49 protein-coding genes (1 of these 49 running past the window's edge) are annotated in these 57,539 nt (G+C 68.8%); 28 read left to right on the top strand and 21 right to left on the bottom strand.

Annotation, left to right across the window (positions count from 1 at the left end; translation table 11 throughout):
* Both ENSA7_RS41855 and ENSA7_RS41850 read right to left on the bottom strand, forming a co-directional pair.
* Positions 1-123, bottom strand: partial view of a glycosyltransferase family protein gene (locus ENSA7_RS41855; RefSeq protein WP_280524081.1) — the start only. 975 nt of this gene lie to the left of the window's left edge; 123 of the gene's 1,098 nt are visible here — the first part of the coding sequence; it begins with the start codon at positions 121-123; its stop codon lies beyond the left edge, outside the window.
* A gap of 83 nt (positions 124-206) precedes the next feature.
* On the bottom strand, positions 207-545 hold the full coding sequence (locus ENSA7_RS41850) for a hypothetical protein (RefSeq protein ID WP_106095024.1): 339 nt from the start codon (positions 543-545) through the stop codon (positions 207-209).
* A 432-nt stretch (positions 546-977) separates the two neighbouring features.
* Here ENSA7_RS41850 and ENSA7_RS41845 point away from each other — a divergent pair, with 432 nt between their 5' ends.
* Both ENSA7_RS41845 and ENSA7_RS41840 read left to right on the top strand, forming a co-directional pair.
* The gene (locus ENSA7_RS41845; RefSeq protein WP_146158781.1) at positions 978-1,703 is read left to right on the top strand and encodes a hypothetical protein; all 726 of its coding nucleotides are present in this window, start codon (positions 978-980) and stop codon (positions 1,701-1,703) included.
* Complete coding sequence (locus ENSA7_RS41840; RefSeq protein WP_146158780.1) at positions 1,700-2,323, top strand: hypothetical protein; 624 nt, start codon at positions 1,700-1,702, stop codon at positions 2,321-2,323. Before ENSA7_RS41845 ends, ENSA7_RS41840 begins: the two co-directional genes overlap by 4 nt.
* Positions 2,324-2,537: 214 nt before the next feature.
* On the opposite strand, the gene ENSA7_RS41835 is transcribed toward ENSA7_RS41840, so the two are convergent.
* From ENSA7_RS41835 to ENSA7_RS41825, 3 genes are read right to left on the bottom strand one after another with little or no spacing between them, the layout of a single operon-like run.
* Positions 2,538-3,941, bottom strand: coding sequence for an SPFH domain-containing protein (locus ENSA7_RS41835; RefSeq protein ID WP_181234680.1), 1,404 nt, complete (start codon positions 3,939-3,941; stop codon positions 2,538-2,540).
* An 11-nt stretch (positions 3,942-3,952) separates the two neighbouring features.
* On the bottom strand, positions 3,953-5,032 hold the full coding sequence (locus ENSA7_RS41830) for an SPFH domain-containing protein (protein WP_106095020.1): 1,080 nt from the start codon (positions 5,030-5,032) through the stop codon (positions 3,953-3,955).
* Positions 5,033-5,062: 30 nt separating this feature from the next.
* Positions 5,063-6,013 (bottom strand): prepilin peptidase, encoded by a 951-nt coding sequence (locus ENSA7_RS41825; RefSeq protein ID WP_106095019.1) that lies wholly within the window; start codon positions 6,011-6,013, stop codon positions 5,063-5,065.
* Between the two features lie 95 nt (positions 6,014-6,108).
* On the opposite strand from ENSA7_RS41825, the gene ENSA7_RS41820 reads away from it, so the two are divergent.
* The 3 genes from ENSA7_RS41820 to ENSA7_RS41810 are packed head-to-tail and all read left to right on the top strand — an operon-like array spanning position 6,109 to position 8,161.
* Positions 6,109-7,068, top strand: coding sequence for a hypothetical protein (locus tag ENSA7_RS41820; RefSeq protein ID WP_106095018.1), 960 nt, complete (start codon positions 6,109-6,111; stop codon positions 7,066-7,068).
* 22 nt (positions 7,069-7,090) lie between these two features.
* Positions 7,091-7,723, top strand: coding sequence for a ribosome silencing factor (gene rsfS, locus ENSA7_RS41815; RefSeq protein ID WP_146158779.1), 633 nt, complete (start codon positions 7,091-7,093; stop codon positions 7,721-7,723).
* A gap of 9 nt (positions 7,724-7,732) precedes the next feature.
* Positions 7,733-8,161: a 23S rRNA (pseudouridine(1915)-N(3))-methyltransferase RlmH gene (locus ENSA7_RS41810; RefSeq protein WP_106095016.1), complete on the top strand. Its 429-nt coding sequence runs from the start codon at positions 7,733-7,735 to the stop codon at positions 8,159-8,161.
* 85 nt (positions 8,162-8,246) lie between these two features.
* Here ENSA7_RS41810 and ENSA7_RS41805 read toward each other — a convergent pair whose 3' ends face one another.
* On the bottom strand, positions 8,247-8,750 hold the full coding sequence (locus ENSA7_RS41805) for a hypothetical protein (protein ID WP_146158778.1): 504 nt from the start codon (positions 8,748-8,750) through the stop codon (positions 8,247-8,249).
* 273 nt (positions 8,751-9,023) lie between these two features.
* On the opposite strand from ENSA7_RS41805, the gene ENSA7_RS41800 reads away from it, so the two are divergent.
* Both ENSA7_RS41800 and ENSA7_RS41795 read left to right on the top strand, forming a co-directional pair.
* Positions 9,024-9,662 carry a ComF family protein gene (locus tag ENSA7_RS41800; RefSeq protein ID WP_106095014.1) on the top strand — a complete coding sequence of 213 codons (639 nt, stop codon included), beginning with the start codon at positions 9,024-9,026 and terminating at the stop codon, positions 9,660-9,662.
* Between the two features lie 127 nt (positions 9,663-9,789).
* Positions 9,790-10,527 carry a response regulator transcription factor gene (locus tag ENSA7_RS41795; RefSeq protein WP_106095013.1) on the top strand — a complete coding sequence of 246 codons (738 nt, stop codon included), beginning with the start codon at positions 9,790-9,792 and terminating at the stop codon, positions 10,525-10,527.
* On the opposite strand, the gene ENSA7_RS41790 is transcribed toward ENSA7_RS41795, so the two are convergent.
* Positions 10,516-12,600 carry a PAS domain-containing sensor histidine kinase gene (locus tag ENSA7_RS41790; RefSeq protein WP_181234678.1) on the bottom strand — a complete coding sequence of 695 codons (2,085 nt, stop codon included), beginning with the start codon at positions 12,598-12,600 and terminating at the stop codon, positions 10,516-10,518. The two genes, ENSA7_RS41795 and ENSA7_RS41790, sit on opposite strands and share 12 nt — an antisense overlap.
* Before the next feature lie 68 nt (positions 12,601-12,668).
* On the opposite strand from ENSA7_RS41790, the gene ENSA7_RS41785 reads away from it, so the two are divergent.
* The 7 genes from ENSA7_RS41785 to ENSA7_RS41755 all read left to right on the top strand — a co-directional run bounded on the left by ENSA7_RS41785 (position 12,669) and on the right by ENSA7_RS41755 (position 27,399).
* Positions 12,669-14,726, top strand: coding sequence for a response regulator (locus ENSA7_RS41785; protein ID WP_106095011.1), 2,058 nt, complete (start codon positions 12,669-12,671; stop codon positions 14,724-14,726).
* A gap of 220 nt (positions 14,727-14,946) precedes the next feature.
* Positions 14,947-20,787 carry a protein kinase domain-containing protein gene (locus tag ENSA7_RS41780; protein WP_106095010.1) on the top strand — a complete coding sequence of 1,947 codons (5,841 nt, stop codon included), beginning with the start codon at positions 14,947-14,949 and terminating at the stop codon, positions 20,785-20,787.
* Between the two features lie 78 nt (positions 20,788-20,865).
* A complete protein-coding gene (locus ENSA7_RS41775; RefSeq protein WP_181234676.1) occupies positions 20,866-21,528 on the top strand; it encodes a TetR/AcrR family transcriptional regulator in 663 nt (220 codons plus the stop codon).
* Positions 21,529-21,574: 46 nt separating this feature from the next.
* Positions 21,575-23,506 (top strand): acyl-CoA dehydrogenase family protein, encoded by a 1,932-nt coding sequence (locus ENSA7_RS41770; RefSeq protein ID WP_106095008.1) that lies wholly within the window; start codon positions 21,575-21,577, stop codon positions 23,504-23,506.
* A 37-nt stretch (positions 23,507-23,543) separates the two neighbouring features.
* Positions 23,544-24,515 (top strand): MaoC family dehydratase, encoded by a 972-nt coding sequence (locus ENSA7_RS41765; RefSeq protein WP_106095007.1) that lies wholly within the window; start codon positions 23,544-23,546, stop codon positions 24,513-24,515.
* Complete coding sequence (locus ENSA7_RS41760) at positions 24,512-25,978, top strand: 3-oxoacyl-ACP reductase (RefSeq protein WP_106095006.1); 1,467 nt, start codon at positions 24,512-24,514, stop codon at positions 25,976-25,978. The genes ENSA7_RS41765 and ENSA7_RS41760 overlap by 4 nt, the downstream gene beginning before the upstream one ends.
* A 98-nt stretch (positions 25,979-26,076) precedes the next feature.
* Entirely contained in the window at positions 26,077-27,399 is a 1,323-nt protein-coding gene (locus tag ENSA7_RS41755) for an acetyl-CoA C-acyltransferase (RefSeq protein WP_106095005.1), read from the top strand.
* Positions 27,400-27,410: 11 nt separating this feature from the next.
* On the opposite strand, the gene ENSA7_RS41750 is transcribed toward ENSA7_RS41755, so the two are convergent.
* Together ENSA7_RS41750 and deoC are read right to left on the bottom strand one after the other, a co-directional pair.
* Positions 27,411-27,764, bottom strand: a complete 354-nt coding sequence (locus ENSA7_RS41750; RefSeq protein WP_146158776.1) for a hypothetical protein — start codon at positions 27,762-27,764, stop codon at positions 27,411-27,413.
* 38 nt (positions 27,765-27,802) lie between these two features.
* A complete protein-coding gene (gene deoC, locus ENSA7_RS41745) occupies positions 27,803-28,471 on the bottom strand; it encodes a deoxyribose-phosphate aldolase (RefSeq protein WP_106095003.1) in 669 nt (222 codons plus the stop codon).
* A gap of 314 nt (positions 28,472-28,785) precedes the next feature.
* Here deoC and ENSA7_RS41740 point away from each other — a divergent pair, with 314 nt between their 5' ends.
* Positions 28,786-29,547, top strand: coding sequence for a hypothetical protein (locus tag ENSA7_RS41740; protein WP_106095002.1), 762 nt, complete (start codon positions 28,786-28,788; stop codon positions 29,545-29,547).
* A gap of 7 nt (positions 29,548-29,554) precedes the next feature.
* Here ENSA7_RS41740 and ENSA7_RS41735 read toward each other — a convergent pair whose 3' ends face one another.
* Positions 29,555-31,687 (bottom strand): hypothetical protein, encoded by a 2,133-nt coding sequence (locus ENSA7_RS41735; protein WP_106095001.1) that lies wholly within the window; start codon positions 31,685-31,687, stop codon positions 29,555-29,557.
* 114 nt (positions 31,688-31,801) lie between these two features.
* Here ENSA7_RS41735 and ENSA7_RS41730 point away from each other — a divergent pair, with 114 nt between their 5' ends.
* Both ENSA7_RS41730 and ENSA7_RS41725 read left to right on the top strand, forming a co-directional pair.
* A complete protein-coding gene (locus ENSA7_RS41730) occupies positions 31,802-32,050 on the top strand; it encodes a PspC domain-containing protein (RefSeq protein WP_106095000.1) in 249 nt (82 codons plus the stop codon).
* A 214-nt stretch (positions 32,051-32,264) separates the two neighbouring features.
* The gene (locus ENSA7_RS41725) at positions 32,265-32,807 is read left to right on the top strand and encodes a hypothetical protein (RefSeq protein ID WP_146158775.1); all 543 of its coding nucleotides are present in this window, start codon (positions 32,265-32,267) and stop codon (positions 32,805-32,807) included.
* A gap of 19 nt (positions 32,808-32,826) precedes the next feature.
* Here the strand turns inward: ENSA7_RS41725 and ENSA7_RS41720 are convergent, their stop codons facing one another.
* Entirely contained in the window at positions 32,827-33,429 is a 603-nt protein-coding gene (locus ENSA7_RS41720) for a hypothetical protein (RefSeq protein ID WP_106094998.1), read from the bottom strand.
* A gap of 16 nt (positions 33,430-33,445) precedes the next feature.
* Positions 33,446-34,183 carry a molybdopterin-dependent oxidoreductase gene (locus tag ENSA7_RS41715; protein ID WP_106094997.1) on the bottom strand — a complete coding sequence of 246 codons (738 nt, stop codon included), beginning with the start codon at positions 34,181-34,183 and terminating at the stop codon, positions 33,446-33,448.
* A gap of 159 nt (positions 34,184-34,342) precedes the next feature.
* Here ENSA7_RS41715 and ENSA7_RS41710 point away from each other — a divergent pair, with 159 nt between their 5' ends.
* From ENSA7_RS41710 to ENSA7_RS41690, 5 genes are all read left to right on the top strand, one after another.
* Positions 34,343-35,365 carry a class I fructose-bisphosphate aldolase gene (locus tag ENSA7_RS41710; RefSeq protein WP_106094996.1) on the top strand — a complete coding sequence of 341 codons (1,023 nt, stop codon included), beginning with the start codon at positions 34,343-34,345 and terminating at the stop codon, positions 35,363-35,365.
* A gap of 472 nt (positions 35,366-35,837) precedes the next feature.
* Positions 35,838-36,725, top strand: a complete 888-nt coding sequence (locus ENSA7_RS44930; RefSeq protein ID WP_181234674.1) for a hypothetical protein — start codon at positions 35,838-35,840, stop codon at positions 36,723-36,725.
* Between the two features lie 17 nt (positions 36,726-36,742).
* Complete coding sequence (locus ENSA7_RS41700) at positions 36,743-37,105, top strand: hypothetical protein (RefSeq protein WP_146158772.1); 363 nt, start codon at positions 36,743-36,745, stop codon at positions 37,103-37,105.
* Between the two features lie 217 nt (positions 37,106-37,322).
* On the top strand, positions 37,323-37,802 hold the full coding sequence (smpB, locus tag ENSA7_RS41695; protein WP_106095036.1) for an SsrA-binding protein SmpB: 480 nt from the start codon (positions 37,323-37,325) through the stop codon (positions 37,800-37,802).
* Positions 37,799-38,428 (top strand): hypothetical protein, encoded by a 630-nt coding sequence (locus ENSA7_RS41690; protein ID WP_146158771.1) that lies wholly within the window; start codon positions 37,799-37,801, stop codon positions 38,426-38,428. Before smpB ends, ENSA7_RS41690 begins: the two co-directional genes overlap by 4 nt.
* Before the next feature lie 5 nt (positions 38,429-38,433).
* Here ENSA7_RS41690 and rlmD read toward each other — a convergent pair whose 3' ends face one another.
* Entirely contained in the window at positions 38,434-39,801 is a 1,368-nt protein-coding gene (rlmD, locus tag ENSA7_RS41685; protein ID WP_106094992.1) for a 23S rRNA (uracil(1939)-C(5))-methyltransferase RlmD, read from the bottom strand.
* A 55-nt stretch (positions 39,802-39,856) separates the two neighbouring features.
* On the bottom strand, positions 39,857-40,591 hold the full coding sequence (locus ENSA7_RS44925; RefSeq protein ID WP_181234671.1) for a hypothetical protein: 735 nt from the start codon (positions 40,589-40,591) through the stop codon (positions 39,857-39,859).
* Positions 40,592-40,689: 98 nt separating this feature from the next.
* Between ENSA7_RS44925 and ENSA7_RS41675 the strand changes: the two genes are divergently transcribed.
* From ENSA7_RS41675 to ENSA7_RS41665, 3 genes are all read left to right on the top strand, one after another.
* A complete protein-coding gene (locus ENSA7_RS41675) occupies positions 40,690-40,926 on the top strand; it encodes a hypothetical protein (protein WP_106094991.1) in 237 nt (78 codons plus the stop codon).
* A 359-nt stretch (positions 40,927-41,285) separates the two neighbouring features.
* On the top strand, positions 41,286-42,458 hold the full coding sequence (locus ENSA7_RS41670; protein ID WP_181234669.1) for a pyridoxal phosphate-dependent aminotransferase: 1,173 nt from the start codon (positions 41,286-41,288) through the stop codon (positions 42,456-42,458).
* Between the two features lie 15 nt (positions 42,459-42,473).
* Positions 42,474-44,120, top strand: a complete 1,647-nt coding sequence (locus tag ENSA7_RS41665) for a glycerol-3-phosphate dehydrogenase/oxidase (protein ID WP_106094989.1) — start codon at positions 42,474-42,476, stop codon at positions 44,118-44,120.
* Here the strand turns inward: ENSA7_RS41665 and ENSA7_RS42895 are convergent.
* Entirely contained in the window at positions 44,085-44,504 is a 420-nt protein-coding gene (locus tag ENSA7_RS42895) for a hypothetical protein (protein WP_181234688.1), read from the bottom strand. The two genes, ENSA7_RS41665 and ENSA7_RS42895, sit on opposite strands and share 36 nt — an antisense overlap.
* Positions 44,505-44,943: 439 nt before the next feature.
* Here ENSA7_RS42895 and ENSA7_RS41655 point away from each other — a divergent pair, with 439 nt between their 5' ends.
* Complete coding sequence (locus ENSA7_RS41655; protein ID WP_181234667.1) at positions 44,944-47,154, top strand: RCC1 domain-containing protein; 2,211 nt, start codon at positions 44,944-44,946, stop codon at positions 47,152-47,154.
* Between the two features lie 54 nt (positions 47,155-47,208).
* Positions 47,209-49,299 (top strand): MYXO-CTERM sorting domain-containing protein, encoded by a 2,091-nt coding sequence (locus ENSA7_RS41650; RefSeq protein ID WP_244924088.1) that lies wholly within the window; start codon positions 47,209-47,211, stop codon positions 49,297-49,299.
* A gap of 6 nt (positions 49,300-49,305) precedes the next feature.
* Here the strand turns inward: ENSA7_RS41650 and ENSA7_RS41645 are convergent, their stop codons facing one another.
* The 6 genes from ENSA7_RS41645 to ENSA7_RS41620 all read right to left on the bottom strand — a co-directional run bounded on the left by ENSA7_RS41645 (position 49,306) and on the right by ENSA7_RS41620 (position 56,774).
* A complete protein-coding gene (locus ENSA7_RS41645; protein ID WP_106094985.1) occupies positions 49,306-51,009 on the bottom strand; it encodes an FG-GAP repeat domain-containing protein in 1,704 nt (567 codons plus the stop codon).
* A gap of 35 nt (positions 51,010-51,044) precedes the next feature.
* Positions 51,045-51,503, bottom strand: a complete 459-nt coding sequence (locus ENSA7_RS41640; RefSeq protein WP_146158768.1) for an SRPBCC family protein — start codon at positions 51,501-51,503, stop codon at positions 51,045-51,047.
* A gap of 45 nt (positions 51,504-51,548) precedes the next feature.
* Complete coding sequence (locus tag ENSA7_RS41635) at positions 51,549-52,520, bottom strand: PA14 domain-containing protein (protein ID WP_106094983.1); 972 nt, start codon at positions 52,518-52,520, stop codon at positions 51,549-51,551.
* Positions 52,517-54,277 carry a glycosyltransferase family 39 protein gene (locus ENSA7_RS41630; RefSeq protein ID WP_106094982.1) on the bottom strand — a complete coding sequence of 587 codons (1,761 nt, stop codon included), beginning with the start codon at positions 54,275-54,277 and terminating at the stop codon, positions 52,517-52,519. The genes ENSA7_RS41635 and ENSA7_RS41630 overlap by 4 nt, the downstream gene beginning before the upstream one ends.
* 84 nt (positions 54,278-54,361) lie before the next feature.
* The gene (locus tag ENSA7_RS41625) at positions 54,362-55,663 is read right to left on the bottom strand and encodes an aspartate kinase (protein WP_106094981.1); all 1,302 of its coding nucleotides are present in this window, start codon (positions 55,661-55,663) and stop codon (positions 54,362-54,364) included.
* Between the two features lie 229 nt (positions 55,664-55,892).
* On the bottom strand, positions 55,893-56,774 hold the full coding sequence (locus ENSA7_RS41620; protein ID WP_106094980.1) for a hypothetical protein: 882 nt from the start codon (positions 56,772-56,774) through the stop codon (positions 55,893-55,895).
* Between the two features lie 449 nt (positions 56,775-57,223).
* On the opposite strand from ENSA7_RS41620, the gene ENSA7_RS41610 reads away from it, so the two are divergent.
* Positions 57,224-57,539 (top strand): hypothetical protein (locus ENSA7_RS41610; protein ID WP_146158767.1); only part of this gene is annotated, 316 nt, incomplete at its 3' end.

Genomic DNA, 57,539 nt, shown 5'->3' with positions numbered 1-57,539 from the left:
GGCGCCACCGCCCGCACAAAACAGCAGTTCGTGACCGCGAGCTTCGAGGGCCTCGGCCATGGCCGTGACCCGCGAGCTGTGGCCGCGGCCCTGTGAAGTCAAGGCGTAGACGATCCGTGCCACAGGGGGTTGGCGGTCGCGGAGGGTATCACGCGACTCCGCGCGGTCCTCGCTCGGCTCGAACTGGGGAAGTAGGGCGGCAGAGGTCACGGCGTTGACATTTCACGCGAGCGCGCGCTCAGCAGCAGAGTTGGAACCACCCGCCGAGCCAGCACAGCGGGGCGGCGTTCGTCGGTCATGATCTGCATGGTGATGAGCTTGGGCCGCTCACTCGACTCGTTGAACGAGGTCTGCATGGTCCCGACGGCCTGCAGGCTTCGGGCGGTCCGCTCGATCCGAGCGAGCCCTCGATAAACCGACGCCGCGACCACGGCCTGTGCCGTAGCCTCGCTCTGGTTGGTGCAGCCCTGCTTGAACACGGCGATCGCAGTCGCGGCCGGATCGCCGGCGCGCAAGTCCGACACAGTACCGAAGTTGGGGCTCATTGGAAGCGCAGGCCCGGGTAGCGGGACTCCCGCGGTGCTTGACAGCCGCGCGCGACGTGGATGTGCGCGCTCGGCCCCACCCGCGATCTCGGTCGGAGGCCGCTTGACCCCGCTTGGGCCACCGGGCCCCCAGCGCTCGCGGAACAACGTACTGGGCCAGTTCCAGGCCATGTAGGCCGGAGCCGGGCAACCGGAGGGGATCGAGGCGTGCGCGCGCATCAGCGAGACTCGCCGCATGGTCCACGCTGACCACGATCGGAGCAAGCGGGCCGCCAAAACCGGGGATACCGTGGTGCAATGCATCGCGGCTCCTCGCGCCGGCGCGAGGTGTCGTGAGGCATTGCACCACGGGCTCCCTAGGTCCCAGTGACCAGATCTCGAAGAAATTGGTGGCTGGCGTGGAAAGACGCCGACGTCACGTAGACTCCGGCGGTGCGTGACCAAGCTTGTGCCTGGGCGGTGGTGGTCTCGAGCCTGGGCCTGGCAACCGGGTGCCACCGTGCGGTCAGCGGCGTGGACTCGGAGGCGCTCGGCTACGGTCCCGATCAGCCCCCGCAGATCTCCGGCTACGACGTGGATCCGGTCCCACGCGCGACGCCGATGCCCTGGACGCCACCCGATCGCGCGGGCTCCCCGGGCTCGCGCAGCCCGGTGATCGGCGCAGCGGAGCTGTCCGGGCCCGTGCCGTTTGCGGATGACATCATCGAGGTGTGCGAGCACCTCGTCCCGCGAGAGGTCGCCGCGGACGCGGGCCAAGACGCCGACGCCGTGTGCCGACGCCAGCATCGGATCGCCCAGGTGTTTCGTCCGATCGGTGACTGGAAGACCCTGGCCGCTTGTCTCGGGGCCACGACCGACGTCGCTGGCGTCGACGCGTGCAGGCTCGCAACTCCATCGAGCGTGGCCCCGATCGCCGAGCACCCGCGCGAGTCTGGCGTCTGCATGCACTTGCTCGCGCTGAGCGTCGTCGAGGAGCTCGGGCCCGAACCGATGCTCGACGCGGCCAGGCTCGCGGAATTCAGGCCGTTGCTGGCCGACTGTGTCGACTCGCTCGTGAACGATGAGCGACGCAAGCTCGGGCCCAGCAACTACGCGACGATGCTCGCGTGCGTCGAAGTCGCGACGACCACCGCGGACGCCGAGCGGTGTCCGCCGTGAACCTCACCGCCACGCTCACTCGACGGCTCGCGTGGGTGCTGCTCGCGCTCGGCTGCAAGCCCGCGCCATCTCGAGCGCCTGAGCCCGACAGCCGCAAGACCACCGCCGACTACGGCGACGCAGCGTACGCGACCAGCATCCAGCCGATCCGGGTGTGTGAGCACCTCGCCCGCATGGTCGCCGCCGAGGCCGGCCGAGCTCCGCAGTTTGACCCGGTGGTGATGGAGACCTGCGCCCATGAGCTGAGCATCGAGGCGGCGACGCGGGGCAGCGCCGACTGGCGCAGCGTCGCTGCGTGTGTGCTGGAGGCCGAGACCGGGGACGAGGTGGATGACTGTGACCGGCGGTATCCGATGCCGAGCGCGGCGTCGGGTTCGGGTGATACCGACCGCGAGCGGGCGGTTTGTGATCATATGTTTGATGTTGTGATGCGCGAGACCGCGGAAGAGCTTGGTAGCGGGGGACTGCGGTTCTCCGAGGGAGAGCGGCGAGCGCTCACCGACGAGTGCGTCGAGAGCTTCGTGGTGGACCACCGTCCTGAGCTCGACGCGGTCAGCTATGAGCAGCTGCTCGCCTGCCTCGCCAGTGCTCAAACGGGCGTGCAGATGCAGGAATGCTGACCGCGGCGTCTGTGCCCTGCCCGAAGGTCCTGTACCTTCATACTCGTATAGCTTGCACAGACGCTCAGTCGGTGCCCTGCCCGAAGGTCTTGTACCTTTATATTCGTATAGCTTGTACAGACGCTCAGTCGATGCCCTTGTTCAGGTACAGGACCTTCGGGCAGGGCACCGACTGTGGAGGTACACGACCTTCGGGCAGGGCACCGACTGCTGATCACTCGCCCATGAACGCGCGGGCGAAGTCGCGCAGCCGCAGCACCGATGGGATCCCGTCGCGGCTCTGAAACGTCAGCTCCTCCGCAAAGTGGATGTTCGCCGCCGCCTGCCAGGCCACGAACGCCCGCCCCGCCGGCGAGTCCAGCAGCTGATTCACGCGCGCCTCGTAGTTACCGTTGACCGCCGCAACCAAGGCCTGGCCCTCGGCATTCAAGCGCGCGGACACGCCGTCGGCCTCGGCCCGCAGCCGCTGCTCGTAGGCCAAGGTCTCGGCCTGGATGTTCTTGATGCCCAGCAAGTAGTTGTCCCCGTACTCCTCCGGCTCGCCGCCGAGCGCCTTGGCAGCAGCGGTAAGCAGCGCGGTCTTCTGCGCGACGGTCAGCTCCTCGAGCTTGCGCCGCGCCGCGCCGGGCTCGAGGTCGATGCTCTGCTCGGCGAGCTCTTCGAGCTCGGCCAGCTCCTCCTCGGTCAGGACCGCGAGCGCCTCGTTCTCGGCCACGTCCGCGTCAGGCGTCTCCGCCTCCCCATCAGCCGTCTCCGCCTCCCCGTCAGGCGTCTCCGCCTCCCCGTCAGGCGTCTCCGGCTCCGCGTCGGGCGTCTCCACGACCGCGCTGCTGCGCACCTCCGGCTTGACAGCGAGGAACCCGACTTGATACGCGCGATCAACCCGCGCGAGCCGGGCGACCCACTCCTGGGCCCGCGCCGAGGCCAGCGCAAAAGTCCGTTGCTGATAGTTATCGAGGGTCTGCTGGATGTCGGCGACCTCTTTGCGGGCCCCGTCGAGCAGCTTGTTCTGGGCGTTGAGCTGGATCTGAAGTAGCTGCTGCTCGTACTCGGGCCGGAAGAAGACGGCCCGCATCAAGATCGCGTTGGCCTCGACGTGGAGCGGCGCGAGCTCCTCGTTGAGCACGTCGAGCGCCCGCGCCGAGACGGCGTTGCGGCGATCGGTGTCGTAAAAGTCGCTGCTCTGCAGATCGGCGAGGTGCTGACGCAGCACGCCCACGGTGGTCTCGCGGGTCAGGCGTTGAAACCGAAAGCTACCCTGGCCGTCCTCGACGTGGTTGCCAGCGGTGACGATCTCCCAGCCCGCGCCGGGCGTGATTCGATACGGCACCGAGATGTCGAGGGTGACGATGTTGTTGTCCTTGGTTCGGATCTCCAGCGAGTCGCCCTCGAGGAAGTCCAGGAATTGGTAGGTGCTGGGCAGCTCGATCACCTTGTGCAGCCCCGCCATCTCGAGCCGCCAGCCGGGCGCGAGGTCCTTCTCGACCACGCCGCCGACGTTGCTGCGCCGGACCCCGACCTTCCCGAGCTCGACGTTGTGAACCAGCGACCCGCGCAGCAGCACCGCCGCGACGAACACGAGGACGAACCATTTACATGCCTTGCTTAGTTTTTCCATGGTCGTCACTCCTATTGCTCGAGCACCACGCGTGAGGGGTTGGCGTCGTTGGCCCATGGTTCGATGTGGATCGTCACGCCCTCGAGGCTGGCGCCGAGCCGCTGCATCACGCGCTCGACCGGCTGGGTGCGGAACGCCTCAACCTCGGACTTCTTGGCCCGGTAGTCGGCCTCGAGCTGGCCCTCGAGCTCCTCGGCCTTGCGGCGAGCGGCGACGAGCTTGGCCTGGCCCTCACCGATCTTGGCGATCTTGTAGGTGTCGGCGGCCTGAATCGCCTTCTCGCGGTCGGCGACCGCGGTCGCCAGATCCGACTCGAGCACGGCGCGGCGCTCCTGGATCTTCTTGTTCTCGTCGCGGTCGACCTCGGACAAGGTCCGCTGGCGATCGGTCTCGGACCGCTCGAGGTTGGACTTGATGACCTCGAGCTCGTTGCGCAGCCGGTTGCGCTCTTCAATCAGGTGCTCGTAGTTGGCGTTGAACTTGGGCCGCGGGGTCACCATCTGGGTGACGATGATCCCGTGCGGCCGCAGGAACTCGTTGAGCCGCTCCTGGGCCCGCGTCGCCGCCCGGCCGTAGTTCGACGGATCCGACACGGTGATCGTGGACTCGCGGCCAAACTCGTCACGCAGGATCGCGCGGGCGTAGGGCTTGATCCAGGCCCGATACATGTACTCCACGCCCGCGTCGCGGGTCACGGTCACGGCCTCGTCGCCAGTGATCTGGAAGATCAGCGTGGTGTCTTCAAAGTGGAAGTTGGCGCCGTCGCTGGCGCGGACCGTCAGCTTCTCGACGTGCAGATCGTCGACGCCCTGCTCGCCCTTCATCTGAAAGGTCTGGGGGCTGAGGTCGAGCACGTGCAGCGAGTGAATGCCCAGGGGCATGCGGAACACCCAGCCGGGCTGCGTGATCGCCGTGGCCGAGCCCGTGACGTTGTTGACCCGGACCGCGACCTCGCCGGGCTCGATCGTCGTGAACGACATGAACATCATCACGAGCACGATCAGCCCCGACGCGCCGACCCAGATCCACTGGGTCAGATCGCCGGCCTGTTCGCGCAGCTGTTTTAATTTGTCGAGCTCGATCTTGGCCATCGCCCGCAGGGTACCGTGGGCTGGGCCGGCTCACGCGCCCATCAGCCAGGCGAACAGCCCCTCGATCGGGCGGCGCAGCAGCACCCACTCGAGCCCGGCGAGCGCCAGGAACGGTCCAAACGGCACGTGCTGCCCCATGACCCCCGCGTCGGGGTCGGCCTCGCCGAGCTCGGGATCGTCACCGTGGACCTCCCGTAGGTCGGAGTTCGCGGGGTTGCGGCCGCTCAGCAGCATCGGGATCGAGACCAGCAGGCCCTGGACGGCGCCGGCCCCGAGCGTCCACGCGACCGCCATGGGCCCGCAGAAGATCCCGATCATCAAGATCAGCTTGGCGTCACCCAGGCCGATCCCCTCGATCTCACGGAATTTTAGGTAGTACCAGCGGATCCCGGCGATCAGGACCAGCCCGGCGACGCCCGACGCGATCGCGGGGATCGGCTCGACGTCGACCAGGTCCGGGCGCCACAGGACCAGCGGGATCCCAAGCGCCGACATCCCCAGCACGATCTCGTTGGGGATCACCCACTGATCGAGGTCCGTGAAGGTGACGATGACCAGCGCCAGGCAGAAGAAGAACCAGATTTGCCAGGCGATCAGTCCCTCGATGCCACCGCCCTCGAGCAGCGGCGTGACCACGTAGAGCATGAACAGCGCGAAACTCAGCAGGCCCGCGAGCAGCTCGACGAGCAGGTAGCGGGCGGAGAACGGCTCGTCGCACTTGCGGCAGCGGCCCCGCAGCAGCAAGTACGACAGGATCGGGATGTTGTCGTACCAGGCGATCGGGGTCTCGCAGCCGGGGCAGCGCGAGCGCGGGCGGGCCACCGACAGGCCCAGCGGGAGCCGGTAGATCACCACGTTGGCGAACGATCCCCACAGCGCCCCCCACACGAACGCGGCCAGGCGCAGCCACGGACTCATGAGGACCTCGATCAGGGTCGGATCGACGGCGACCGGCAAGCTGGCGGGGACGGCTCCGAGCACAGCTCGCGACCTTAGCAGAAAATGCTTTCTCAACAGCCCGAGGTCCCGGGACGGGGGCGGTCGCTTGCCCGAGCGAAGCGCTCTATCCTCCGCGCATGCGCCCCCGTTCGCAGCTGCTGCGAGTGTTCGCCGCCGTGGTCGCGCTCGGCTGTGGCTGCGGAGATCGGGACGAGCCGGACGCCAAGCCGCTCTCGGCCACGCGGGATCTCGGCGCCGACGCGCGCAGCCGCGTCAACAGCTTCGCCGCGGTCCCCGACTGGAACAGCTTCGTGGAGCTGCTCGCCCAGCGCCACGACCTCGCCCGCGAGCTGCTCGGGCCTCACCAGCTCAGCTACCGCGCGGCGATCTCCACGGGCCCAGTCGGCCACGACCCGGCCGAGCCGCTCCCGGATGTCCCCGAGGGCCGGCCGATCTACGAGCGCTTCAGCGTGATCGACCAGCTCGAGCTGCGCTGGGGCTCGACGCCGGACCAACCGCCGCGCCTGCACCTCGAGCAGCACAACGAGCACGAACACGGCCGCGCGCTGATCGTGATCGACGAGCGCGTGTGGTCGCAGCTCGACGGCCGCGCCTGGCTCGAGCGACCGCTCGAAGATGAGCTGTGGCAGCTGTGGGCCGACGATGCCCAGGCCGCCGTGCTCGACCTCGTTCAGCTCGCGGGCCCGCACGTGGACCTCGGCCCCGTCGAGGCGATCGAGCACGAGGGCCGCCCGGCCCTGCGCGTGAGCCTGCGCGCCAACGACCGGCCCCACCCAGAACGCACGGTCGAGGCTCCGGTCCCGTGGCGGCGGGGCGCGAAGGTCACCCTGCGCTCGGGCTCGATCGTGCTCGATCGGGCCACTGGGCTGTGGCTCGCCGCGCAGCTCGAGCTGAGCTGGTCATTCGAGGACAGCGCGGGTCGCGAGCTCACTGGCAGCGCGCGGTTTGACGGGGACGTCCAGATCCCCGCTCAGGCCCCCGTCATCAGCCCTCCAGAGCAGTCCCAGCCGGTCCCGGAGCGCGAGCGGCCCGAGCTCCTGCGCGAGCGCTTGCTCGACGGGCTTGCCGGGCCCTGATCTGGCGGGCTATAGCGCTGCGATGCCTGAGCAGGGGACACCGAGGACGTGGAGCCGCGGCGAACTGCCGTCGGCCCTCGAGCAGGGCCTGGCGGCGGCTGTTGATCGTGGCGCCAAGGCACCGGTGATCCTGCGCCTGACGGAGGTCGCGGGCTACACCGACTGGGCGCTGTTGGTGTCGGCGCGGTCCGAGCGACAGGTCCAGGGCATCGTCGACGCGATCCTCGAAGCCGCGCGGGGCGAGGGCGCCAAGCTGATCGGCAGCGACGGCCTGGATCTGTATCTGTGGGCCCTGCTCGACTACGACGACTTCTTGATCCACGTGTTCTACCACCCCGTGCGTCGCCACTACGACCTCGAGAGCATGTGGAGCGACGCCCCGCGGGTCGAGCTCGGGCTCCCGGCTGAGGTCATGGACGACAGCGAGCTCGACGGTCTCACGGCGCCGGATCCAATGCCCAGCTACCGCGGCGACTTGGCGTTCGGCGGGTTCGAGGACGAGTTCGTCGACGACGACGGCGACGATGACGAGGCCGAGGACGATCCAGAGTTCGTCGACGACGACCTGTTCGACGACGATCCGCCGGCCACCGCCAACGCGGACACCGAGGCGGGGTCGAGCGTCAACCCCGACGACGATCTGTTCGACACCTGAGGCGGCGGCGTGCGGCTTCGGATCCTCGCGGTCGGCAAGCTCAAGCAGCCCGGGCTCGAGGCGCTGGTCAGTGACTACACCCGGCGCTCGCGCTCGTTCTTGCCGCTCGAGCTGGTTCACCTGCGCGACCTGGCGGCCCTGCGCGGTCGCACCCAGCCCGCGAGCAGCGGCCCGCGGGTGGTCCTGGACGAGCGGGGTGAGCAGATCACCAGCGAGACCCTGGCGGACTGGCTGGGGACCTGGCGAGCCGCCGGGATCCGCCAGGTCGACTTCCTGATCGGCGACGCGCACGGGTTCGACCACGCGGACCGCGAGGCGGCGGATCGGGTCATGGGGCTGTCGCGGCTCACGCTGCCGCATCGCCTCGCCCAGGTCCTGCTGGCGGAGCAGCTGTATCGGGCCGGCACCATCCTCGCCGGGCACCCCTATCATCATTGATCCCGCGGGGATCCGTACACACCCGCTCGTGCCGGGTTCGTGCAGCCGTTCGTACAGTTGTTCGGGCGCTGGTTCAGGCGGTCGTTCAGGCGGCTTGATTGAACGGGGCGTGGGGCCACTCGAGCGTGGCAGGAGCCGCCGCATTGGCCGTGGGCTTGGGGGCCGTGACCTCGACGCAGAGCTCGACGTCGGCCAGCTTGCGGCCGCCGCCGCGGATCTCGATCGACAGGGTCAAGAAGCTGCCTTCGGGCCTGTCGCTGCGATAGCGCACGGTTGCGACCGAGCTGAGGGGCTCGCCGATCCCGACGGGAGCGAGCGAGCGCAGCTTTCCGGCCGACGTTGGCTGCAACATGCAGCCGTCGAGCCCGCTCGCGTGCTCGAGCGCCTCGAGGGCGCAGGCGAGCATCAGGTCTTGCGGGACCGGACTGCCGGCGACCAGCGGGCGCTCGAGCCGGGACCGGAAGCCGGGACGATCGTCGCGGCCACCGAGCACCTTGGCGCGCTCCCACGCGGCCACATCGTGCGGGGTGATCCGGAACGCGGAGGAAAACAGGACTTCACCAACACCGAAACTCAATGGAGTACGCATGGGTATCGAACCTCCTCTTATTTGTTCTGAACCCGCGGACGGCATTGCGCCACGCCCCGGGGACGGGGCCAGACTGTCCGGTCGGGACCGCTCATTCGGCCAAGGACCCCCACTAGCTCGCCGAATTCGACCATTCGCGCGTATTCGCAAGCAATCGCTGGTTCGCGACAATCATCAAAACCCCAAATAATGTGGAGATCTCCTCTGAGATCTCTTCACTGAAATTCTTACCAAAGCGTGCAAATCGACGCGGCGAGGGCCGATAGCCCGAGCATGTGGGCGCCTTTGTTCCCCCCGATCTGTCTCGGCTGCGAGCGGCTGCTTCGTCACGACCGCGCGCTCGCGCTGTGCTCTCGCTGTCACCCGCTGCAGACCCGGCTGCCCGCGTCGCTGGCCGAGGCCGACGGCGTTCGAGCGGTGTGGTCCTATGACGGACCGCTGAGTCGGTCCGTCGTGCGGCTCAAATTCAACGGCGCGCTGGCGCTCGCCGGCCCGCTCGGGCGCCTGTTGGTCGCCGAGCCAGGGGTGCTGAACGACTGCGACCTGGTCGCCTCGGTGCCGCTGCACTGGCGACGCCGGCTCGCCCGCGGCTTCGATCAGAGCGAAGAGCTCAGCCGCTGGGCGATCGAGCACGCCCGACGAAGCATGCGAGCTCGGGCCCCCACCCTCGCCCGGCGCGTGCTGACCCGGGTCCGCGCCACCCAGCCGCAGACCAGGCTCGACGCGCCGGCCCGCGCGGCCAACGTCGACGGGGCGTTCGTGGTCCGCCGCCCCGAGCAGGTCCGCGGGCGGCGGGTGTTGCTCATCGACGACGTGACCACGACCGGCGCGACGGCCCGCGCCTGCATGCACGCGCTGCGCGAAGCCGGGGTCGCCTCGGTCACCACGCTGGCGCTCCTGCGCGCGCTCTAGCTGGCGCTCGCTGCCCACAGTGACCCAGTCTACGAACGGCGCCCGCAAGCGGGCCAGAAGCCTGGCCCGAGCTGAGAACAGTTGGAACTTCGAGCTGGGCCGCAGCGAACATCAGCGAGCTACCGCCATGCCACTCGATCTCCCCAGCTCTGGCCGCCGTCCGGCCGCCCCGTCTGTCTCGGTGGGCGCGGGCGCCTCTGTCACCTCCCTCGCCGAGTACGCACAACAACCGTGGACCGCGCCGCCGGCCTCGGCCCCCGCCTCGGTCGCCGTCGTGATCGTGAGCGCAGATCCAGCGCTCGAGGCCACGCTGCGCGCCCAGCTGTCTGCGGCCGCGGGCCTGCATGTGGTCGAAGATCCAGCGCTCGCGGGCGTGATCGTGTGGGTCGCGCCGATCCAGCGCTCCGGCGAGCTCCCGCTGCTCCCGATCGATCCCGCGCACGACGACGAGCTCGAGGCGCCCCCGGTGGTTGCGATCATCTCGGAGACCACCGACCCGATGCCGCTGCTCGCGGCCGGGGTCCGCGGGTTGCTCGACGTCAACGTCGACATCGGCCGGCTGCGCGCGACTATCCTCGCCACGCAGCTGGGCCTGAGCGTGCTCGACGAAGACCCCGCCGACGCGATCGTGGCGGCGTGGTCGCCCCCGGACCGACCGCCAGCGAATGAGCGCCTGACTCCGCGCGAGCAAGACGTGCTCGAGCGGGTCGCCGAGGGCCTGTCCAACCGGGCGATCGGTGAGGCGCTGGGGATCTCGGCCCACACCGTCAAGTTCCACGTCGACGCGCTGCTCGACAAGCTCACCGCTCGCTCGCGCACGCACGTGGTCGTCAAGGCGGTGCGCGAGGGCTTGCTACGACTCTAGGTCGAGGTCGAGACCCCAGCCATTGTCGACCCGAAGGTTGACGTGAAACCGGGTGTACTCGCCGGGCTTGCTCTCGACCTCGAGCTCGCCGCGGTGCTCGCGAATGATCCCGTGGCTGACCGACAGCCCCAAGCCAGTGCCCTCATTGCGGGCCTTGGTCGAGAAGAACGGATCGAACACCCGATCAATCGCGTCGCCTGAGATCCCGCTGCCGTGATCTTCGACGGTGGTCCGGACCCACGGCTCGCCGTCACGCTCGAACACGCTCGCGCTGATCGAGACGTACTTGTTCTCGTCGAACTCGGGGTAGCGGGCGTTGAGCGCGTCGCGGGCGTTGCCGATCAGGTTCATGAACACCTGCTGGATCTGCTGGCTGCGACACTTGATCGTGGGCAGGTCCTCGGGGATCTCGATCCGCACCGCGATCTGACTGCGCCGCAGCACGGCGCCCAGCAAGGTCAGGGTCGCCTCGATGACCTCGCTGATCCGCGCGGGGCTGTGGTGCTCCTTCTCCTGCCGCGCGAACGCCAGCAGGTTGCGGACGATCGTCGCCACGCGCTCGGTCTCGGCGACGATCTCTCCCGCAAAGTCCGCGACCACGCCGCCCGGCTCGGCCCGGATCCGCACGAGGTCGGCGTAGTTCATGATGCTCTGGATCGGGTTGTTGATCTCGTGGGCGACGCCGCTGGCGAGCGTGCCGATCGACTCGAGCTTCTGTTGCTGGCGCAGCTGGGCCTCGAGGTTGGCGCGCTCGCGCTCGGCGGACTTGCGATCGCTGACGTCGGTCCCGATCAGCAAGAACCCACGGGCGCCGCCGTCGACGTAGGGCACCACGCGGTTGGACCACCACCGCTCGCGCTCGCCCGACGTCGCGGACGGCACCGTGATCTCGTAGCTCGACGGCGCGCCCGTGCGGCGCGCGTTGTCCATCGCCCGACGCAGCGCGCCCGCGGCCTCGGGGCTGAGGTGCGTGAACACGTGGGTGCCGTAGAGCTCCTCGGCCCGCCGCTCACCGACCGCGCGATTGGTCACGACGATCCGACCGTCCGCGTCGAGCTCGGTGATCCGATCCGGGACGTTCTCCCACAAGAACCGCCAGCGAGCCTCCGACCGACGTAGCGCGAGCTCCGCTACGCGGCGCTCGGTGACATCTGTGAGGATCATGGTGATCGCGACCACGCTGCCCCCGCGCATGACCGGCGCGCCCTGGACCTCGTACCAGCGGGCGTCCTGCTCCTCCGACCCACGCGCGACAATGCCGCGTAGCGGGAACTCGTGAGCGCTCTTGCGCTCGACGATCTCGGCGATCGCGGCCTGCAGGTTGGGACCGCTCTGGCCTCCCGCGAGCTCGAACACGCTCGAACCAATTAACTCCCAGGGCTCGCGGCCATCGACCGGGACCTGCCGGTTGACGAACAAGATCGTGCCCTCGAGATCGATCGTGACGATCACGTTGGGGGCGTGCTCGACGAGCGAGAGAAACCGGGCCTCGACGTGCCCGAGCGCGTCCTCGGTCCGCTTTCGTTCGGTGATCAGCTCGCCGCTGGCGTGGATCCGGCGGCCCGGCCCCTCGCCGCGACCCTCCAGTCGCTGGCGGACCCACATGATCGAGCCATCGCGGCCCAGCAATCGAAATTCGTGAACCGCCTGATCGCGGCCACCTGCGCTGCTCCCTCGCATGACGGCGTCGACGATGTTCGCGTAAGGCTGAGCATCATCGAGATGCACCTGGACATCCGCGGCCGACGCGAGTCGCTTGACGTAGTCGCTGTCGTGGCCGGTGGTGCGCGTGAAGCTGCGTGTCGTCCACGCCCGCACCTCGCGGCCGGCCTCCGTGGTGCCCGCAGACCACCAGTAGCCGGACGTCAGCTGCGAGAACACGTCCAAGTCCTCGCGTGCCGTTTTCAACTCGGCGCGAGTTCGCGCCAGCGCCAGCTGCAGCGCTTGTACCGTGGCGACCGGCTCGGGGTCGTTGGCCGCTGGCTGTTCGGTCGAGCTGACCAGGTCAGGCTGGTCGGGCTGGTCACGCTCGTCATCCATGAAGACCATCGTGTCGGCGACTTGGCCGGACATGTTATACCCGCAGAGCTGGACTGAGAACATCAACCCGCGCTCCCGTCACCCACCCCCCATCGTCCACCATGGCCCGAATCCTCGTCGTAGACGACGAACGCAGCTTGCGTCGTACCTTTGCCCTGTTCCTTCGTGACGATGGCCACGAAGTCGAAACAGCGGAGGACGTCGATCAGGCGCTCGAAACGCTGGAAGCAGCCTGGGTGAAGGCCCAGGCCGAGGGCGGCGGTCACTTTGACGTCGTCGTTTCAGACATCATCTTGCCCCGGCGCAGCGGGGTGTCCCTGATGGAGGCCGTCGCCGAGCGCTGGCCCGACATCAAAGTAATTCTGGTGACCGGCGAGCCAACCGTCGAGACGGCCGCCAGCGCAGTGCGCTCCGGTGCCTACGACTACATCTCCAAGCCGGTCTCGAGCTCCAAGATCCGCAAGGTCGTGGCCTCGGCGGCGCGGGTCAAGTCCCTGCAAGATGACAACAACCGGCTGCAAGCCGAGAACGACCAGCAGCGGGCCGAGCTGGCCCGCCTCGTCGAGGTTCGCACCGCCGAGGTTCGCGACACGAAAGAGGCCCTGGCCTCCACGGTCGAGCGAATCAGCCGGATCGCGTCCAACATCCCCGGCGTGCTGCTTCAGTTCGAGCGCCACTCGGACGGCGAGTTCGAATTCACGTTCATGGCCGACAGCGCCGAAGAGACCTTCGGGATCAAGCCGGCGGACGTGGTCGCTGACGCGCGGGCGTTCACGGACCGGGTGCACCCCGAAGACAGCGAAGACCTGCGCGAGTCGCTGGCCCGCTCGGCCGAGTCGCTGAACCTGTGGAGCTGGGAGGGGCGGATCATCTTGCCCTCGGGCGACGTCCGGTGGTTTCAGGCCCAGTCCCGACCGGTGCGAAACGAGTCGGGCACGGTGGTCTGGGACGGCGTCATGCTCGACATGAGCGAGCGCAAGGACCTGCAGGCCCGCCTGATGCTCTCGGATCGCATGGCCTCGATCGGGACCCTGGCCGCGGGCGTGGCCCACGAGATCAACAACCCGCTCACCTACGTGCTCGCCAACTTGCACATCCTTGGCAAGCGCGCCGAGAAGGCGATTGGCCTGGATCAGACCGACGCCGCCCGCAGCCAGCTGTGCTCACAGGACACGCTGCAGCTGCTGCGGGAGACGGCCGAGGGCGCCCGCCGGGTCCGCGACATCGCGCGCGATCTCAAGACCTTCTCCCGCTCGAGCGACGAGGTCCACCCGGTCGACGTCCGCCAGGTGCTCGACTCGTCGGTGCGCATGGCCATCAACGAGATTCGCCATCGCGCTCGGCTCGAGCGCAACTACCTGGGCTCGCCCCTGGTCCTCGCCAACTCGTCGCGGCTCGGCCAGGTGTTCCTCAACCTGATCGTCAACGCCGCCCAGGCGATCCCCGAGGGCGCCGCCGACGACAACTTGATCCGCCTGACGACCACGACCGGCGAAGATGGCCACGCCGAGGTCATCGTCGCCGACACGGGCAGCGGTATCGCCCAGCACCTGATCGAGCGGATCTTCGAGCCCTTCGTGACCATGAAGCCCGTCGGGGTCGGGACCGGCCTCGGGCTGTATATCTGCCGCGACATCATCCACCACATCGGCGGGGTGATTCAGGTCGACTCCGTGATCGGCGAGGGCACCAGCTTCACGGTCAGGCTGCCCCCGGCCCCGGCCGACGCCGTGCTCAGCCCGCTGACGCCCGTGCCAGGCCGCAAGCGCCAAGAAGATCTGCCCCGCGCCCGGATCCTGGTCATCGACGACGAGCCCAACATCGGCCGCAGCTTCGTGCGCTCGCTGCCCGAGCACGAGATCACCGTGGTCGACAGCGGCCGCGAGGGGGTCCGCGCCCTCGATGATGGCGCCAGCTTCGATCTGATCTTCTGTGACGTCATGATGCCCGACGTCACCGGTCGCGACGTCCACGAGCACATCACCGAGCACCATCCCGGCATGGTCGACAAGATCGTGTTCATGACCGGCGGAGCGTTCACCGAGCGCGCCAGCGAGTTCATCTCGCGCGTAAACGCCCCGCGCGTGGACAAACCCTTCGACGTGTCCACGATTCGCGCGATCCTCCGTCAGAAGCTCGACCCAAACCACCAAGGTTGAGGAGATGCCACAGTTCGCGACGTGCCCATGTGCTGCGCGCCCATGTGCTGCGCGTCCATGTGTCAGTGTCGTGTGCACGTTCTCGTGTCGCCGCCGCGGGCACGGAACGACGCGCAGGAATTGCCGACAGGCTGAGCGCGGCGGGCAGCATCCTCGGTGCCACCATCGTGAGACGCCTAGCCGCGACAGCGCTCCAGATGTTCGTGGGGGCCGTTAATCCATGTCGTTTCCGGGCTTCGAACCGGGACCCCTGATCCACGCGGGATCGCGGTCGCAGATCCTCCGCGCGCGCCGTCAACACGACGGGGTGTCCGTCGTGCTCAAGACCGTGGCTTCAGGTCGGCCGGGCTCGCAGGCGATCGCGCGCCTGCGTCGGGAGTGGGAGATCGGGCAGATGGTCGTCCACGCGAACGTGGTCCGCTATCTGAGCTTCGAGGTCGCCGGGCCGGCGGCGGCGATCGTCATGGAAGACTTCGAGGGTGTGTCGCTGGCCGAGCGGATCCCCGCGCATGGATTCAGCATCGACCGGCTGCTCGAGATCGCGGTTCAGCTCGCGCGCGGGCTCTCGGCGATCCACGCCCGCGGCGTCATTCACAAAGACGTCAAGCCCCACAACATCCTGATCGACGCCGATGGCGAGCACCTGAAGTTCATCGACTTCGGCGTGTCGGCGCGGCTCGACGACGGCGAGCAGCTGACGATCTCGCCCAGTCGCCTCGAGGGGACGCTCGCGTACATCTCGCCCGAGCAGACCGGGCGCATGAACCGGGCCCTCGATCACCGCGCGGATCTCTACTCGCTCGGCGTCACCTTGTACGAGCTGCTGTGTGGTCAGGTCCCGTTCGCGGCCGCCGACGCGCTCGAGCTGGTCCACTGTCACCTCGCCAAGCTGCCCGATCCGCCGACGGACCTGCGCCCCGAGACCCCCGAGCAGCTGTCGCGCATCATCTTGAAGCTGCTCGCCAAGGCCCCGGAGGACCGTTACCAGACCAGCCGTGGCCTTCACCATGATCTGCTGCGCGTGCGGGACCTGCTGCGGCTTCACGCCAACGACCGGGTCCGCGAGCCGACCTCGCTCGGGTTGTCCGTCCCCCCGTTCGAGCTCGGCGCGCACGATCGCGGGCCCGAGCTGCGCGTCTCCACCAAGCTGTTCGGCCGTGACCTCGAGCTCGAGACGCTCGAGCGCGCGTGGGCGCAGACCCAGCGCGGCGACGCGACGATCGTGTTGATCTCGGGCAGCTCGGGCGTCGGCAAGTCGGCCCTGGTCAGCGAGCTCGAGACCCGGCTGCGCGCGCGCCCAGGCACCTTCATCAGCGGCAAGTTCAGTCAGCTCGGCGGCGGCGCGGCCTACGAGGCGTTCGCCACCGCGTTTCGAACCCTGGCCGGGCGGATCCTCGGCGCGGGCATGGACGAGTTCAGCAGCTGGCGCGCGCGGCTCTCGGACGCGCTGGCGATCAACGGCCGGATCCTGCTCGACGTGGTCCCCGAGATGGAGCCGATCGTCGGCCCGCTGCCAGCTGTCGCGCCGCTCGGCCCCGAGGAGTCGCAGCAGCGCTTCAACCAGGTGCTGCGTCGGTTCGTCCGGGCCTGCGCCACTCGTGACCACCCGCTTACCTTGTTCTTGGATGACCTGCAGTGGGCCGACCCGGGCAGCCTCGCGCTGCTCGAGCTGCTCGCGTCCGACGATGAGCAGCGCCACCTGTTGCTGGTCACTTCGGTCCGCGATGACGAGCTCGGTCCCACCCACCCGACCGGCCGCTCGCTCGCCAACCTCCGCCGCCAGCACCCCTCGGCCATCGAGCTGTCGCTGCGCGCGCTGGGCGTGGCCGAGGTCGAGACGCTGATCAGCGTGACGCTCGGCGGCGCCCCGCCGCGACCGCGTGCGCTCGCCGAGCTCGTGGTCGAGCGCACCGCTGGGAACCCGCTGTTCGTCCGGACCTTCTTGCAGATGGCGTGGGAAGAGCAGCTGCTCACCGCCGACGCGCCGCTCGAGCTGCGCGACGATCTCGACGCAAAGCCGAGCGTGAGCTGGACTTGGGACGAGGTCGGACTCCGCCAGATGCAGGCCAGCGAGTCCGTCGGCGAGCTGCTCGCCCGGCGGCTGCTGCAGCTGCCCGCGTCGACCCGCGAGGCGCTCCGCACCGCGGCCTGCCTGAGCGGCTCGTTCACGCCCGAGACCGTCGCCGCGATCAACGACGCCCCGACCTCCGCGACGGTCCACGACCTGCGGACCGCGGCCCGAGCCGGGATGATCCTCCTGCGCGACGACGAGCGCTGGGACTTCGTCCACAATCGGGTGCGCGAGGCGGCCTATGGGCTGTTGCCACCCCACGAGCGAGCCGCGGCGCACCTGCGAATTGGCGAGATGTTGTTGGCCAACACCCCCGCGGATCGGCTCGCCGAGCGTGTGTTCAACATCGTCGATCACCTCGACATCGGTCGCGCGCTGATCACCGACGCCCGCGCGCTCGCGCGGCTCGGCGAGCTCGCCCGGCTCGCGGGCGAGCGCGCCCACAAGGCCACCGCCTACGAGACCGCCGTTCGCTACCTGCGGACGGGCATCGCGTGTCTCGACCTGATCGATCTGGTGGACGCGCGCGACCCCATGGATGAGTCCGCCAGCGTCCCCCGCTCATGGCGCGAGCACTACGAGCTCGCGCTGGGGCTGCACCGCGAGCTGGCGATCGCCGAGTATCTGAGCGACGAGCTCGACTCGTCGCGCGCACGCATCGCGACGGCCCTGGAGTACGTCCACGATCCGGTCGATCGAGTCGAGCTGTTCGACCTGCTGGTGTCGCAGCAGACCATGGCCGCGCACTACGCCGAGGCGATCGAGACCGGGGCCCGCGGGCTCGCGCTGCTGGGCATCGAGCTGCCCGTGGGTGACGACGCCATCGACCAGGCGCTCACCGCCGCGCTCGCCGAGTACCGCGAGCGACTGCTCGAGCGCCTGGGCGGGCGCCCGCTCGCCACGCTGATCGAGCTGCCCGACATGCAGCGACGTGACACCCGCGGCGCGGCGCGGCTGTTGGCGACGATGATGAGCGCGGCCTACAGCGACGACTCCCGGCTGTTCCCGCTCGTGACCCTGCAGCTCGTCAACCTGACGCTCGCGCATGGGTCGCTGCCGGAGTCGGCGTTTGGCTACGCCAACCACGGGACCTTTGTCGGCGCCGTGCTCGGTGACCACGAGGCCGCGTACGAGTGGGGCAAGCTCGCGCTCGCGCTCGCCCGCAAGCACAACGACCTCGCGCAAGAGGCTCGCGCTTGCTACATCGTGGCGGGGTTCCTGCTGCCCTGGTGCGCGGCGATCGACGAGTGCGAGGCGCTCAACGACCGCGGTGAGCAGGCGGCCAGGGACGCCGGCCAGCTGCAGTTTGTCGGCTACATCCACTACCAGCGCCAGCTGCTGCACCTGTTCGCCGGCACCCCGCTGTCCCGGCTCGAGGGCGAGCTCGCCCGCGCGCTGCCGCGGCTGATCGACATCAACCACGTGTACGCCGCCAACGTCGTGCGCGGGGTCCAGCTGATCGTCGCGGCGCTGCTCGGTGATCTGCCCGCGGGTGAGGTCCGCGGGCTCGCGGAGCTCGAGCGCGAGTTCCTGGCCGACTGCCGTCAGCGGCACAGCCACATTGCGATCTGCGTGTACCAGATCTACAGCGCGCAGCTGAGCTACCTCCACGGCGATCCGGCCGCCGCGCTCGCGTGTATCGCCGCCAGCAAGGAGTCGCTGCCCTACGCGGTCGGTCACGTCGCGCTCGCCGACCGCAACTTCTATCACTCGCTGGCGCTCGCGGCTTCGCTGCCCGACCTGCCTGAAGATCGCCGTCGGCTCGCGCTCACGACCATCGAGCACAACCAAGATCAGCTGGCCCAGTGGGCCAAGAGCGCGCCGCAGAACTTCGAGCACAAGCACCTGCTGGTCGCGGCCGAGCTGGCCCGGCTCGATGGTGAGCTGCTCGCGGCCCTCGATCTGTACGAGCGGGCGATCGCCAGCGCCCTCACCCATCGCTTCACCCACGTCCACGCGCTGGCCAGCGAGCTCGCGGCCCGCATGTGGCTGGCCCGGGGCAGTCACCGCCTGGCCCGACCGTTCATGGCCGCCGCGCTCGCGGGCTACCGCAGCTGGGGCGCGCGTAAAAAGCTGCGCTTGCTCGAGGCCGAGCACCCCCAGCTCGTCCACGAGCTGGCGCTCGACACCCACACCAGCAAATTCAGCCGGACCTCCGAGCACTGGCCGGGGTCGGCCAGCTCCCAGGCGCTGGATCTCGCCACCGTCACCCGGGCCTCCCAGGCCATCTCCAGCGAGATCGATCTCGACCGCCTGCTCGCGCGGATGATGCGGATCATCTTGCTCAACGCGGGCGCCAACCGGGGCTTCTTGATCCTCGAGTCCGAGGACGACTTTCGGATCGAAGCAGCGGCGAGCAGCGAGATCGACGCGGTCGAGCTGCACGACAAGCGCCCGCTCGCCGACGCGGATCTGGCCGTCGGGATCGTGCGCCACGTGCTCCGCAGTGGTGACAACGTGGTGCTCGAGGACGCCCACCGCCGCGGGCCCTTCACCGACGAGCCCCACGTGGTTCGGCGGCGGCTCAAGTCGGTGTTGTGCACGCCGATCCGCCACAAGGACGGGCTGGTCGGGGTCCTGTACCTGGAGAATGAGCTCACCGCGGGCGCGTTCACGAACTCGCGCACCGAGGTGCTGCAGATCCTGCTGTCGCAAGCGGCGATTTCGCTCGAGAACGCGCGCTACTACAACGAGCTCGAGACCCTCAACGCCGAGCTGCGACGCCGAGCCGATGAGCTCGCCGCGTCGAAGACCCAGCTCGAGGTCGAGATCAGCGAGCGCGAGCGCGGCCAGGCCAAGCGCGTCGCGCTCGAGGATCAGCTGCGGCAGTCGCAGAAGATGGAGGCGATCGGTCAGCTCGCGGGCGGCGTGGCCCACGACTTCAACAACCTGCTCACGACGATCATCGGCTCGACTGACGTCCTCAGCGCCCGGATGCGCGTCGATCCGCAGGGGCCGGGCAGCGACACTGGCGCCGCCGAGGTCCGGGTGATCCGTGAGGCCGCCGAGCGCGGGGCCTCGCTCACCCGCCAGCTGCTGGCCTTCTCCCGCCGCCAGGTGTTGCAGCCCGAAGTCGTCGATCTGAACGCGCTGGTCGAGCGCGGTGGCGCGATCCTCGAGCGCTTGCTCGGGGCCGAGTACGAGCTCCACGTCCGCCTCGGGGAGCAGCTGGGGCGGGTTCGCGTCGACCCGGGGCAGCTCGAGCAGGTGATCCTCAACCTCGTCATCAACGCCCGCGACGCGAGCGACCCCGGCGGCAAGGTCTGGCTTGCGACCCGCGCCGAGCGGCTCACGCAGCTGCGCCCCGGCCAGCCCCACGACGTGCGCCCGGGCGACTGGGTCGTGCTCGAGGTCAGCGACACCGGCATGGGCATGAAGCCGGAGTCGATCGCCCACATCTTCGAGCCGTTCTACACGACCAAGGGCGTCGGCAAGGGCACCGGCCTCGGGCTCTCGACGGTGCTGGGGATCGTCCAGCAGTCAGACGGGGCCCTGACCGTCACCACCAAGCTCGGCGTCGGCACGACCTTCGAGATCTGGCTGCCCTGCGTCGAGGCGCCCGCCGATCAGGAGCGCCGCGACCCCGAGCGCGAGGAGCCCGAGCTCGACTCGACCCAGCGCCACGAGACCGTGCTGGTGGTCGAAGACGAGGCGCCCGTGCGTCGAACCGTCGAGCAGATCCTCGCGCTGAGCGGCTACGCGGTGCACACCGCCGAGGACGGCGAGGCGTCGCTCGAGCTGTTTCATGCCCACGCGGGCACCATCGATCTGGTGCTCACCGACTTCGTGATGCCCCGGCTCGGCGGCCTCGACCTGGCCACCAAGCTGCGCGCGCTCCAGCCGGACATCAAGATCTTGTTCATGAGCGGGTTCACGGCCGGGCAGCTGGCCCAAGACAAGATCGAGGCGCTCGGCGGCATCGAGCTGATCGAGAAGCCGTTCCGGGCGGCCGCGCTGCTGGAGAGGGTCCGCAAGATGCTCGATCGCTAGGGGCGCGAAATGGGCGCGACCGGGGCTTGATCCTCAGACTACCGAGTGGTAGGGAGGATCACCCTGACCGGTAGTCACGTGCCTACCCCTCGCAGCACACGCGCGGACATCGCGCAGCAGATCCTCGACCACGCGCGGCGTCTGTTCGCCGCCCATGGATTCGACGGCGTGTCCCTGGCCGACATCTCCAAGCGCGTCGGGATCCGCAAGCCCTCGCTGCTGTACCACTACGGCACCAAGGACACGCTGCGCCAGGCGGTGCTCGAGCAGCTGCTCGCCCACTGGAATGACGTGCTGCCCAAGCTGCTGATGGCGGCGACCACCGGCTCGGAGCAGTTCGACGCCGTGCTCTCGAAGACGGTCGCGTTCTTCGCCGAGGATCACGATCGGGCCCGGCTGATCCTGCGCGAGCTGCTGGATCGACCCCAGCAAATGCAGCCGCTGATCGAGCTGCACGTGCGCCCGTGGGTGACGATCGTCTCCAACTACATTCGCCGCGGCCAAGAGCAGGGCCGGGTCCGGTTCGAGGCCGACCCGCAGTCCTACGTGGCCCACATGACGGTCCTGGTGATCGGCAGCCTCGCGACCTTCGAGACCCTGGTCGCGCTCGCGCCCGAGCACGAGCCGCGCGAGCTGCTGCTCGAGCGCCACACCGCCGAGCTGCTGCGGATCGCCAAGACCAGCCTGTTTCGCCCGCGCCCAGCGGGCGTCGCCTCCCAAGCCAACGAGTCACCCCACTGAGTTCGCTGCCCACAGGCAGCCCCCTCGCCCGAGCTGAAAGCAGACCATGGCCAACTTCTTCGACGACAACGACGACCTGCGCTGGTACTTCGACCACGGCCTCGATTGGGATCCGATCGTGCGCCTGGCCGAGTGGAATTTTCGAGCCGAGGGTGGGCCCGAGACCGTCGCCGAGGGCGTCGAGACCTACCGTGACTTCGCCAGCATGATCGGCGCGTTCGTGGCCGAGGAGGTCGCGCCGCACTGGGAACAGCTCGATCGTGAGTCCCCTGCCCTGGTCGACGGCGAGGTGGTCCCGGGCGAGCGCATGCGCCTGATCTTCGAGCGCATGAAGCAGCTCGACCTGCACTGGATGTCGCTGCCGCGCGAGTTCGGCGGGATGAACAGCGCGCTGATCCTCTACATGATCACCACCGAGCTGCTGTCGCGCGGGGATCAGTCGGTCACGACCCACTTTGGCTTCCACGGCGGCATGGCCATGGCGATGCTGGTGTTCTCGATCCGCGAGGGCAGCTCCTCGTTCGACGCCGAGCAGGGCTGCATCACCAGCACCCGGTTTCAGGACTGGATCGAAGAGATCGGCGCGGGCGAGAGCTGGGGCGCGATGGACATCACCGAGCCCGACGCCGGCTCCGACATGGCCGCCCTGCGCTGCGTCGGCGAGGTCGACGAGCACGGCGACTGGTTCGTCAGCGGTCAGAAGATCTTCATCACGTCGGGCCACGCTCGGTTCCACTTCGTGATCGCCCGCACCGAGCAGGCCGCGGTCGGCAGCGAAGACGACGCCTACGCGGGCCTCGGCGGCCTGAGCTTCTTCTTGGTCCCCGCCTACGAGGACACCGCCGACGGGCGCACCCGCTACGCCACCGTCGACCGCCTCGAAGAGAAGATGGGTCACCACGCCTCGGCGACCTGCGCGATCAGCTTCGATCGCAGCCCCGCGCACCTGCTCGGCCAGCGCGGCGAGGGCTTCAAGTACATGCTCACGCTGATGAACAACGCCCGGATCGGCGTGGGCTTCGAGGCGCTCGGGCTGATGGAGGCCGCGTATCGCAAGGCGCTCGCCTACGCGCGCGAACGGCCGTCGATGGGCAAGACCATCGATCAGCACGAGATGGTCGCGGACCTGCTCGACGAGATGCGGACCGAGATCCAGGCGACGCGGGCCCTGGCCATGCACGCGGCCTGGCACGAAGAGATCGCCACCAAGCTCGAGCTCGCCCGCGACCACATGCCCGAGCTCGCCCCGGTCCCGGCCGACGAGATCGACGCGGAGATCATCAAGCACAAGGCCGCCGCGCGCCGGGCCACCCCGCTGCTCAAGTACTTCGCGGGTGAGCGGGCCGTCGAGCACGCCCGGCGCTGCGTGCAGATCCACGGCGGCAACGGCTACATCAAAGAGTACGGGGCCGAGAAGCTGCTGCGCGACGCGATGATCCTGCCGATCTACGAGGGCACCAGCCAGATCCAGTCGCTGATGGCCATGAAAGACACCCTGGCCGGGGTCATGAAAGACCCGCAGAAGTTCGTGCGCGAGCTGGCCCAGGCCCGCTGGCGCGCGCTCTCGGCCCGGGATCCGCTCGAGCGCCGGGTCGCCAAGCTGCAGGTCATTGCCTACGACGCCACGCAATTGTTGCTGCGCAAGACCGCGACCGACAAGGTCCGTTCGCTGTCGGACAAGCCCATGGCACGCTGGTCCGAGGCGTTCTTGAAGGACTGGAACCCCAAGCGCGACTTCGCCTGGGCCATGCTCCACGCCGAGCGGCTCACCCGGATCCTCGTCGACGTCCAGATCGCCGAGATCCTGCTGGCCCAGGCCCAGGCGCACGAACAGCGGCGTGAGCTGTGCGAGCGCTGGCTAGACCGCGCCGAGCCGCGCGACAGGTTCTTGCTCGACGAGATCACCACCACGGGCCGGCGGCTGCTCGCCGATCTCGCCCGCAAGCGCATCACCGACGAGCGCGCCGCGGCGGAATGATCCAAACCAAAGAGCCGACCCAGCAGGACCAATCGACATGCCGCTACCGACCAAGCATATCCGCAGTCAGGGATCCGTGATCGCGTCGATCGGAGCCACGGCACTCACTGCCCTGCGCCGGTCCGTCACCGGTGCGGGCCCCGAGAGCCTGCCCGAGCTGCCCAGCCCCGAGCTGCACCAAACGCTCAGCCCGCGCCCGCGCGAGCTGATCCGTGACTACGTGCGGTTTTGCGGGGGCGATCCCAGCAGCTACAAGCACACCGTGCCGCCCCACCTGTGGCCACAGTGGGGCTTTCCGCTGGCGGCGAAGACCCTCGAGCAGATCCCCTACCCGCTGTTCAAGGTGCTCAACGGCGGCTGCCGCGTCGAGGTCAACGGGACGCTCGCCAACGACGAGCCGCTCGAGGTCAGCGCCCGCCTGGTCAGCATCGACGAGAACGAGCGTCGCGCGGTGCTCGAGCATCAGGTCGTGACTGGAACCGCCGCGAACCCTCGGGCGATCGTCGCGACGATGTATGCGATCGTGCCGCTCGGCGGCGGCTCCAAGCGCTCGGGTCAGAGCAAGCCGCAGCCCGAGCGGGTCCCCCTCGACGCCGAGGAGCTCGCCCGCTGGAAGCTCGCCCCCAACGCCGGCTTGGCCTTTGCGATGTTGACTGGTGACTTCAACCCGGTCCACTGGCTCCCGCCCTATGCCCGCGCGTTTGGGTTTCGCAACACGATCCTGCATGGCTTCGCCAGCATGGCGATGGCCTGGGAGCGGCTGGTCCGCTCGCGCTACGGCGGCTCGCCCACGGCGATCCGCTGCGTCGACGTGAAATTCACCAAGCCCCTGACCTTACCCGCCAAGGTCGGCCTGTATCTGCAAGCCGACGAGCCGGGTGAACCGGGTGAGCCCGAGCGCGATCAGACCCAGGATCGCATCTGGGTCGCGGCGGCCCCCGGCGCCTCCCCTTACCTCGCCGGCACCGTACGCGGTGCCAGGCCTGCAACACAGAGCACACGATCATGAACGACATCCTGCTGCAACTCGGTAAGAACCCCCAGGCCCGTCGCCTGGTCAAGACCCTCGGCCTCCCCCTCCCGATCCCCCAGGCGCTCGCGCGGGCCAAGGGCCCAATGGAAGCGCGCCCGCTCCACGACTACGAGATCGCCGTAGGCGGCTACGCGGGGCCCGGCGAGTCGGCGCTGATCGACGTGCTCGCCAAGACGTTGACCCAAGCCGGCGCCACGCCGCTAGTCGTCGGTGACGCCCACATTCCCCCGGCCTTCCTCGCCCACGGCGACGCCTGGGGCCGTCCGCCGCGGGGACTGCTGCTCGATGCGCTCCCCGACAAGCTGAGGCTCGACGCGATGGTGTTCGACGCCACGCAGATCACCGACACCGCGGGCCTGCGCAGCCTCTACGAGTTCTTTCACCCGCTGGTCCGCAGCCTGCGAAAGTGCGGGCGCGTGGTCCTGCTCGCGCGACCGCCCGGCTCCGCCCGCAGTCCCGAGGTCGCGGGCGCCCAGGCTGCGATCGAAGGGTTCTGCCGGTCGCTCGGCAAGGAGCTCGGCAAGACCGGGACGACCGTCAACGTGTTATTCGTCGAAGAGGCCGCGGAGGCCCTGATCCCCGGCCCGCTGCGGTTCTTGCTGTCCAAGCGCAGCGCGTTCATTTCGGGTCAGCCGCTTCATGTCAGCGCCCGGGCCCTCGACGACGAGGGCCTCGCCGCGTTCGAGCCAGCGTTCGTCCGCTCGCTCGAGGGCAAGGTCGCGCTGGTCACCGGAGCCGCGCGCGGGATCGGCAAGGCCACCGCCAAGCTGCTCGCCGACGAGGGCGCCCACGTGGTCTGCCTCGATCGCCCCGCCGACGACGAGCTGCTCAGCGCCGTCGCCCTGGAGATCGGCGGCACCCCGCTGCTCGCCGACGTGAGCGATCCGGAGGCGCCCGCGCTGATCGCCAAGACCCTGCGCGAGGATCACGGCGGCGTCGACATTGTCGTCCACAACGCCGGCATCACCCGCGACAAGACCCTCGCCCGGATGTCCCCCGAGCACTGGGATCAGGTGTTCTCGATCAACCTCCAGGCGATCGTTCGGATCAACGACGCGCTGATCGGCGACGACGGCCCGCTGCTCGACGACGGCCGCGTGATCGTGCTCAGCTCGATCGCCGGGATCGCTGGCAACCTGGGCCAGACCAACTACGCCGCGACCAAGGCCGGCGTGATCGGCTACGTCCGCCGGCTCGCCGACGAGCTCGAGGGCCGCGGCGTCACCGTCAACGCGATCGCGCCGGGCTTCATCGAGACCCGGCTGACCGCGGCGATCCCCGTGATGATCCGCGAGGTCGGCCGGCGGCTGTCCAGCCTCGGCCAGGGCGGGATGCCGCGCGACATCGGCGACGCGATCACCTTCTTGGCGACGCCCGCCAGCCAGGGGCTCACCGGCAACGTCCTGCGCGTGTGCGGGCAGTCGTTCGTCGGGTCCTGATCCCGTCCTGACTCAGCACGCTCCCACCACGAACTAGCGCTCGCACGCCGTCCGCTACCGGGTCAGCCACCTGGCCCGCGCCCAGAACCGACCTCACCATGCCAGTCAGCAAGCAAGACCAAACCAAACAGCGCGCCGTGATCGTGTCCGGCGTCCGCACTCCCTTCGTCAAGGCGTTCGCCGAGTTCCTGCCGCTCGACACCATCGCGCTCGGTGACGCCGCCGTCTCGGCCCTGCTCAAGCGGACCGAGCTGCCCCGCCGCGAGCTCGACTCGATCGTGTGGGGCGGCGTGATCCTGCCCAGCGCCGCGCCCAACGTCGGCCGCGAGATCGCCCTGGATCTCGGCCTCCCGCCCTCGGTCGAGGCCATGACCTGCACGCGCGCGTGCGCCAGCGGGCTGCAGGCGATCACCCTCGCGGTCGCAGCGATCGAGCGCGGTGAGGCCGACGTGGTCATCGCGGGTGGCTCGGACTCGACCTCGAACGCCGAGCTCAAGGTCCCGCAGAAGCTCGTGCGCGCCCTCGGTCCGATGATGATGGGCCCCAACAAGGGCAAGGCGACGCCCCGCGACATGCTCGGCGTGCTCAGCCAGCTGATGCCGATCACCGAGATCCTGCCCAGGATCCCCAAGATCGCCGAGCGCACGACCGGCGAGCTCATGGGCGAGAGCGCCGAGAAGATGGCGGTTCGCAACGAGATCAGCCGTCAGGCCCAAGACGAGTTCGCGGCCCGCAGCCACCACCGCGCGGCCGAGGCGATCGCCTCGGGTCGGTTCCGCGACGAGGTCGCGCCGGTCGAGACCCCGAGCGGCAAGTGGGTCCACCAAGACACGATCGTCCGCGGCGACACCAGCGTAGAGAAGCTCGCCAAGCTGCGCCCGGTGTTCAACAAGAACGGCAGCCTCACGGCCGGCAACTCGAGCCCGCTGACCGACGGCGCGTCCGCGGTCCTGATCATGAGCGAAGAAAAGGCCAAGGCCCTCGGCTACACGCCGCTCGCTCGGTTCGCCTCGTGGTCCTACGTCGGCTGCGATCCCGCCGATCAGCTGCTGATGGGCCCCGCGCTGGCGATGCCGCAGGCGCTGGCCCGGGCCGGCTACGAGCTCAGCGACATGGACCTCGTCGACATGCACGAGGCCTTCGCCGCCCAGGTGCTCAGCGTGCTGTCCATGCTCGCCAGCGACAACTTCGCCAAGGCCCGACTCGGCCGCGACAAGGCCGTCGGCGAGGTCGACCCCGCGATCCTCAATGTCCACGGCGGCTCGGTCGCCCTCGGTCACCCGTTCGGCGCCACCGGGGCCCGCATGGTCACGACCGTCGCCAACGAGCTGCATCTCACGGGCAAGGCCTTCGCGCTGCTGGGCCTGTGTGCCGCGGGCGGCCTCGGAGCCGCCGCCGTGCTGGAAAACGCCGAGCTGTAGCTCTCGGCGCGCTACCGGCCGGAGCGCATGAGCGTGGTCATGCGTCGCTTGTGGTCCGCCTCGGCCCACACGCGATCGCGGCCACGCCCGCGCAGGCGCAGGCGCTTGAGTCGGCGGTTCTCGAACCCGAACACGATCAGCGAGCGCAGCGCGTCCTCGTTGGTCTCGACCCGCACGTCATCGCGCAGCGAGACCCACTGCGCCTCCGATAAATTGCGCTTGAACTCGGTGAGCAGCCGCGCGCACTCCCACTCGGTGAACGCGACCTCGGCCCGCTCGCACATGCGCCTCAGCAGCGCGCGCTCACGGTCGGAGCTGCAGCGGGGCGGCTGATCGTGACGAGCTGCTGGCGGACGCGCGGGCACGCTCCGTCATGCTCGCACAAACCATCGGCGCGCGCCGCCTACCACTCGTCGAGGATCCGCAGCGAGGCGCTCGCGCCGATCCGCGAGGCCCCGGCCTCGATCATGGCCCGGGCCGTCGCGGCGTCGCGGATCCCACCAGACGCCTTGACGCCGATCGTCTCACCGACAGCCCGCCGCATCACCGCCACCGCCTCCACGGTCGCGCCGCCCGGCCCGAACCCGGTAGAAGTCTTCACGAAGCTCGCTCCACCCGCGACCGCGAGCGCGCTCGCGTCGGCGATCATCTCCGCCTCCAGCAGCGCGATCTCCAAGATGACCTTCACGACCCGGCCCTGCGCCGCGTCCACCACCCGCGCGATGTCGTCGCGGACCTGGTCGTGGCGCCCGTCGAGGAACCACCCCACGTTCATGACCATGTCGAGCTCGTCCGCGCCGTGCTCGACGGCCACCCGCGCCTCGGCGGCCTTGCTCGCCGTCGTGGTCGCCCCCAGCGGAAACCCGATGACCGTGCACACCCGCGCCTCGCTTCCGGCGAGCTGCCGCTTGGCCCGCGTGACCCAGCACGGGTTCACGCAGACCGAGAACAGCTCACGGGTGCGGGCCTCGGCACAGAGCTGATCGATCGCGCTCGCTGTCGCGCTCGGCACCAGCAGCGTGTGATCGATCAGGCGGGCGAGCTCGGCGGCGGCGCGCGGGAGATCGGGCATGCGCGAGCTGTCGCATCACCATCGCCGCCACGCAAGCGCAGTTGCACGACGCAGCGTCTCACTTCGCCACGGTTTTTTTCCGACGCGCGCCGCGAGCAGGAGCAAAACCTCAGGGTCGACCCGCCGCCGCGGTCTTTCGATCGGAAACCTCCCGGCAACGTCGGTCATCGGTCGCTCCGAACCCCAATCGAGCGGTCGCGCGAAGTCGAGCCCGCGCGCGCGAGCGTGGTCCGAGTCACCAACCATCCCCGAGTCGGGCCGCTCACCCAATTCACATTTGAATCATCAGCAATGGATGGTAATCGAATGACGCGATGTCGTCACGCAAGCGCCACTTCGTCTCTCCGTCTCGCAACCCCCTGGTCAAGCTCGCGCTCACGGGTGCGCTCGCAGGCGGCCTCGTCAGCGTCGGCGGTTGTCACTGGCTGTTGTGGGACGAGCACGGCGAGGACGTGTTCGAGTGGTGCGACGAGGAGTACGAGGCGTGCCTCGACAACGCCAACAACGACCAGGACGAGCAGTGGTGCGAGGACGACGTCAAGTACTGCTACGAGTCGTGCGAGGGCGGCTGGGACGACGACGCAGCCGAGGACACGGGCGCCGACGAGGGCGACGAGGGCGACGAGGGTGACGAGGGCAGCGAGGGCAGCAGCGACGACGGCGGTGAGGACGAGGGCGAGACCGGCGACGATCCAGGCGTGTGCATCGATCTATTTGGCAACTGCATCGACAGCGCCGAGACCCTGCAGGACGTCGAAGCCTGCGAGGCGCTCTACGATCAGTGCATCGACCCGGGCGAGTGCCCCGAGTGCGGCGGCTGCCCTGCCGACGAGCTCGAGGCCTGCCTCGCCGACTATGCCGACTGCACCGAGCTAGCCGACACCCCCGAGAAGGTCGAGCTGTGCGCGGGCGGGTTCGACTCGTGCACGGCCGGGTTTGCCGACGAGTGTCAGGTCGACGAGAACCCCAACCTCGACGAGTGCCTCGACCAACATCAGCTGTGCATCGCGTGTGCGGACGGCGAGCTGCAGATCCAGGCGTGCCAGGACGTGTTCGACTCCTGCATGGCGAGCTGACGCCGCATCAAAGCTTGGCCGCGGCGGCGTCGAGATCGGCCTGGCGGATCTGAACCAGCTCCTCGCGCAGCACCGAGATGCGCGACTGGATGTCCTCATACTCGGCCCAGTCGCGCCCCATGTCGTCGCCCATCATGAACCACCGCAGCGGGACCGCCAGCGGGGATGAGGTCGAGGCCATCCGCCACTGCGCGTGAACGTCCAGCCCGTCGCTGAGCCGGTCGATCTGCAGGCCGGCGTCACCGAGATCGGCCATGAACCCGAGGGCGCGCTCGAACTCCTGCGTCGCCTGCCGACGCTGGTACGCGTTGAGCTCGTCGACCACTTTGCCCAGCTCCTTGTGCTTGCGCTTGAAGTCGCGCGACCTGGGGACCTGGGCGGCCTGCTCGGGGCTGAGCGTGGCGTGGGCGTCGAGCTCGTACAGCATCGAGTCGGCGTCCTGCTCCCACGGCTCGTGCGCCTCGATCAGCGCCAGCCATGTCCAGCGCTGATACATCCGCAGCGACGGGGTCGGCGAGGGCCCCCGAAGCGGGTGGTTCGGATCCGCGAGCTGCTCGGCCTGGGCCCCGGGCCGGGCGTCTCGGATCCGGGCGGCGAGCTTGGTGTCGGTGCTGACGATCAGCCGATCACCGACGATCGACAGCTGCACCTCGCGCCACTCGGGCGGGCTCACGATCCACGCGTCGCCGCGCTTGGCTCGAGTCAGCAGTCCGCCCATCACCCCCGAGGCGCTCGCGGCATCGAGCACCCGTCGCATCACGTCGGGCTTGGCCAGCTGCACGTAGGCCGCGAGTCCAAGGCTGTTGGGGACCTCCGAGAGCCGCTTCGGATCGGGCTGCCTGGCCTGGGTCAGTATCAGGCCGCCCGCGCCGGTCAGCGCCGGGATCAGCTCGCCGAGCACGTCGACGCCGAGCTCCGATCGTATCTTGGCGTTGATCGACGCCAGTTCCTCCCCGTCGGCCTTGGCGAGCAGCGAGACCAACTCCACGAGCACCTGCATGTTGGCGCGCCCATCGATCGCCATCAGCGGCGGCTCATCGAGCGCGCGGAGCAAGGGCGACTCCGCGTCGGCCGGCGCGAACAGATCGCCCAGCAGACTCGCCCCCGGGATCAGCACCCGCCCGTGGCCGTCGATCCCGTCAGCGCGCAGCTCGGCGGCGAACACGGCGGCGCCGATCGGCCCGAACAAGCTGCGAGTCAGCTCGCGCTCGTGGACCTCCCGGGCCGCCCGCTCCTGCTCCCAGCGTCGCTCCTCCTCGACGCGCTGCTCGAGCTCGCGCAGTGTCGCCGCCGACTGCCCCGACGCGCGGGCCCGGTCGAGCTCTTCTTGCGCGTAGCGGACTCCCCAGTCGCTGCGTTCGTCGTGGGTCTCGCGCTGGATCTGCTCGCGCAGCTCGCCTGGATTCACGAAGATCAGCCCGTCATCGGCCGACGCGAGCTGCTCCCGGGCCCACGAGAACGACTCGGTCCGGCTCAGCGCCTCGCGTGGATCAATGGTTGCGATCGTCGCCGCGTAGTCCCGCGGGGCCCGCTCGGGACGCTCGATCAACACCACGCACGCGACGCCCTCGCGCAGCACCAGGCTCAGCGCGTCACCAAACCGGTACACGTGCGCGAGGCCGACCTCGGCCGAAGCCAGGTTGTCACGCTGTCCGCTCAGGTCCGCCAGGCGCTCGATGAAGCGCTCGAACGCGGGCTGATCCGAGAGGCTCGCGTAGCCAATGAAGCCCCGGGCCTCGACATCGAGCAGACCGACACCGATCGGGCCGTGGACGTCGAGCCCGACCTGCTGCCACTGGGCCCCGTCGAGCAGATCCACGCCGATCTGCGAGCGCAGCTCCCCGCGCATGGTGTGGAACTGCGCGAACTCGTCGAGCGGCGCCAGCAGGCCCAAGATCGCCTCGGGATCGATCGCCTCCGCGAGCAGCGAGACCTCGGCGGGCAGCAGATCGGTCGGCGCCTCGACCGGCAGCGGCTCGACCCGCTCCCTCGCCTCGCCCTGGTTCTCGGCCGCCTGTTCCTCGTCTCGCAGCTGCTCGAGCGGCAGCTTGCTCGACGTGGTGCGGCAGGCGGCGAGCCCGAGCGCGAGCGTGAGGAGCAACGGTGCCGAGGCGAGAACGGGGCGCGTGACGAGAGACATCCGGGCGCGAGTCTACCGGGCGTGATGGCGCACGGCTCGGGGGCCTGGACATCGCCGAAAATGAACCCACGCTGGCGCCGGCCCGACCCCAACGCGGGGCCAGCGAGAGCAGCAATGACCCAAAAACTGTACCGATCCAACAATGAGCGAATGATCCTGGGTGTCTGCGGCGGCATCGCCGAGCGCATGGGCTGGGACCCCACGCTGGTCCGCCTCGCGTTCGTGCTGCTGTTCTTCACGGGTCCAGGGTTGCTCGCGTATCTCGTCGGCGCGATCGTGATCCCGCGCGCCCCGCAGCTGGGCCCTGGCGAGGAGCTACGTGCGATTCAGCAGTCGACGCCCAACTCCCTCTCACGCCGATAGTGTCACCTTGTGACATGCCCCCGCGCAAGATCGTTCGCGCGAAGAATGCGCGCTTCTACGCCAGTTTCGGCGTAAGCACTTGATTTTGTGTAGTTAAAAACTGTGCATCTATCTGCGCGTCTGTTCTAGACGACAGTTGCAGATAGTGTACAGTGAAGCGGTGAGCACTCCTAAAATCGTGTGCGCCCTATCACTCGGCTCTTTCTTAGTGCTCGTGACCGGCCTCGTCATTGGCTCCGATGTCTGGGCAGGTAGCCTGCATGACCTCCCGGTCCCCGCGGCCATCACCCAAGACACGCTCGATCATGCGCGCGCCTTCGATGGCAACTACGTGTTCGATGGCGGTCAAAAACAACGTGACGGCGTGAACGAGGCGATCGAGACCTCGCTCGCTGCGATCAACCCGATGGTGCGAAAGCTCGGTCGCCAGCGCCTGCAGGAGACCAACGCAATCCCCAAGAACCTGTCGATCCGGGTCGACGATGAAGCCGTGGCGATCCTGTTCGACGGCGAGGGCCACCGGGCCCAGCTCGACGGCACGCCGCACAAGACCGAGTCCAAGCAAGGCGACAAGGTCAAGGTCAGCCATCGCGTGCGGGGGACCAAGCTGGTCGAGCTGCTCGACGGCGTCGGCGGCGACCGTCAAAACGACTTCAAGCTCAACGCCGGCGGCAGTCGCGTGACGGTCCAGGTCAAGATCACCTCGTCGCATCTGCCGGTCCCCGTCGAGTACCAGCTCACCTACAAGCGCAAGTGAGCGGCCGCCGTGGGTGGCCCTAAGGGCCTCCAGATAGCAGTACATAGCCAACCGGGACCGCGGCCCCGATCAGCACCAAGATCCACCCGCGTCCCGCCATGCCCTTCTTGCCGGGCAACATCAACATGCCCGAGCTGGCCAGGAACAACAGCAGCACGGCGTAGCCATCGGCGACGACGGTCCAGGCCTGCTTGCCACGGTTGAGGTGCAACCAGTTGGCCAGGCGCAGGAGCCGACGCTGGTGCTGCCCGCGATCGAGGATCGTCATGTTCGCGCCGTCGACAAACAGAGATCGATCCGCGAGCTGGATCTCCAGCTCCTGCTCGTACAGGAACACGTCGCTCGGCGTCTCCTCGATCCCAAGCTGCGCGAGGACCATGCGCGCCGCTTCGCGCTCGTCATCGGGCAGCGGCGACGCGAGCACGTGGGTGCGCTCGAACTGGGTGTAGTTGGGATCCCAGTCCTCGATGTGGTTGACCGCCAGCCCCGAGCACGCGTAGACGAACGTCAACCCAACGACGAGATAGCCAAGATCCCGATGCAGTGAGCGCAGCCGCGGGCGCCAGCGTACTGGCTTGCGCTCGCGCGAAGGTTGCGGTTCGGGTTGTCCGTCGTCGGCCATCGGTCTCGCCAGTGTCTCACCCGTAGCGCTGCTCGAGCCACGGATCCGCGTGGTTGTGATAGCCGCGGACCTCCCAGAACCCCGGCTCGTCCCGCTCGACGAAGCGAATTCCCTCGAGCCACTTGGCGCTCTTCCAGAAGTACAGGTGCGGGATCAGGGCGCGGGCGGGTGCGCCGTTTGGGCTGGCCAGGGGCTCGCCCTCGTAGCGATGAGCCACGAGCGAGCTGTCCGCGAGCGCGTCTTCAATGCGCACGTTGGCGGTGTAGCCGTGGGCCGCCTCGAGGATCACGTGGCGCGCCGTCGGCCGGACCTGGGCGCGGGCGGCCAGCTCGGCCACACGCACACCCTGCCAGCGAGCGCCGAGCCGCGACCACCCGGTGACGCAGTGAACATCGAGGTCGAGCTCGGCCTGCGGGAGCGACGAGAGCTCGGCGAAGTCGAGCTCGAACGGGGCATCGACGGCGCCATGAACTTTCAGGCGAAACGCAGACTTGCGGACGTCGCCGCGGCTGCCGCCCATTGGTTTGAGCTGCTCGATGACCTTCTGCCCGGGCGGCAGCCGGGCGCGACCATCTGGCAGCCGCTCGCGCCGGGCCGCCTTGGTCTGCTCGTCGGGGACCAGGAAGTAGTAGCCACCGAGCGCCGCGACCGTGGTCCCGACCGCGGCCAACCGGATGAAGCGCCGTCGCTCCTCCCGGCGCCGAGCCTGCTGTGCCTGCTCGTCGAGCAGCCCGCCTCGCTTGGTCGCGCTCATGATCGATTGACCTGGTTCACGCGGTTACGGCCGCGCCCAGCAGTCGGTTACTCGCAGCTCGGTCCGGCGCCACGCCAGCATCATACGCGCTCTTGACTTCGCGCCGGTCGCCAGCGAGTGTCCGAAGCAATCCGCGAGCCGCGGGCGAGATCGACCATCATGAATCAGGACACGCTGACCAGCACTGCACGCGAACTCGTCGCCCCCGCCAAGGGCATCTTGGCCGCGGATGAGAGCTTCTCGACGATCGGCAAGCGACTCGCCTCGATCGGTGTCGAGAACACCGAAGAGCACCGCCGCACCTATCGAGAATTGCTGTTCAGCACGGCCGGGGTCGAGGCGTTCATCTCCGGCGTGATCATGTTCGAAGAGACGCTCGGCCAGCGCACCAAGGAAGGCCGGCTGTTCACCGAGATGCTGACCGAGCGCGGGATCATGCCCGGCATCAAGGTCGACCTGGGCGCCAAGCCGCTGGCCCTGCACAACAACGAATTGGTCACCTCGGGCCTCGACGGGCTGCGCGACCGGCTGCTCGGCTACCGCGAGCAGGGCGCCCGATTCGCCAAGTGGCGGGCGGTCATCACGATCGGTGACGGCATCCCCAGCGAGGCCTGCATCGTCGCCAACGCCCACGCCCTGGCCCGCTACGCCGCGCTCTGCCAAGAAGCCGAGATCGTCCCGATCGTCGAGCCCGAGGTCCTGATGGACGGCGACCACGACATCGACCGCTGCGATCAGGTCACCGCGCGGACCCTGAGCGAGGTCTTCACCGCGCTGCGCCGCCACGACGTGCTGCTCGAGGGCATCCTGCTCAAGCCCAACATGGTCATCTCGGGTAGCACGTGCCCGACCCAGGCCAGCGTGGACGAGGTCGCGCAACGAACCATGCGCTGCCTGCTGCGCAACGTCCCCGCCGCCGTTCCGGGCATCGTGTTCCTGTCTGGCGGCCAGGACGACGTGTTGGCAACCGCCCATCTCAACGCCATGAATGGGCTCCACGTCGACAGTCCGTGGGAGCTCAGCTTCTCGTACGGACGCGCGCTCCAGCAGGGCGCGCTCAAGGCCTGGGGCGGCAAGCCCGAGCAATTCGCTGCCGGCCAAAAGGCCTTCTACCAGCGCGCAAAGGCCAATTCAGCGGCGGCGTCGGGCCGCTGGGATCAGGGCCTCGAGAAGACGGCGTAGGCGCGCTGCCTAGGCGCTCTGCTCAGCCGCTGTGGGGCTCGCAACCGCACAGCATGCACGGTGCTGGGTCATCGGTGCGCAGCAACCACCCGCAGGCCGGACAGGGTCGCCCCTCGACGACCGGTTGCGGCTGACCGGACGATGGGCTGACGCCCACTCCGTAGTGCGCAAAAAGATCCCCCGAGCCAGGGTCGCGCGCCGCCAGCGGCGTCTCCGCTCGCGACGCTAGCGAATTCGCGCCCAACGGACGCGGCTGCACACGCGGTGGCGCGAGCCTACGCACCCCTGGTGCCTGACGTGGCATCGTCGTGACTGTAGCACCCGCGCGCATCAATCAGGCGATGCATTGCCTGGCTCGATGGTCTTCGCGCTTTGTTCCATGAGCCATCACCGACTCGGGCGTGTAGCAGGGCCCATGTGCTCCTGCGTCCGACATCTGCGCTACACTGCGCGACCCCCCAAGGAGGTCCGCATGAAACAAGCCGTTTTCAAGACGATATTAGTGGCTCTGCCGCTCACTCTGGCGATCCCGGCGAGCGCTGCTCCCCCCACCGACGACGCCGCCGCCACCGTCGAGATCAGCGAAGAAGAGGCGCTCGAAGATGACATCTTGATGGTCATCGATCTCCCGATCGCCGCCGATGAAGCCCGGGACGCAGGTCTCGAGGAGGCCGAGATCGATGAGGCACTCGACGCCGCCGAGCAGGCTGCCGTTTCACCCGCGGTCATCACCGAGGCCCTCGACGACGAGGCCGAGCACTTCCGCGGCAAGGGCAAGCGCAAGGCGTTCGGGATGTGGGTCAAGCTGCATGTCGCGAAGGGCGTCCAGGGCGAGGAGCTCGCCGCGTTGATCCGCGATCGCCAAGAGGACCTCGCGGACATGACCGACGAGGAGAAGGCGGAGCTCGAGGCCAAGATCAAGGAGCTCGGGATCAAGCATCGCGCACATCGCAAGGCGTTGCACGAGAAGCGCAAGCAGCTACACGAAGAGGGCAAAGAGATCAGCTTCGAAGGCAAAGAACGCCACGACAAGATGATCGCCAAGGCCGCCAAGCGCCACGCTGAAGCCAAGGCCATGTGGAAGCAGGCCAAGAAGGCCCACAAGCTGGCCAAGCACGGCGACAAGGTGGCCGAGAAGCGCGAGGACATGGCCGAGAAGCGCGAGGACATGGCCGAGAAGCGCGAGGACATGGCCGAGAAGCGCGAGGACATGGCCGAGAAGCGCGAGGACATGGCCGAGAAGCGCGAAGACATGGCCGAGAAGCGCGACGAGAAGCTGGAGAAGCGCGAGGAGAAGATGGAGAAGCGCGACGACAAACCGGGTAAACCGGGCAAACCAGGCAAGCAGGGGCCCAAGTGAGGAACGGAGCCATGACCATGCGCACGATCATCACCACCACCCTGATGGGCCTCGTTCTCACCCTTGGCGCCTGCGACAAGGCCGACCCGGCCAAGACCGACAAGCAGGCCACGGCCGACACGAAGGGCGACAAGAAGGCCGACCCGACGACCAAGCCTGCCGACGCCGACAAGCCAGACGACGCCGTCGAGGCGCCCGCCCTCGATCCCAAGGTCGAGAAGGCCGTCACCGTCGCCAACATGATCGCCAACGATCCGGCCGCGGCCGACAAGATCCTCGATGAGGCCGGCCTCGACCGCGAGAGCTTCGAGACCATGCTCTACGAGATCGCCCGCGATCCCGAGCTGTCCAAGAGCTACGCGATCGCCCGCGAAGCCTGAGCTTCACCAGCCGGCAGCCTTCGCCGGAGCACGTGCGCCACCGCGGCCCACGGGCTCCGGCGTCTCCATTTGAGCTCGGGCCGAGCGATCCGCGGCCGGCGCAGGGGCCGGGCCCCCGCGAGCTGAACGGCGCTGGGCGAGCATGTCTGCCCAGGTCTGCGGAGTTTTTTGCGGCTGGGGGTGACGACCGGCGCGGGCTTGCAATAGGTTGCTGCCCTTGGCCCGCACCAAGAAAAAGCGCCAGCTCGGCGACGAGACGATCGAGGACAACCGCAAGGCGCGGCACGAGTTCGAGATCCACGAGGAGCTCGAGGCCGGGATCATGCTCCACGGCAGCGAGGTCAAGTCGATCCGTGACCACCGGGTGAGCCTCAAGGAAGCCTTCTGTCAGTTCCGCGGCGACGAGCTGTTCTTGATGCAGGCCCACGTGGCCGAGTTCGTCCAGGCCCACGCGCGCAACCACCCGCCGCTGCGGCCCCGCAAGGTCCTGCTGCATCGGCGCGAGCTCGACCGCCTCCGCGACGCGGTCAAGCAGCAGGGCCTGACGATCATCCCGCTGGCCATGTACCTCAAGGGCCGCAACATCAAGGTGCTGATCGGGCTCGCGCGCGGCAAGAAGGTTCACGACAAGCGGGCCTCGATCAAAGAGCGCGAGCAAAAGCTCGAGATGCAGCGAGCGGTACGCGAGCGGTGGTGAGCGAGGGGCCGCGCCATGCCGCGCTCACCGAGCTCGACGCGCTGCTGTCACTCGCCGACGCTGGCCCGCTCGACGCCAGCTCCTGTCAGCGCGTGCTCGAGCTGAGCCCGCTGGTGCCAGGTCGGATCCGGCGGATCGTGGATGTACTGGGACGCCAGCGCGACGCGGCCGCCGTCGACGCGCTGCTCGGGCTCCCGGCTGGCACGCGCGGGGTCGTCGAAGCCGTGTTCACGGCGATCCGCCACGGCGTCGCGCGGCGGCGGCCTGATCGCGTGGTCTGTCCTCGCATGCTCGCGCTCGAGTTTCGCAGCTCGAGCGCCCGCCGGTTCCCGCGGCTGCTCGAGCGCGCGGTCGCGGCGTTTGGTGATGATCTCGAGCGAATCCGCGTCGAGGGCCGGCTTCGCTACCGACTCGCGCTCGTCGAGCGAGACCCCCCGGATCCCCAGCTGTGCGCGCGGGCAGCCGCGCTCGAGCTGGACATCGAGAGCCTGCACCGCGACCTCGCCCGGCTGCGAGGCGTTCGCTTGTGGCTCAACGGCTGGCGGTTTGACGAAGCCAGCAACCTGCCGCCGCCGAGCCGCGCGCCGCTGCTGCAGGGGTGGTTCGAGTCGCTGCACAGCCCCTGAGTCGCTCAGCGCTCGAACACCGCGATCGACTCGACGTGGGCGGTGTGTGGGAACATGTCCATCACGCCAGCCGCGAGCAAGCGATAGCCGTGGGCCGAGACCAAGGTCGCGGCGTCGCGGGCGAGGGTCTCGGGCGAGCAGGCCACGTAGACCACGCGCTTGGCCGCGATCCGCTCGAAATCCTCGATGACCCCAGCGGCACCCGAGCGCGGCGGATCGAGCAGCACGCGATCGAACGGGCCCGCCGGCCACTCCAGCGCCGCGGGGTCGCGATACAGATCGCGCTGCTCGAAGCTCAGGTTGGTCATCTGGTTGGCGGCCGCGTTGGCGCGAGCCCGCTCGACCAGCGCGGCGTCACCCTCGATCCCAACCACGTGCCCGGCCTCCCCGAGGCGGCGGGCGATCGGCAGACTAAAATTTCCGAGCCCGCAGAACAGATCGAGCACCCGCTGGCCGTGCTCGAGCTCGAGCAGCTCCACCGCCCGGCTGATCATCGCGCGGTTGAGCGGCGCGTTGACCTGCACGAAGTCCGTCGGGCGAAACTCGATCTTCACGTCGAACTCGGGGAGCGAGTAGGACAGGAGCTCGCCGCGCGCCGGATCGAGCGGGGCGACGGTGTCGAGCCCGCCCGGCTGCAGGAACACCCGGACGCCACGCTCGCGCTCGAACTCGCGGAGTCGGTCGAGGTCGTCGTCGCTGGGCGGATCCAGCACACGGAACACCAGCGCGAGCTCGTCATCCCCGACCGAGACTTCGATCTGAGGGGTCCGAGACGCGATGCTCAGCGACTCGATCAGCTGTCCGAGCGCGGGGATCAAGCTGGCCGGCTCGCTCCCCTGCGCAGCGTTCGCCGGGCTCGCCAGCACCTCACAGGTGGACAGATCTGCCACAAAGCGCCGGTCCTTTTCTCGGAACCCGACCAACACCTTGCCCTTCTTGGGGACCAGCTTCGCGCCCAACCTCGCGCGCCTGCGGTAGCCCCAGGCCGGACCACGCAGGGCCGGAAGCACGCGCTCGGGTGTCAGCCCGTGGGCCGCGAAGTCGGCGAGCAAGATCGCCTGCTTGAAGGCGATCTGGGCGTCGTGGTCCATGTGCATCAGCGAGCAGCCGCCGCACAGACCGTAGTGAGTACAGCGCGCGTCGACCCGCGTCGCCGCCGGCTCGAACACCTGGACGGTGCGGGCCGCGTCGTTGATGCCCTCGCGCTCGGACCGGAGCAGCTCGACCGACTCACCCGGCAGCGCGCCGTCGACCCGAGCCTCACGTGGGCGACCGCCCTCACCCGCTGGCAGGATCGCGCGACCGCGACGATCGAGCTCCCCGACGATCCCGCGCTCGGGCTCCCACTTCTTGCGTCGACGACCGCGGGCCATTCAAGCCGCGATGTAGCTTGTTTAGCCTCGCGCGACCAGGGTCGTCACGGCGCCCTCAGAGCTTGTCGAAGTCGCTGCCTGGGGCTTTTGGCGTTGGCTTCGGCTTCGGCTTGGGCCGGTTGCGCGGCTTCGGCTTCGGCTTCGGCTTCGCGGCGGCCTGTTCGGCCTGTTGCTGCGCGACGAGCCGCTCGGCTTCGGCGCGGGCGTAGGCAGCCTGGACCTCGGCTCGCTCGGCCGCGATCGCTTCGACGTGGGCCTGCTCGACCGCAGCCCGGTGCGCGACGGCGGCCTGCGCCAGCGCTTGCTGGTCGGCGGCGTCGTCTACGGCGACCGCGGGCGCGGCCTCCCCAGCGTCGCTGCCACCGCCAAACGTCATCAGCGCCGCGACGGCTACGGCCGTGAGCGACGCTGCGATGATACCGACGATCTTGACGGTGGAGTTGGATGCTGGTGCCGGTGCGGGGGGCATGACACCGGCTGCTGCGGCGGCGGCCGCCGCCATCTCGTTGGTCGAGTCGACCCGCACCGCCGGGGGTGACGGCTTCAGATCGGGGACCAGCGCGACCGCCGACTGACTGGGCGGGGTCATGGCCAACTCGTCGACGAGTTGGCCGAGTAAGTCATCAAATTCGGATTCAGCTTGTTTTGGGGCTCGAGAACTCATGGCAACACACCAAACGGTAAGGGTCCTCATCAGATCTACATGCATTTCGCGGCGTGTCGAACGCCTGCGAGCCTGCAACTCGATCAGCCAGCGGACACTCTGCTCGCCACCCAACAGCGTTTGCACTGGTGTTTGCAACTTGACCGGCGCAGCTACGAACACAGCTTTCGCCGGCCGTCGCCATGCATCACACACCTCGACAATCACGACACCCGCAGCGCCGATTGAAGCTCAGCTTGCTCGCGCTCTTGATGATCCCGCTGCTCTTGATCCTGCAGGCGCCGCTGCTCGCCGCGGTGGTCCCTGGCGCGCTGCTGACGGTCGCGTCGCTCGGCTCCGCGGCCCACGACCAGCGCTCGCTGGCCCCGGCCGCGCAAGTGCTCAGCACCGCAGACGTCGAGGATCTCCGACGCATGGCGGCCGCGACCCCGATCGAAGCTCGCACTACACAAGTCGGCTAACGGTGAACCAGTTCACGAATGGCGCATGCAAGCGAGTCAGAGGCCTGACCCGAGCTGACGACAGCCCGCTGCCCACGGTGGAGCCAGTCCACGAAGGGCGCATGCAAGCGGGTCAGAAGCCTGACCCGAGCTGATAACAGCCCCCGAGCTGACAACAGCCCGCTGCTGGCGCATGGGGGGTGAATGCGTTTCACCGAGCTGCCGCGAGTGTGTGAGCGCTTGCCGGGTGTGTGCGGCCACGTGTTCACATCCATCGTTCCCACCCCGCCACGGGGCGCCTGCGCGTCATCGCTGGGCGCGGCGGCGGGGCGGTTTAGCGCGGGCCGTCAAAGTGCTTTCATGCCTGCGTCAGACCCATGATGTTCAGCCCGATCCAAGACCGTGCGCCCGCGCCAGTCGGTGTGACCCTGCCCCTGAACCTGGGGCTCAACGATGGGACCTATGCGCCGCAAGGGTGCATCGATCTGATGCGCCGCTACACCGAGCGCACCGATTTTCGCAACTACTCGTCACCCGACAACGCGCCGCTGCGAGAGGCGATCGCGGCCGCCGATCAGGTCGGCCCCGAGCACGTGTTCTTGCACAACGGCACCGGGCCGATCCTCAAGCTGGCGATCCCCTATCTGCTCAAGCAACGGGTGCTCGACTCACCGCGGCGGGTGCTCCGCCACGTGGTCAAGCGCGACGGCTTCCCGATCATCACGCCCCGCTTCACCTACTCGAAGGTGCCCAAGAAGGCGGCCGAAGGCGGGATGCACGTCGACATGCTCGCGCTCGATCCGGGCGACGACTTTCGCTTCGACGTCGCTCGCCTCGAGCGCCGCCTCGAGCGTGGCCCGGGCCTGGTCTACATCGTCAACCCCAACAACCCGACGGGCAACCTGCTGATCCAGCGCCCGGAGCTGATCCCGCTGCTCGAGCGGTTTCCCGAGGCCCGGTTTTGGATCGACGAGGCGTACGTGCAGTACGTCGATCCCAGCACCCACGAGTACCTGGGCAACCTGGTCGCGCGCTACCCCAACTTGTTGGTCAGCCGGACCTTCTCGTTCGCCTATGGGCTCGCGGCCGTGCGCATCGGCTACCTGCTGGCCAAGCCCAGCTTCGTCACCGAGCTCGAGCGACAGCTGACCGACTACCGGCTCGGGACGCTGCAAGAAGGGCTGGGGGTCGCGGCACTCGAGGACGCGGAGCACCTGCCCTTCATCCGCGAGCAAGCCCGGCTGGGCCGCGACCAGATCTACGCTGGATTGTCGCGGATCCCGGGGTTGCAGACCTTTCCGTCCCAGGCCAACTTTGTACTGGGTCGGTTCACCGACGGGCGACGCGGCGCCGAACTCCAGACCAAGCTCCGCCAGCGCGGGGTCGCCATCAAGGTGTTCGCGCCAGCCAACGGCCAGTCCTACGACGCCTACTTCCGGCTCACGCTGGGGCTGCCGGCCGAGAACGAATTCTTGCTCGCACAGATCGCCGATGTCCTCGGGTACTCAGCTCATGCGGGCCTCCCCCGCCCCACGTCCGCGCCCTCCCGGTGAGGCACAGCGAGGCCGATGAGCACCGCCACCATCTCCACGCTCGCGCGAAGCGCTGCGCTGCAGGCCCTCGCTCGTGACAGCTACGATCTCATCGTGATCGGCGGCGGCATCACCGGTGCCGGTATCGCCCGCGACGCCGCGCGCCGGGGTCTGAGCGTCGCGCTGCTCGAGGCCGCCGACTTCGCGTCGGGCACCTCGAGTCGCTCGTCCAAGCTCATCCACGGTGGCCTGCGCTACCTCGAGCGGGGCGAGATCAACCTGGTCCGCAAGACCGCGCTGGAGCGCAAAGAGATCTATCGGGCCGCGCCACACCTGTGTGAACCACGCTGGATGGTGATGCCGATGTCGGGCCGGACCAAGCTCTACAGCTTGCGGCTCGCGGTCACCACCTACGAGCGGCTCGGCGCGGTCGATCGCAAGGACAGCCACCGGGCCTGGACGGGCTCGACGCTGGCCGAGAAAGAGCCGGTGCTCGATCGCAAGCTGCACCCGCACGCGCTCGCGTACCGTGAGTACCTGACCGACGACGCCCGCCTGGTGCTCGCCAACCTGCGCTCGGCTGCAGCCGCCGGGGCCACGCTGCTCAACCATGCGCGCGTCGTGGGCCTGATCCGCAGCGGCGACCGGGCGATCGGCGTCGAGGCCCGCTGCGAGCTCAGCGGTCAGGACTTCAGCGTCCGCGGCCGCGTGATCGTCAACGCCGCGGGACCCTGGGTCGAGTCGATCTTGTCGCTCGAGAACCCCGAGGCCGCGCCGCTGCTGCACCTGAGCAAGGGCATCCACATCTCGATCCCGGCTACCAAGCTGCCGGTCCGCAACCTCTTGGTGCTCGACACTCCGGACAAGCGACGCATCTTTGCGATCCGCCGCGGCGATGTCGTGTATGTCGGCACGACCGACACCACCTACGAGCGCGGCGCAGAGGTCTGGCCCCGGATCGAGCCTGAGGACGTCGACTATCTGCTCGAGCCGCTCCCGCGCTACTTCACGTGCGGCCCGCTGGGCCCGAGCGATGTCGTGGGCGCGTGGGCGGGGCTCCGGCCGCTGATCGCCGACCCCACCCAGAAGAACCCGGCGGAGCTGTCACGGCGCGACGAGCTGCTGCTCGGCCCGCTCGGGGTCCTGTCGGTCGCGGGTGGCAAGCTGACCGGCTACCGCGGCATGGCCCGCCGGGTGCTCGACTCGGTGGCCGAGCGGCTCGGGCAGGCGTTGCCCGAGCCGAGCGAGGAGCCCCCGCTGCCTGGTGGTGACTTCGACGGTGATCTCGGGGCCCTGGCCACCAAGCTCGCGACCGCCCACGATCTCGACCGGCCGACCGCGGCCCGGCTCGCCCGCCTGTTTGGGACCGAGGCGGAGCAAGTCCTGGCCCTCGGAAACACCCCGATCCACGCGGGCTCGCGGTGTGTGGTGGGTGAGGTCCGCTGGGCGGTCGAGCAAGAGGGCGCGGCCAAGCTGGAGGATCTCCTGTACCGCCGCACCCGGCTGCCGCTCTATGGGCTCGAGCCGCGGGCGGCGATCGAGCCGCTGGCCGACCTGATGGCCGAGGTCCTGGGCTGGGACCCCGCGCGCCGTCAGGCGGAGATCGAGCACGTGCACGGGCGGCTCGACGACGACCTTGGGTTTGGCCTAGGCACCCACGAAGTCGCGGCGGTCCACGCCTAGCTTGCGCATCTTGCTCTGCAGGGTGCTCGGCTTGAGTCCGAGCAGCCTCGCGGCGCCTGCGTCACCGTAGATGCGTCCGCTCGAGGCGTGAAGTGCGCGCGATATGCACTGGCGCATGGCGACCTCTACGGTGTTCACCGATATCTCGGTGTCAGGATTTTCGGTCACCTCCACTGGTATTTCGGTGATCTGGTCGATCTGCTGCTCGATCTGCTGCTCGGGTAGCTCACTGGTATTTCGGTGAGCTACTCGACAGCGACGGGCGGCCGCGTCGAGATGCCCGAGCCGACGACAGTGGCCGGACAGAGCATCCACCAATATTTCGGTGATGCTCGGCCGGTCTAGACTCACCGAAATATCGGTCTCGAACGCGAGCGAGAGCAACCCGTGTCGCCCTGCGGGGATCGCCAAGCGGGCGGCGACGGGCGCAAACGCGACCCGGGCGGGCTCGAGCTCGTCGCACCAGGTCGCCCGCGGCACCCACCTCGAGCGCAGGAATCGAGCTGATCGCCGGCCGATCCACGGTCGGGTCACGCCCGGCGCGTGGGCCCCGACGCGGACCGATGCTCCGTCCCGATCGAGCGTCACCACCTCCACCTCGACGAGCGGGAGCTGCCGCGCCAACCCCACACTCAACCTCGGAGCGAGGGTACGCAGGTTGCAGCTCGCCGCGAATGACACCGAAATATCGTTGAGCAGCTCCGCCGGTTCAACCATGGGATCTACGTTAGCGCCCTCGGGCAGCTCCAGCGATATTTCGGTGATTGGTCACCGCCGGACCGTGCTCGCCCGTCCCGGGGCCGCCCGCGATAGCATCGGGCTGATGTCGACCCGGGTCCCTCTGGCGCTCGCGCTCGCTGGCGCGGCCCTCGCGTGCTCCCCGCGAACTTCAGCGACGCTCGACCCCTCAGCCTCGGGGCGGGCGCCCACGCTCGTCACCCCCGAGACGGCGAAGGCCGAAGCAACGACCAATCTCCAGTCCCGCTGGATCGACATTTCGGTCGAGTCGGAATTCGGCTGCGCGGTCGAGCGGACTGGAGCCGTGGTCTGCTGGGGCCGCGACCCGTCGGCCGAGATGGGTCTGCGCGAGCTCCCGAGCCAAGCCCCGCCCGAGCCCGCGGCTCACGGCGCGCGCAAGTGGGGTCCGGCCTCACGCCTCGAGCTGATCCACGGCGCCCGGCGGATCTCCACCGCGAGCTCGCGGGCCTGCGCGATCGTCGATGGCGGTCGGGTCCGCTGCTGGGGCTCGGTGCGCTGGGGCTCGCAGCACGTGTACGAGGTCCCGGGCATCACCCACGCCGTCGAGCTGGAGATCAGCGACAGCGAGTCGTGTGCCGCCCTGGCCGACGGGCAGCTGTGGTGCTGGAGCGCGGAGAACTACGGCGTCCCGCGTCCCCGGCTCGGCGACGCGGTGGCGATGGCGGTCAGCGACAACCTCGCGTGTGGTCTCACGCGTCAGGGCGACGTCGTGTGTTGGGGCCAGGCGATCAAAGACTGGCACCGCTACGAGCTGCAGTTCATTCAGCAGTCAGCCCAGCTCGCGCCGAACCGGGCACCACAGGCCACGCCCGACGCCGAGGATCTGCCGGACCTGCTCGAGCTCGGCCGGTTCCCCGGCGCCACCGGGATCGCGCTGACGGGCTGGAACAACCTGTGCGTGCTGCGTGGCGACGCCAAGCTGGGCTGCAGCGCGCAAGATGTCGTCTCGGTCTTGCGCGACCAGGACCTGGGCATGCAGCCGCTCGAGGGCGCCGCGGGCGTGGCCGAGGTCAGCACCACCCGGACCCACGCCTGCGCCCGCACGCTCGACGAGCGCGCGCTGTGCTGGGGTCGAAACGTCTACGGCCAGCTCGGTGACGGCAGCGCGACCACCCGCGAGACCGCGGCCCCCGTCGCCGGACTCGAGGGCGTGCTCGACATCTCGGTCGCCGAGAACTTCAGCTGCGCGGTGACCCGCGACGACCAAATCGCGTGCTGGGGCTTCGACCGTGGTGAGGCGCTCGGCCGCGAGTCCCAGCACACCCACACCCTCGTCGATCTGCGCGCGACCTCGATCGCCGCCAGCGGACACACGACCTGCGCCGTCGACAAGCCCGGCGCGCTGCGCTGCTGGGGCAGCGACGCGTTCGAGCAGACCGGGATCGCCGCCGCCGCGACCCCTGCCCTGATCACGCTGCCCAGCTCGGGCGAGATCCTGAGCTTCACCACCGGCTGGAATGCGTGCTTTTCGTTGTCGGGCGGCTCGCTCGAGTGCGGCAACTGGGGCGGCATCGGCAGCTTGTTCGCCAACTTCGCGCCGAGCAAGTCATTCGCCAACGTCAGCGCGTTCGCGGCCGGAGCTCCTCCGCTGTGCACGATCAACGGCACCGGTCGCAACGCCGAGCTGCGCTGCGGCCAGGACTTCAGCCAGCTGGAGACCGAGCGTCGGATCAAGGCGCCGCGCGCCATCTCGAGCGCCCACATGCGAGGCTGTGTCGTCCACGGCGGCGGCCAGATCAGCTGCTTCGCGGAGCTCTACTCGTGGGATGGCCACGCCCCGCCGCCGCGCGAGCTCGTTCGGATCGCGGGCATCAGCGACGCGGTGACGGTCTCGAGCTCCACCTATCACGACTGCGCGCTGCGGAGCTCGGGTCACGTGAGCTGCTGGGTCGGGCGGACCGAGACCGAGTGGAGCGCGGACGGACGCACGCCGAGGGCCAGCCACTATCGGCCCTCGCACGCCAAGGATCTGGGCCTCGAGCGGGTCACCCAGCTGGTCGCGGGCGCCGAGCATCACTGCGCGCTGATCTCCGGCCTGCCGCCAGCGAAGTCGCCGATCGTGCGATGTTGGGCCGACGATCCCTACGCCGAAGACACGACCTGGCGGCCGGTGCCCGAGCTGGGCGATGTCGTCGAGCTCGCGGCGGGCAGCCAGCACGCCTGCGCCCGGACCCGCGACGGCGAAGTGACGTGCTGGGGCGACGACGTGTGGGGTCAGCTCGGCCGCGTGCCTTCACGGGTTTACTTGACCCCCGCGACGATGCCGATCCTCTGAGCTCGAGCTCGTTGGGTCTGGACACGGTCGGGCCGGGCTCGCTAGCGTGGCTGAGTGCGCAGGCTGGTGGGAGACAACTGGAGGCGACTTGCCCTGCAGCTCGGGCTGCTGACTGGCGTCGGGCTGGCGTTTGCGTTGAGCGCACGCCAGCAGCCGGCCAGCGCGGGGGGCATGGACGAGTGTCCGGCCGAGAGCGAGTGCTCGATCGCCAAGCCCAACGTGATGCTGCTGCTCGACTACTCGACCTCGATGAACCTCGAGTGGGACCTGCTCAATCAGCTGTCGCGCTGGGAGGTCGCGGTCGTGGCGATCGCCGACATCACGGCGCCCGGCACCTACCTGAGCCAGACCACGCACCTCGCGTTGCTGCGCTTCGGTCACGATCCCGATCCCGACGCCCCCGGTACGGTGATCCCCGACGAGACCTCGGGGCTGGTCGACGGCCAGGTGATCGATGTGGCCTGGGATGACGGCAACGGCGCGTACCTCGAGTGCAACGGCCAGGCGATCCTCGACGCGCTCGCGGCCACGCCAGCGCCGATGCAGGGCAGCCAGTTTGGGATCGGGACGTGGACCAAGGGGGCCCTCGACGCGACCGCGGTCGAGATCGCAGCGACCAAGGCCGATCACGCCAACGATGAATTCGAGCCCGCGCGGGCGTATCTCAACCTCGTGCTGACCGACAGCGCGTGGACTGGCGTCGATGGGTCGACGCCGCTGATCCCGGCCGATCAAGACCCGGCGATCAGCGCTGCGGCGCTGTTTGATCAGCAAGCGATCCGCACCTACGTGATCGCCCTCGCTGGCGATCCGCAGGCCGAGGCCGCCGCCGACCAGCTCGCCGACGCGGGTGGGACCACGCAGGCGATCCACGCGAGCGCGCCAGCCCAGCTCGGCGAGGCGCTGGGTGCCGTGGTCTCGGCGATCGCCAACTCCTGGGAGCCACCGCCGTGCGTCGCCGGCCCAGTTCGGGTCATGTTCTTGCTCGACGGATCCTCGGAGATGCTGAACCTCGGCGAGGGACCCGACGCTGCCCCGGCGGCGCTGGGCGAGGGGCGCTGGGATCAGGCCCGCGATGCGCTGGCGAACGAAAATTTCTCGCTGTTCGACTACGAGATCAACATGGTCCCGCTCGAGGAGCTCACGCATCTCGGGCTCGCCAGCTTCGGCGAGCCGGACGAGGCCAAGATCCTGGTTCAGTATGCCGCCTGCGCCCGCGATAATTTTCGCTTCGCGCTGGACCCACAGACCTCGTGCGAGCAGCCCGGCTGTGATGACCCGTGGGGCGGCCCGCCGATCGCCTGGACCTTCCAGGACGGCACGGAGGACCCGCCCGGCTTCGACACCCCGACCCAGAGCCACATGCCGCAGTGCGCGGGCGAAGACGGCGAGGCGTGTCAGGGCTCGGGCAGGTACCTGCACCTGGGGCTCGAGCTGCTCGCGGCCAACCAGGCCAGCTATCACGCGGCCGCCCAAGATCCGATGGCCCCGTTTCCAACCACCGCGGAGACCAGCTACGTCAACGTGGTGATCCTCGCTGGCCGCCATGATGCATGGTCTACCGACGCGCAGATCCAGACCCCGCTGCAGGCGATGGCCAACGACGGCATCACGACTCGCGTGATCGGCCTGGGCGTCGACGCGAATGACCCAGTCATGCTCGCGCAGCTGCAGGACATCGCCGACTGGGGCTCGGGGGGTACGGCGCCGCACATGCTCGCCGCCACCCAGGTCGACCTCGAGATTGCCCTGGTCTCGATCATGGACGAGCTCCCCTTCGATCCCTGCTGTGCCCTCAACGAGTGCGGTCTGGGCCCCAACCTGACGACCAATGAGCCGGACCCGGTCCCGCAGGAGGAGTCGAGCGGGGACGGCGATGGGGATCCGAGCGGAGACGGCGACGGCGATCCAGCTGGTGATGGCGATGGTGATGGCGACGGCGATGGCGACGGCGGTGAAGCGGACACGCTCGCGGGCGAGGGCGAGTCCGACGACGGCGGCAGCGGGACCGGCACCGGAGACGACGCGCCCGTGCTCGAAGGTCGCGGCTGCAGCTGCGCGACCGGACCAGACCCCGAGGGTCGGCTCGCCAGCGCGCTCATGCTGCTCGGGGTCCTGGCGCTGCGCCGTCGTCGTCGTCGCTGACGCGGGCTACTCGTTCGGCACGTAGCCGGTCCGCCGCGGATTCCCGCGCCCGGTCCCCCACACCACGCAGTTGTCGGAGGCGCCCGGCAGATCCCAGATCTGCACGCCACCGTCGTCGCCGCCGAGCGAGTCCTTGAGCGAGATGACGAGCTCGAGGCTGCCGTCGCCGTCGAGATCCGCGACCGAGGGCGCGGCCATCGAGCCGCGGTTGGACAGCTCGACCCGATGCAGCTCGTTGCCGCCAGCGTCGAGCACGATCAGGTGGGTGGGCGCGTCGGGCATGCGTGGCTCACCGCTGGCGTAGGTGCTGAACACGATCTCGGGCGAGCCGTCGCCGTTGAGATCGACGATCAACGCCTCGCTCGCGCCCACGAACGGGTTGACCGAGCCGTAGGCGTAGGTCCACATGACCTCGCCGGTCGAGCGGAACGCCCACAGCAGCCCGTCGTAGGTGGGCAGCACGATCTCCAGACCGGGCTCACCGTCGAGATCACCGACCGCGGGCGCTGGATAATTCGGCACGATGTTGTGGCCCAGATCGGTGTCGTAGGCCAGCGGCGCGCCTGCGTCCTTGGGCCACTCCCACCCGGCTGGGCGGGTCATGTCGGCGTTGAGCACCCACACGCTCACGCCCTGGTTGTCGGTCGACTCGCTGTGCTCATGATCCCCGCCAAGCACGACCTCGTAGTCGCCGTCGGCGTCGATGTCGGCGATCACGGGCGGCGAATACGTGAACTCCGAGCGATCGCCCGTGCCCCAGCCCTGCATCGCCAGCGCGAGATCGTGGTAGGCCTCGACGCCGGTCACCCAGCTGTCCATGAAGTCGGGGTGGGTCGTGAAATTGCTGCCGTCGCCGGACCAGACGCCGAAGCCGATCGCGTCGTAGGTCGAGACCACGTCGAGGATCCCGTCGCCGTCCAGATCACCCGCGCCGATATTCTGGTTGAAGCCGCCGTAGTCAATGCAGTCGCCCGCGGGCGCCGAGCACTCGCCGACCTGTGGCCAGCCGGCCGCGCTGCTGCCGTCGAGCTCGAACACGTTGGTCGCGGGGCCCGTGGCTTGCTTGTTGATCAGGATCTCTTCGACGCCGTCGCCGTCGACATCGGCGACCGCGATGCTGCGCACCTCGGCGTCGCCGTAGGCCGCGGGCCAGCCGGGCAGCAGCTCGCCCGTGTGATCGTAGACCGCGACGTTGTGGCCGCTCGCGTCGGGGTGCGCGGCCACGGCGATCTCGGCGTCGCCGTCCTGATCGAAGTCGCCGACGCAGGCCGAGGACCACATGCGGACCTCGCCGTGAGCGGGAGAGTTGGACGCGCTGTAGCTCCACGCCGTCTGCCACAGGGGCGCGCCAGCGTGATCGTAGACGTACAGCACCGAGTGGCGGGCGGCGACGATGTCGAGCAGGCCGTCGCCGTTGACGTCGACCAGCGCGGGCGAGGCCAGCCAGTTCTCGTCCCAGCTGCCCGGCAAGGTCGCGCGCAGCACCGGGGCCTGGACCGCCCCCGAGCTGCCGGCCGCCGCGGGCATGCACGAGGGCGGCGGCGGCTCGATCGGACCGCTGGTCTCGGATGCGCCGGTCTCCCCCACCTCGCCAGACTCGGACCCGCTCGGGCTGCCACACGCGCTCACGGCCAGCGCCGCGAGCACGACCGCGCGGGGACGCGAGCTGGCGATTGCGTCGACGATCCAAGGCCAAGGTAGCGATCGCATCCCGCGAATATCGCTACGCCGCCCACAATTAGCAATTAGGCGCTCGCGGTCTGGTGCCGCGCCCGGCGGGCCATCTCGTGCAGCATCGCTCGAAACGCCCCGTCAAACTCGGCCCGCAGCCTGGGCTCGAGCACCCGACCCAGCCCGGGGATCCGCACCTCGAACTCGCTGACCCAGACCACCCGGGTGCCCTCGCCCTCTGGCGACAAGCTCACGCGCCCGAGCAGGTGCCGAACCAGCGGCGGGCGGACCTTGACGATCCGATACTCCATCAACGTCGGCCGCTCGAACGCGACGATGTCTTCCCACAGAACCACCGCCCCGAGTCGGACCCGCCGCTGCGCGCCCGCTCCGTTGCGCGCCTCGTGGCCAGCGCGAGTCAGCGTCGCGGACGAGACCCCGGCGTAGCTAGCGTAGCTCTCGTGATCGACCAGGCGCTCGAACAGCGCGTCGATCGGCGCCGCGAGCAGCTCGTTGACCTCGACCCTCACCATGCCCACACAGTAGCCGAACAATCACCGAGCTGGGCAAAGCGAGTGTCACTCGCAAGGGTCGGCGTCGGCGTCGATCTCCATGCCCGGAAACTCCAGCATGTCGGCCGGGATCGGGGCCGGGGTCTCATCCTCGTCGAACGAGGCGGTCACGTGGATCGACGCGTTGGCCACGTCCTCCACATACTCGACCCGCAGGTGGTGCGTGCCCTCGGGCACCGACACGCGCGCCCCCTTGGCGGCCCGCTGATGCTGCTTCCAGTGATCGACGACGACCTCGCCATTGAGCCACAGCCGGGACCGACTGTCGGAGACGATCTGCAGGCCGACCTCGGTGTCTTCCTCGAGCACCAGGCACGTGTCCCAGCGGGCGCTGAACCGATCCGAGGGGATCGAGTCGGTCGGCCCCCGCTTGCGCCAGTCGAACGCCACGTCGGCCTCGCGGCGCAGGTCGGGCTCGCCCTCGAACGCCGGGGTTGGGTAGTACGCGCCGCGCCACGAGCCCTCGTCCTCGGTCTGCCACGGGCGCAGCGCGAGCAGCACGAACGCGGTCGCGCCCCCCACCCACCACGCGGCACGGACCCCCCATCGCGCGGCCAGCTGAACCTTTGGCGTGCGCCCGCGCGCGCGCAGCTCGAGCGCGCGGACCAGCTGACCGAGCACGCGCAGATGACTCAGGAGCAGCTTGGCGGCGGGGAGCTCGGGCGGCGGCGAGCCAGCGTTAACCCACGGCGGCGGCTCGCCAGCGTGCTGACAGGCGGCCGCGATCACAGCGTGGACCGAGCCGCGCGACTTGGCGGGGATCAGCTCGAGCTGCTCGGGCGCGAGCCAGTCCGCGAGGGTCTCCCCCGCCCCCTCGGGCAGCTCGCCACGGCTGAGCCAGGCCACCGCCTGCCACGCGCGCTGAAGGTGCGGCATGGCGGTGACGGGATCGCACTGTGGATCCGCGACCAGGGTGTAGGCGCTGCGCAGCTCGGTCGCGGCCGCATCGAGCACCCTTTCAGTGTCTGGCGTGATCATGGCGAGTCCTGCGTGGGCGTGGGACGGGCCTCGGTCTTGGCCCTGGTCCGGTTGGACTTGGTCTTGGCCCGGTCGGCCTTGGCCTTGGCCCGGTTGGCCTTGGCTTTGGCCCGATCTTTGGCCTCCTTCGCGCGGTTTGCTTCGCGCCGATCGCGAACGATGTTGAGCAGGCCGCCGTCACGGGTGAGCTTGAAGATCGCGGGGCTCTTGCGGTGGCGCCGATGGCAGTTGCCGCGGGTGTAGCCCATCCAAAAATCGTAGCTCTTGCGATGATACTGAAAGTTGGGCGGCAGCCGCCGCATGGTGCGAAGCGGGCCCCCGCACCCCGCTATCCGGTACACGGTGTCGAGGTACACGTCGGGCTCGGTTCGCCACAGGTGTCGAGCAAACTGCTCGGCGGTGTCCTCGTAGGTCTCGGCGTAGTAGTCGGTGTCGTACTTCCCAACCGCGCCCTTCACCCCGCCGATGAAGCGATTGAAGTAGACGTATTGGTGGGGGTGCAGCCGAATCATCGTCGCGTATTGATCCATGCAGAGCGTGGCGACCACGATCGCCAGGATCACCGCCGCTGGCCTGCCAAACCGCTTGACCAGGGCCCCGATCCCGACGTCGACCAACCACGCCACGCCCGCGACCATCACCGGCACCAGGAACAAGAAGTGCCGCAGCCCGTCGTACAGGACCGACCCTTTGTAGACGGCGTAGAGCCACGGGAACCACAGCGAGACCAGCAGCGTGCCCAGCACCAGGTTCTGCGTGAACCACCGAGCCTCGCGCGCGCGCCAGATCAGGGTGACCACGCCCACGATCGTGCCGAGCACGAACAGCACGATCACGAACTCCGGCATCTTGTAGCCGAAGTAGTGCGGCAAGTAGCGCCAGTCGATGTCGAAGTTCGACACCATCTCGCCCGCGAAGGGCATATCGCGCTCGTGATCCATGAACTGCGACATCCGCCGCACGGCGGCCAGCGGGCGCTTGACCGGGTCGTAGAGCGCCCACGGCCACCAGACCAGCATCACGGCCCAGGCCCCCGCCACCACGCCGATCCCGGTCAGCGCCAGGCGCCGGGCGTAGCGGTAAGTCGCCTCGAGGTCGCGGCGCAGCCAGCCGTGATGGCCGACCCACAGCGCGATCGTGGCGACCAGATAACAGACCAACAGCAGCCCGCCGATCCGCACGCTCATCGCCAGGCCGATCGCAATTGCCAGCTTGATAGCGAGCGCCCGAGGCACCCGCGGATACGTGCCGATCGCCTGCAGCAACAGCGCCATGCTCCACACGTAGCCAACCGCGAAGGGCAGATCCTTGGGGTTGTTGGGCATGTGTCCCCAGTAGACCGAGGTCGCGCCGATGAACAGCGCGGCCAGCAACCCCGCGCGCGGCCCCCCGAGCACGCGGCCGAGCCTCCAGGTGCCCCACAGCCCGAGCACGCCGACGATCGTGCCAAACAGATGGATCGCCTCGTACTGATCGAGGGGCGCCGCGAGCTTGCGGAACAGCGCGCCGCTGAGGTCGAAGCCGCCGCCGTACAGGTAATCGATGCGGAAGGTCAGCGCGGTCTTGTCCGCGCCCCAAGACTCGTAGAACGAGAGGATGTGGTCGCCGTATTCGACGTGGTAGCGCTCGTCCCAGGTGATGCCAAACCGCTGCCAGGTCAGCAGCGCGATGATCGACATCACCAGCAGGACCACCACCGCCGCCGTGTCGTACAGGCCGTCGTGCGGGCCGGGGCGTCGCGGGAGCTCGGGGTTCATGGAGCACGAGGCCGCGCCCAGGCGGCGATCCGCGGCACGTTACGACTTCGGCTCGATCGGGGCAAGCCGGCGCGACGACGGGCCCTACGGCGTGCCCAGCCCAAACCCGTCGTGCAGGGCCCGCAGCGCCAGCTCGCCGTACTTTTCTTCGACCACGACCGAGACTTTGATCTCCGAGGTCGAGACCATCTGAATGTTGACGCCCTCGTGCGCGAGCACGGAGAACGCCTTGGCCGCCACGCCCGCGTGGGTGCGCATGCCGACCCCGACGATCGAGATCTTGGCGATCTGGGCGTCGGTCAGCAGCGTCACGCCGGGCGCACACACCAGCTCGAGCTCGCCGATCGCCTCGGTCGTGCGCTGCAGCTCGTCTTGCGGGACCGTGAAGGTCACGTCGGTCTTGCCGTCGCGGCTGGCGTTTTGGATGATCATGTCGACGATGATCCCGCGCTCGCCGAGCACGGTGAACAGCGAGGCGATCGTGCCCGGCACGTCGGGGCAGTTGGTGAGGGTGACCTTGGCTTCGTCGCGATCGAGGGCCACGCCCGCGACCAGGACGGCCTCCATGTTGGGGGTCTCGGGCACGATCCTGGTTCCTTCTCGAAGATGCTGGCTGTGGCGCACGTGCACCGGGACGTTGAATTTCATGGCGAACTCGACCGCGCGGATCTGCAGGACCTTCGAGCCGAGCGAGGCCAGCTCGAGCATCTCCTCGTGAGTGATGCGGTCGAGCTTGCGCGCGCTCGGGACCACGCGTGGATCGCTGGTGTACACCCCGTCGACGTCGGTCAGGATCTCGCACTCATCGGCGACGATCGCCGCGGCCAGGGCCACCGCCGAGGTGTCGGAGCCGCCGCGCCCGAGCGTGGTGACGTCACCGGCCTCGTCGAGGCCCTGGAACCCTGCACAGACCACGATCGTGCCCGCGTCGAGCAGCGCGTGGATCCGCTCGGCGTCGATCGAGACGATCCGCGCGTTGGTGTAGCTGCCCTGGGTCGTGACCCCGAGCTGGTGGCCGACCAGCGAGACGCTGGCGCCGCCGAGGTCCTGGATCGCCATCGAGACCAGCGCCGCGCTGACCTTCTCCCCGGTGCTCATCAGCTGGCTCAGCTCGCGCTCGAAGCCGGCGTCATCGCGCTTGAGCGGCGCGACCCAGCCCTTGGAGTCTGGGCCTGGATCGCCGTTGTGGGCGGCGTGCTGCGCGTGGGCGATCGCGTGCAGGGCGTTGGCGAGCTCGATCAGGCGGTTGGTCTCGCCGGCCATCGCCGAGACCACGACCACGACTCGATCGCCGCTGCGCTGGCGGGCGAGCACGCGCTCGGCCACGGTTCGGATCCGCTCGAGGGTTCCCACGGACGTGCCCCCGAACTTTTGGACGACCAGCACGCGAGAGTTCTCGGCCGCGCACGCTTCGGTGTCAACTGAAAATTCCGGGTTCGCTCATGCTCCGCTGCGAAGCATGCGCTGTCGTCATGACCCTCACCGTCGAAGTCCCCAATCGCTAGCAGCCGGTGGATCGTGGTGGAACCAAGAGAACGATGGCGGCGCTCCGATGGCGATTCGTCGCACGCGAGCAATGAAATTGCTAGCAGGATGGAGGCACACGTTGAAGTCTTCATGGTTCACTCGAATCCTTCGAGTCTGGCTGTGGCGGCGGGGCTTTCGCGCGTCCAGGTCGACCGAGCACGGCGCCGTGGAGCACGCCGGCCAAGAGTCCAATCAACAACAACCCGGCTGCCCCGATCGCAAGCAACACACTCCCTCGTGCCCACTCCAGCAGCCACGCGATCAGTAAAATCCCCGCGAGCACAATCCAACCAAACTGGGTAAGAGCTCTCACGATCAGGATGAAGCGCACCTGTCCGCGCGAGTACTGGGCGTACTGGGGGAACATCTTCGCCCAACTTGGATCGCCGGAGTAATCCACAACGTTCCCCGACAATCGCTCTTTTTTCAGGGCCAGGTTTCGACTGGTCACGGCGAGGACGCCACCGATCACCCCGGCCAAGGAACCGATCAACAGCATCCCCCCGATCCAGCCTGCCAGCGCCCTTCGCCAGTCCGTCCAATCCAGGAGCCACGCGATCAAAAGACCCGCCGTCAGCGGAAGCCAACCCCACCGGAGCACCCAGTTCACGCCAAGACCGAAAGTTACCACCCATCGCGGATACTGCGGGTACTTGGCGTACGGGTCTTCCCTCGCGTCGGTCACGCTTGGCATGCTAAATCCAGCGCTCCGTCTGACAACGCGAACACCCTGCGCTGGCGCCTCGCCCGGCACGATCTCCAGCACCCTGATCAACACGGGCTGAATTCCGCGCAGCGCCTGATACACCTCCCAGGCCGCGTCCGAAGGGTCGGTTCCGTCTTCGGCGGTGATCCGAACCGGATAGAAGCCCGCTTGCCATCGGTCTGCGATCTCGGCGCTCAGGCTCGAGCTCGACAGGTGCACGCTCGCCGACCAGTTCGTGGGTGTCTGCGTGGGCACGAGGATCACCGCGTACTCGCTCGCGCCCGCTCAGCGGCGGGACGCCAGCGAGATCGGCCGCATTCCGGGATCGGCGAGCAGGGCGCTCAGCTCGGCTGCGTTCTGGCCCGCCTTCAGCTGCCACCCAAGCGTGGGCCTGGTCAGCTCGACGCCAGCGTCGACCTGGGCGGGCGAAATCCATGCCCGAGCATGGTTTCGTTGCTATCGACGAAGCTCGACCACGCAACACCCGATACCAGCTTCCCGCTGTTGAATGACGCCGCGTGGGTGCGCAGCCGACTGATCAGCGCACCGAAGGCTTTGCGTTGTCACCGCGTCAACGTCCACTGCTGGCTGCTGCCCCGTGCCCATGAGTACAGCGGCTCCTAATTGTCGCGCAGCGAGGCGAGGTGTCTGTCGATCGGTCCAGAAGCATCAGCGCGTGACAACGACGCGCTCGAGCTGGCATTGATCCATACATGCGCTCACGTCCGCCCGCGCCTCGTTCGACCTTCCTCGTGTTGCTGGTCCTCGCGGCGTGGTTGTGCGTGGCACCCCAGGCCCGCGCGACGCCGCTGAGCGGCTCGCTGCTGCACGCCGCACTATTCGCTGGCCCGAACGCGGGTGATCCCGAGCCACGCAGAACCGCGTCGTCGCCGGTCGGCACCTTGCCGGGCTCGTTCGTCGTCAATGATCACGGCGCCGCCCGCTACTCGATCCCGATCCAGCTCCCCCCGGCCGCCCGCGGGCTCGAGCCCTCGCTCTCGCTCGAGTACGACAGCCAGCGCGGAGACG

This window comes from Enhygromyxa salina, assembly GCF_002994635.1.
GTDB classification, from domain to species: domain Bacteria; phylum Myxococcota_A; class Polyangia; order Nannocystales; family Nannocystaceae; genus Plesiocystis; species Plesiocystis salina_B.
The sequence above is the reverse complement of the archived record's forward strand: the minus strand, read 5'-3'. Positions and strand labels throughout refer to the sequence as shown.

Coding starts and splice junctions, on each gene's coding strand:
- ENSA7_RS41765 (WP_106095007.1), top strand. CDS start 23,544: ATGCCGCTACCGACCAAGCATATCCGCAGTCAGGGATCCGTGATCGCG.
- ENSA7_RS41835 (WP_181234680.1), bottom strand. CDS start 3,941: ATGGAAAAACTAAGCAAGGCATGTAAATGGTTCGTCCTCGTGTTCGTC.
- ENSA7_RS41790 (WP_181234678.1), bottom strand. CDS start 12,600: ATGTCCGGCCAAGTCGCCGACACGATGGTCTTCATGGATGACGAGCGT.
- ENSA7_RS41635 (WP_106094983.1), bottom strand. CDS start 52,520: ATGATCACGCCAGACACTGAAAGGGTGCTCGATGCGGCCGCGACCGAG.
- ENSA7_RS41800 (WP_106095014.1), top strand. CDS start 9,024: ATGTGGGCGCCTTTGTTCCCCCCGATCTGTCTCGGCTGCGAGCGGCTG.
- ENSA7_RS41740 (WP_106095002.1), top strand. CDS start 28,786: ATGTCGTCACGCAAGCGCCACTTCGTCTCTCCGTCTCGCAACCCCCTG.
- ENSA7_RS41655 (WP_181234667.1), top strand. CDS start 44,944: ATGTCGACCCGGGTCCCTCTGGCGCTCGCGCTCGCTGGCGCGGCCCTC.
- ENSA7_RS41710 (WP_106094996.1), top strand. CDS start 34,343: ATGAATCAGGACACGCTGACCAGCACTGCACGCGAACTCGTCGCCCCC.
- ENSA7_RS41780 (WP_106095010.1), top strand. CDS start 14,947: ATGTCGTTTCCGGGCTTCGAACCGGGACCCCTGATCCACGCGGGATCG.
- ENSA7_RS41805 (WP_146158778.1), bottom strand. CDS start 8,750: ATGCGTACTCCATTGAGTTTCGGTGTTGGTGAAGTCCTGTTTTCCTCC.
- ENSA7_RS41735 (WP_106095001.1), bottom strand. CDS start 31,687: ATGTCTCTCGTCACGCGCCCCGTTCTCGCCTCGGCACCGTTGCTCCTC.
- ENSA7_RS41730 (WP_106095000.1), top strand. CDS start 31,802: ATGACCCAAAAACTGTACCGATCCAACAATGAGCGAATGATCCTGGGT.
- ENSA7_RS41645 (WP_106094985.1), bottom strand. CDS start 51,009: ATGCGATCGCTACCTTGGCCTTGGATCGTCGACGCAATCGCCAGCTCG.
- ENSA7_RS41760 (WP_106095006.1), top strand. CDS start 24,512: ATGAACGACATCCTGCTGCAACTCGGTAAGAACCCCCAGGCCCGTCGC.
- ENSA7_RS41720 (WP_106094998.1), bottom strand. CDS start 33,429: ATGGCCGACGACGGACAACCCGAACCGCAACCTTCGCGCGAGCGCAAG.
- ENSA7_RS41665 (WP_106094989.1), top strand. CDS start 42,474: ATGAGCACCGCCACCATCTCCACGCTCGCGCGAAGCGCTGCGCTGCAG.
- ENSA7_RS41850 (WP_106095024.1), bottom strand. CDS start 545: ATGAGCCCCAACTTCGGTACTGTGTCGGACTTGCGCGCCGGCGATCCG.
- ENSA7_RS41715 (WP_106094997.1), bottom strand. CDS start 34,183: ATGAGCGCGACCAAGCGAGGCGGGCTGCTCGACGAGCAGGCACAGCAG.
- ENSA7_RS41670 (WP_181234669.1), top strand. CDS start 41,286: ATGTTCAGCCCGATCCAAGACCGTGCGCCCGCGCCAGTCGGTGTGACC.
- ENSA7_RS41785 (WP_106095011.1), top strand. CDS start 12,669: ATGGCCCGAATCCTCGTCGTAGACGACGAACGCAGCTTGCGTCGTACC.
- ENSA7_RS41770 (WP_106095008.1), top strand. CDS start 21,575: ATGGCCAACTTCTTCGACGACAACGACGACCTGCGCTGGTACTTCGAC.
- ENSA7_RS44930 (WP_181234674.1), top strand. CDS start 35,838: ATGAAACAAGCCGTTTTCAAGACGATATTAGTGGCTCTGCCGCTCACT.
- ENSA7_RS41630 (WP_106094982.1), bottom strand. CDS start 54,277: ATGAACCCCGAGCTCCCGCGACGCCCCGGCCCGCACGACGGCCTGTAC.
- ENSA7_RS41755 (WP_106095005.1), top strand. CDS start 26,077: ATGCCAGTCAGCAAGCAAGACCAAACCAAACAGCGCGCCGTGATCGTG.
- ENSA7_RS41795 (WP_106095013.1), top strand. CDS start 9,790: ATGCCACTCGATCTCCCCAGCTCTGGCCGCCGTCCGGCCGCCCCGTCT.
- rsfS (WP_146158779.1), top strand. CDS start 7,091: ATGCCTGAGCAGGGGACACCGAGGACGTGGAGCCGCGGCGAACTGCCG.
- ENSA7_RS41640 (WP_146158768.1), bottom strand. CDS start 51,503: ATGGTGAGGGTCGAGGTCAACGAGCTGCTCGCGGCGCCGATCGACGCG.
- deoC (WP_106095003.1), bottom strand. CDS start 28,471: ATGCCCGATCTCCCGCGCGCCGCCGCCGAGCTCGCCCGCCTGATCGAT.
- ENSA7_RS41830 (WP_106095020.1), bottom strand. CDS start 5,032: ATGGCCAAGATCGAGCTCGACAAATTAAAACAGCTGCGCGAACAGGCC.
- rlmD (WP_106094992.1), bottom strand. CDS start 39,801: ATGGCCCGCGGTCGTCGACGCAAGAAGTGGGAGCCCGAGCGCGGGATC.
- ENSA7_RS41700 (WP_146158772.1), top strand. CDS start 36,743: ATGCGCACGATCATCACCACCACCCTGATGGGCCTCGTTCTCACCCTT.
- ENSA7_RS41820 (WP_106095018.1), top strand. CDS start 6,109: ATGCGCCCCCGTTCGCAGCTGCTGCGAGTGTTCGCCGCCGTGGTCGCG.